Genomic DNA, 54,538 nt, shown 5'->3' on the forward strand with positions numbered 1-54,538 from the left:
CGCGTCCGGGCGCTCCTTCGCCGTGGCCACGGTGGTCGGGGTCTCCGGCAGCGCGCCGCGCGACCCGGGGGCCGCGCTCGCCGTCGACGCCGGGGGCGAGGCGATCGGCAGCGTCTCCGGCGGCTGCGTCGAGGGGGCCGTGTACGAGCTGTGCCAGGCCGCGATCGCCTCCGGCGAGCCGGTGCTGGAGCGGTTCGGCTACAGCGACGAGGACGCCTTCGCGGTCGGCCTGACCTGCGGCGGCATCCTGGACGTCTTCGTCCAGCCGATCACCCCCGGCGCCGACGCCGCGCTCGACGCGGGCATCACCTACATCGCCTCCGGCACCCCCGTGGCGCTCGCCCGGGCCATCGCCGGGCCGCCGGCCCTGGTCGGCGCCACCGTCTGCGTCACCGCCGACACCCACCACGGTGCCCTCTCCCCCGCGCCCTCGACCGTGGCCGCCCTGGAGCGCGCCGTCGTCGCCGAGGCCCGGGCCATGCTGGACGCCGGGCGCACCGGGAGGATCGTCCTCGGCCTGGACGGGCGGCCCTGCGACGACGCCGACCAGGGCACCGTCACCTTCTTCGTCGAGTCCTACGTGCCCGCGCCCCGGATGATCGTCTTCGGTGCGATCGACTTCGCCGCCGCCGTGGTGCGGATCGGCCGGTTCCTCGGCTACCACGTCACGGTCTGCGACGCCCGCCCGGTCTTCGCCACCGAGCGGCGCTTCCCCGAGGCCGACCAGGTCGTCGTCGACTGGCCGCACCGCTACCTCGACTCCCAGCTCGACCGGATCGACGGCCGGACGGTGCTCTGCGTCCTCACCCACGACGCCAAGTTCGACATCCCGCTGCTGGAGCGCGCCCTGCGCCTGCCCCTCGGGTACGTCGGCGCGATGGGCTCGCGCCGCACCCACCGGGACCGCAACGCCAAGCTGCGCGAGGCCGGCCTGACCGAGGCCGAGATCGCCCGGCTGCGCTCGCCGATCGGCCTGGACCTCGGCGCCCGCACCCCCGAGGAGACCGCCGTCTCGGTCGCCGCCGAGATCATCGCCCACCGCCGGGGCGGCAGCTGCCTGCCGCTGAGCGCCGGCGACGGGCCGATCCACCACGACCTGGCGCGCGCGCAGGAGCCGGCCGGCGCCGCCGGGAAGCCGCGGCCGCACGCGGCCTGAGCCCCTGCCCGTCGGCGCCGGGTTTCAGCGCACCACGTTGTACGCCTCGCACAGCAGCGCCGGCGTGGTCGGGATGCCGACCTCCTCGAGGATCGGCATCAGCACCGCCGCGAAGTGCTCGAAGGCCTCGCGGGACTCCCACACGTCGGTGACGTGCCAGCCGCCGTCCGGCGACGGGCCCGCCGCGTGCAGGACCAGCCCGCGCACCGGCCAGTCGGACGGCGAGTTCAGCCCGGTACCGCCGGTCAGCCGGTCCACGGCCTCCTCGTACTGCGCCTGGCCGACGCCGGGGAACTCGAACGCCGCGATGATCGCCATGGGCTGCTCCTGCCTGGTGGGCTGTCGCCTCCCATGCAGCCCCGCCCCCGCCCCGACGGCCATCCCGGCGCCCCCACCCGGGTGACGTTGCGGGCCCCGGACGGCGGCGGCACGCTGGAGACCAGGGATCCGCCCTGACACCCCGGTCCGGGGAAGGGAGCACCGCCATGCGCGCCCTGCTGGAAATCACCCTCGACACCGCGACCAGCAACCGGCTGATCGCCGACGGCGCGGTCGCCGGGATCTTCGAGCGCCTGATGAACGACCTCAAGCCCGAGGCCGCCTACTTCTTCGCCCGCAACGGCCGGCGCAGCCAGATCATCGTCGTCGACGTTCCGGACGAGGCCGCGCTGCCCGCCATCTGCGAACCGTTCTGGCTGGAGTTCAACGCCGACGTCGACGTGCACCTCTGCATGGACCCCGCCCAACTGCGCGAGGGCCTCGGACGCCTCGGGCGCTGAGCCGCCGGGGCGCGCTACTGCGAGGCCGCGAGCCGCAGGCCGAAGCCGAGCACCACCACGCCGGTCACCCGGTCCAGCGCGCGCCGCGCGGCCGGCCGCCGCAGCCACCCGCGCAGCACGTGGGCGAAGCCGACCAGGACGGCCGACCAGAGCAGCCCCTCCACGACGTGGACGCAGGTCAGCGCGACGCCGGCGGCGAAGTGCGGGGCCGCCGCCGGGATGAACTGCGGCAGCACCGCCACGTAGAAGACGCCGACCTTGGGGTTCAGCAGGTTGGTCAGCGTGCCGCGCCGCCAGCCGTACCGCAGGCCCCCGTCGACCGGCCCCTCCTCGGGCGCCGCCGCACCGCCCCGGGCGCGCAGCATGCCGACGCCCATCCAGACCAGGTAGGCGGCCCCGGCCCAGCGCAGCACCTCGTACGCGAGCTGGGAGGCCGTCAGCAGGGCGGTCACCCCGGCCGAGGTGAGGGTGCCCCAGATCAGCGTGCCGGTCTGGATGCCGAGCACCACGCCCCAGGCCTGGCGACGGTGGCCGAGGGCCGCCGTGCGCAGGACCAGGGCGGTGTCGAGGCCGGGGGTGAGCGTGAGCAGCCCCACGACGAGGGCGAAGGACCACAGGGCCGTCGAGATCTCCATGGCCCCTGATCGTAGGCTCTACACCGGCCGCACCCGCTCGGCCACCGGGCGGCCCTCCTGCTCGGTCGGGTCGTACTCCACCTGCTGCCCCTCGGTCAGCGCCCGTTCGCTCTCCGAGCCCTGGATCGAGTCGAAGTACACGTACAGCGCGGGCCCGCCGTCGTCGGGGGTGATCATGCCGTAGCCGTGATCCACGTGGTAGGACTGCACGGTGCCGGTGGCCATGGGGAGCTCCTTCGCTTCCGCGGGGTGGTGGACCTCCTGGGTACCAAACCCCCGGGCCCGCGCCGGCCACGACGCGCCCGGCGGACCCGGGGATCGGGACGACCGGAAGGGGTGGACACCGTGCGGGCGGCTCGGGCGATCTCGCTGCTGCTGCTCCTCCAGGCGCGGCGGAGCATGACCGGGGCGAAGCTGGCCGCCGAACTGGAGGTGTCCGAGCGGACGATCCAACGGGACGTCCTGGCGCTGGCCGAGGCGGGCGTGCCCGTCTACGCCGACCGCGGCCGGGCCGGCGGCTACCGGCTGCTGGACGGCTACCGCACCCGGCTGACCGGCCTGGACCGGGCCGAGGCCGAGGTGCTGCTGCTCGCCGGACTGCCGGGCCCGCTGGGCGACATGGGGCTCGACGGCCCCGCGCTGGCCGCCCGGCTGAAGGTGGTGAGCGAGCTGGGCGAGGCCCCCGCCACCGGAGTACGGAGGTTCCACCTGGACGCACCCGGCTGGTTCCGTACCGCGCCCGCCCCGCCGCTGCTCGCCGAGGTCTCCCGGGCCGTCTGGGGCGGTCGGCTGCTGCGGGCCCGTTACCGGCGCGGCGCGGACGCCGTCGAGCGGACGCTGCAGCCGTACGGGCTGGTCCTGAAGGCGGGCGCCTGGTACCTGGTGGCCAGGCCGCCGGACGCGGACGGCGCCCGGGTGTACCGGGTGGACCGGCTGACGGAGGCCGTGCCGCTGGCCGAACGGTTCGAGCGGGACGAGGCCTTCGACCTCGCCGCGTTCTGGGAGGCCAAGGCGGCCGGGTTCGCCCGCTCCCTGCTGCGGGAGAGCGTCCTGGTCCGGCTCAGCCCGCTCGGCGCCGAGCGGCTCCCGCACCTGCTGGAGCCGCTGGCGGCCAGCCAGGCGCTGGACTCCGCCGGGGAGCCGGACGGCGACGGCTGGATCACCGTCCGGCTCCCGGTCGAGTCGTCGGAGGTCGCCTACGAGGAGCTGCTGCGGCTCGGACCCGAGGCGGAGCTGCTCGAACCCCCGGATCTACGGCGCCGGTTGGCGCGGGCGGCGGCCCGCACCGCGGCGCTGTACACCGCTCAGCGGTAGTCGGCCGGGTCCGGCGGGGCGTCCGCCGCCTCCGCGTCCACCAGGTAGCTCCAGGCGTCCGGGCGGCTGCCGTCCAGGTCGGTGAAGCCGTACTCCTTGGCCAGGGCGCCGCTGGAGAGCGAGGCGGCGTTGAAGCGCTTCACCTCCGGGTCGCAGGCCAGCGCGACCACCGCGCGGCCGACGTAGGCGGGCGACTCCGAGATGCCGAAGTCCGGCTGCTCCGCCAGCGCCTCGCGCCAGGTCTCCTCGGTGACCCCGAAGTGCTCCAGCATCATCTCCGAGCGCAGCCAGCCGGGGGTCAGCGCGACCGCCGTCGCACCGCGCGGGCCGAGCTCGTGGCCCAGGGCGAAGGCCATCCGCAGCACCGAGGACTTGGCGAGGTCGTAGAAGAGGGAGTTGCGGTAGCGGGTGGCGTTGTACTCGGCGGTGCCGTCGGTCATCTCCACCACCAGCCCGCCGGGGCGGCGCAGCAGCAGCGGCAGCAGGTGGTGGTTGGTGATCGCGTGCGTCTCGACGGCGAGGCGCAGCAGCCGCAGCCCGTTGTCGAGGTCGTGCTCCCAGACCGGCTTCTCCCACTCGAAGAGGTTCTCGCCGCCCCAGATGTCGTTCACCAGCAGGTCGAGCCCGCCCTGCTCGGCCTCGACCCGCTCCGCCACGGCCGCGACCTCGGCGGGGACGAGGTGGTCCGCCCGGACGGCGATCCCGTGGCCGCCGGCCGCCGTCACCAGCGCCGCCGTCTCCTCCAGGGTCTCCGGCCGCCCGTACTCCGAGCGCCGGCCCCCGGCGCTGCGACCCGTCGCGTAGACCGTCGCCCCGGCGGCCCCCAGCTGCACCGCGATCCCCCGCCCGGCTCCCCGGGTCGCCCCGGCGACCAGTGCGACCCTGCCCTTGAGCGGCTGTGCCATGTCGTGCCCTTCTCTGGTGGTTCCTCCGACACCACCGATGCTGTCGTGGAATCCCGACATCTGCTGTCGGGGTTTCCCGGCGTCATGCCCGCGGACGTATGGCGCGGGTACCATACGCATATGGCTCTGAAGCGCACCACGGTCTACGTCGAAGCCGAGGACCTCGCGGTGATCAAGGAGGCGGCCGCCCGGGAGGGAATAGCCGAGGCGGAGATCATCCGGGAGGCCATCCATCTGGCCGCCATGTCCAGGCGCACCTGGGACGAGCCGTTCTTCAGCGCCGTGTACCAGCCCGTCGGCGAGGCCACCGCGGACGATGTCCGGGCGGACCAGGCCGAGGCGTACGAGCGGACGAAGGGCGCCTGCGCCCCGGCCGATCGGCGGCGGGGCGCCGCGTGATCGTCGTCGTGGCCGACACCTCGGGGCTGCTCGCCGCACTCGATGCAACGCATCCGGTCGGGTCCGCCGCCCGTGAGGTGCTGGACAACACGGGCCTGCTGGTGATCCCCCCCGTTCTGTTGAGCGAACTCGACCACCTGGCGAGGAGGGTTCTCGGGCACGCCGCGGCCAGCGGCGCCGTCGACGATGTCACCCGTCGGGTTCGGTCCGGTCGCGCCGTCCTGCCCGAGATCACCGCCGACACCCTTGAGGCGGCGCAGGCCGTCCGGGCACGCCACCGCAGTCTCGGCCTGGATCTCGCGGATGCCGTCAACGTCGTTCTGGCCGCGGAATACCGCACCGACACGATCCTGACCCTCGACCAGCGCGGCTTCCGGGCGGTCAGGCCGCTGACCATGCACAAGGCGTTCCGGATCCTGCCGTTCGACCTGTGAGCCGCGGCTCTGCGGGCCCTGCGGGGGGCAGGGCCCGCGGGGGCGGTCAGGTCACGTTGAGGCGGGCCGCGAGGCGGAGCAGGCCCGGGGAGAGGCGGCTCAGGAAGCGGGCCGCCTTGGCCTCCGGGGTGACCGGGACGACCGGTTTGCCGGTGCGGACGGCGTGCAGGATCGCGGTGGCGACCTTCTCCGGCGGGAATCCGCGGCGGGCGTAGAGCCTCGCGGCGCGGGCCTGCTTGGCGGCCTGCTGGTCGGGGGTGGTGGCGGAGAAGGTGGAGGTGCGGGTGATGTTGGTGTTGACGATGCCGGGGCAGATGGTGGAGACGCCGATGCCGTGCCCGGCGAGTTCGGCGCGCAGGCAGTCGGAGAGCATGAAGACGGCGGCCTTGCTGGTCGCGTAGGCGGTCAGCGCCTTGGACGGCAGGTAGGCGGCGGCCGAGGCGAGGTTGACGATGTGGCCGCCCTGGCCCCGGTCGGCCATCAGCGTGCCGAAGACCCGGCAGCCGTGGATGACGCCCCAGAGGTTGACGTCCAGGACGCGCTGCCACTCCTTCTCGGTGGTCTCCAGGAACGTCCCGGAGTGGCCGATGCCCGCGTTGTTGACCAGCACGTCGGGGACGCCGTGCTCGGCGGCGACCTCGCGGGCGAAGGCTTCGAAGGCGGCGCCGTCGGAGACGTCGACCCGGTAGGCGCGGGCGGGCGGGCCGATCAGTGCGGCGAGTTCGGCGGTGCGCTCGGCGGCGGGCAGGTCGAGGTCGCAGACCACGACCCGGGCGCCCTGCTCGGCGAAGGCCAGCGCGGTGGCCCGGCCGATGCCGCTGCCGGCGCCGGTGACCACGACGAGGGGGCCGGTGCCGGCCGGGTCGGTGCGGTGGCCGGCGCCGACGGTGGCGGTGAAGTCGCGGACCATGGCGGCCACGGCGCTTCCCTTCTCCAGCAGGGCGGACCAGTGGGTGGCGTGCAGGGAGCGGCGGGTCAGGTTCGGCACCCAGCGCTCCAGGCCCTCGGACAGGTAGGTGCCGACGTAGTGGTCCCGGGTGAGCGTGACCAGCTGGACGGGCACCTCGGTGGGCCGCTCGCGCGGGTTGCGCAGGGTGGGCCGCATGTTGGCCCGGTAGAGCTCGATGCCGCGGACGGCGTCCCGCCGCAGGGTGGGCTGCGGGTGGCCGGCGCGGGGGGTGACCTCCTCCAGGTCGCGCAGCACCCGGGGCCAGGCCCGGGCCAGTCCGAGCCGCCAGAGGCCGGGGGCGAGGAAGGGCAGGTGGAAGGCGGTGATGTACCAGGAGGCCACGCCCTGGGTGAGCAGCTGGCGCAGGTGGCGCGGGGTCGGCCGGCGGTAGCGCTCGCGCAGCCAGTGGCCCATGTGGTCCAGGCAGGGGCCGGACATGGTGGTGTAGGAGGCGATCCGCTGCTCGGCGCCGGGGGTGGTGACGGCCTCCCAGGACTGCAGCGAGCCCCAGTCGTGGGCGACCACGTGCACCGGGCGGTCCGGGCTGACCGCGTCGGCGACCGCGAAGAGGTCGGCGGCCAGCTGCTCCAGCCGGTAGCCGTCCCGGGAGGCCGGGGCCCCGGAGGCGCCGGCGCCGCGCACGTCGTAGCGGACCACGTGGTGGTCGCGGGCGAGGTCGGCGGCGATGTCGTCCCAGACCGCGTGGGTGTCCGGGTAGCCGTGCACCAGCAGCACGGTGGGCGCGTCCGGGTCGCCCTCCTCGAAGACGGCGAGCGGCAGCCCGCCCGAGTGGACGGTGCGGCGGCGGGTGGTCATCGGACCGGTGGTCTTCGGGTGGGTGGTCATCGGGCCTCCTCCAGCGTGGTCCAGCGCCGCACGTGCGGCAGGTCGTCGTCGAGCCAGTAGGCGTCGTCCTCGGTGACGACGAGCAGCTCCTCGAACTTGATGCCCACCTCGCGGAAGCCGATGTGCGGCTCCACCGCCCACAGGCCCGGGGTCGGCGCGTGCCGGGAGGACCGGCCGTCCGCCCAGAGCGGGGAACGGCCGTGCAGGCGTTCGCTGATCAGCTCGCGGCCGAGCGTCTGGAGTGTACGCACCCCGAAACCGAGGACGTTCACCCCGGCCGGGCCGCGGGAGGTGGTCCTGGTCACCTGGTGGCCGATCACCCGGCCCGGGTAGACCCGGTGGCGGTTGTCGTAGCCGTGCGCGGCGATCTGCTCGTCCACCGCCGCGTACACCTCGTCGAGCGGCCGGCGGGCCCGGACCTCGGCGAGGATCAGCTCGCGGTAGACCCGCAGGTCCGCGGCGAGCCGGTCCCAGACCGGGTTGTCGCCGACCTTGCCGCCGTAGCCGATGTCGGCGGTGTAGCCGTCCACCACGGGCGCGCAGTCCAGCACGTAGGGCATGCCCTCGGCGAGCCGGCGCCCGCCGGCGAAGAACTGCAGCGGGGTGTGGAAGTGCCGGAACGCCGTCCGGTCGCCGAACCAGGCGAACGGGACGTGGAAGAAGTCCTGCACCCCGGCGGCGACCAGGCGGCGGCGCAGCTCGGCGGTGGCCTGCCGCTCGGTGACGCCCGGTTCGATCCAGGCGGCGACCTGTTCGGCGCAGTGGTAGGCGAGTTGCTGGACCTCCCGGAAGCGGGTGAGGTCGTACTCGGTGTACGGGAAGGACGGGGGCTTCGCCATCGCGGGGGCTCCTTGCTACAGGTCGAGGACGAGGGTCTCGCCCTCGGCGGCCCGGGAGACGCAGGGCAGCAGGGCGCCGGCGGCGCGCTGCTCGGGGGTGAGGCGGCGGTCGCGGTGCTCGGGGGCGCCGGCCAGCAGGCGGACCTCGCAGGTGCCGCAGAAGCCCTGCCGACAGGAGTACGGGAGGTCCGGGCGGGCCTCGCGCAGCACGTCCAGGGCGGAGCGGTCGGCGGGGACGCCGAGGGCCGGGCCGGCGGCGCCGAGGCGGACGGTGAACGGCTCGCCGCCGGTGACCGGCGCGGCGCCGAACCGCTCGAAGTGCAGGGCGGCGGACGGCGCCGCGGCCATTTCGTCCTGGACGGCGGCGAGCATCGGGGCCGGACCGCAGCAGTACACGGCGGCGCCGCGCGGGGCGTGCGCCAGCAGCTCGGCGCCGGTGGGGACGCCGTGCTCGTCGTCGGTGCGCAGGTGGACCCGGTCGGGGGCGAGGGCGCGCAGCTCCTCGGCGTAGGGGAGGGTGTCGGCGCTGCGGCCGACGTGGACCAGCCGCCAGTCGAGGCCGTGCCGCTGCGCCTCGCGGGCCATCGGCAGCAGCGGGGTGATGCCGATCCCGCCGGCCAGCAGCAGGACGGCGGGCTCGGCGCAGAACGCGAAGCCGTTGCGGGGGCGGCGGGCCGTCAGGCGGCTGCCGGTGGGCAGCTCGTCGTGGATCTCCACCGAGCCGCCGCCGCCCGCGGGCAGTCGGCGCACGGCGATCCGGTAGCCGCGTCGGTCGGCCGGGTCGCCGCAGAGCGAGTAGTGCCGCTCGCGGCCGGAGGGCAGGGCGAGGCGCAGGTGGGCGCCGGGCTGCCAGCCGGGCAGGTCGCCGCCGGACGGGTCGGCGAGGTGCAGTTCGACGACGTCGGTGGCGATCGTGCGGCGGTCGGCGACGACCAGGCGCAGCGGCCCGGCGGGGACGCTGTACGGGCGCCGGGGGCTGCGGCGCAGCAGGGGGAGGCCGAGGGCCGGGGTGTAGCGGTCGCCGAAGGCGGTGAGGCGCCGCATGAACCGGTCGGCGTGCGGGCGGCCGTACAGGTCGGGGGGCGGGGTGCGCAGGTCCATCCGGGCGGCTCTCCTGGCGTGGTCGGTCAGTGGGCGGCGGCGGCGCGGGCGGCCGGGGAGGTGGCGAGGTAGCCGAGCGCCTGGCTGGAGGATCCCTCCTGGGTGGGGTGGTAGCCGCGTCGCAGGTAGCGCAGTCCGGAGCGGACCGACCGGACCGGGTCGGGCAGCAGGCCGCGCCGGGCGATCTGCCGCGCCTCGCGCCAGCTGGGCCGCAGCCGGCCGTCGAGGGTGGGGTCGGCGGCGAGCAGGAAGCGGACGCCGCGGACCCAGAGGTGGACCAGCAGCGGTCCGGAGACGACCATGCCGCGGACCCGGCGCAGGTAGCCGGGGTCGAGGTGGACGAGCAGGTCGAAGGCGACGCTGCGGTGTTCGACCTCCTCGGCGCCGTGCCAGCGCAGCAGGTCGAGCATCGTCGGGTCGGCCTTGGCGCGGTCCAGGCCCGGGGAGTTGAGCACCCAGTCGCCGAGGAAGGCGGTGAAGTGCTCGATCGCCGCGATGAAGGCGACCCGTTCGATGACGTTCTCCCGGGCCTGGGCGGGCGTCAGGCCCGGCTTCTCGCCGAGGACGCGCTGGAACAGCCAGGCGACCTGTCGGACGTACGGGCGGGGGTCGAGGCCCTGGGCGAGCAGGTGGTCCAGCACCTCCTGGTGGGCCTCGGCGTGGATGGCCTCCTGGCCGATGAAGCCGAGCACCTCCTCGCGCAGCCGCTCGTCGCGGATGAGCGGGAGGGCCTGCTTGAACGCCTTGACGAACCAGCGTTCGCCCTCGGGCAGGAGCAGGTGCAGGACGTTGAGGATGTGGGTGGCCATCGGCTCGTCCGGGACCCAGTGCAGCGGCAGCCGGGCCCAGTCGAAGCGGACGTCCCGGGGGGCCAGGACGAGGTCGTCGTGCACCCGGGCGGCGGGGGCGGCGACGGCGGGGACGGGGGTGGCGGGGGTGGGGGTGGTGGATCGGGGCACGGGGAGGCCCTCCTGTACCTGGGGGCGGGTGGCTCGGCCCGCGCTGGTCCGCTCGGCCTGCAGGCAACCTACTCGCGGGTAGTGGCCGCTTCAAGGGTTTCGGCAGTCCTTATCGACATCGAGTCTAATAAGTGATGTGCACCGCGGCGGCCCCCGGGAAACACGGAAGGCCCCGCCGGATCGGCGGGGCCTTCGCGGGGCTGCGGTGCGGTCAGACCGCCATGGCCAGCATCAGCGGCGCGGCACGGGCCGCGAGCAGTTCGGCGGCGGCCTTCAGCCGGTGGACGTTGTCCAGCGGCATCGAGGTGGCCAGGCAGCCGACGGTGCTGCCGGCCGTCACCGGGACGGCGGCACAGACCGTGCCGAGCGCGTACTCCTGGATGTCCAGCACCGGCACGGTGGCCGGCTGGCGCTCCAGACGGTGCATCAGCTGGTCGGCGTCGGTGACCGTCCGGGAGGTCAGCCGGGCCACCGGGTGCCGGGAGAGGTGGTCGAGGCGGCCGTCGTGGTCCAGCTGGCTGAGCAGGCACTTGCCGATCGCGCTGGCGTGCGCGGTGGCCCGGAAGTCCACCCACTCCTGCACCGCCGGGGCGTGCTCGCCGGCGGCGACCGCCTCCACCGACAACTCCCCGTCGTGGTAGCGGCTGAAGTACACCGCCGCACCCAACTCGTCGCGGAGTTCGGCCAGTTTGCGGTTGAGCCGGGCCCGCACCAGCTGCTCGCGGTTGTGCTGCCCGAGCAGCGCGAAGGTGCCGCCGAGCACCCAACCGCCGTCCTGGCACTGGAGGTAGCCCTCGATCTCCAGGATCTCCGCGAGCTGCCGGACGGTCGGCAGGCCGAGCGACGTCTCCCGGGCGAGGGTCACCAGGGTGGCGCCGTCGGGGTGCCGGTCGACGGCCTCCAGCAGTCTCAGGGCGTGCTGCAGAGAGGTGAACGGACCGGGTACACCCTGGTCCAGCATGGCGTGACGACCCGGGGCTGGTGTCGACATGTCGTCCCCTTCCGATGTCCAGCACGCGGAGCTACCCGCGGGCCTCTCCAGCCTAACCACCCCGGGGGCCCGGCAGTTGCCGTCCGCGAATATTCGGTGAAGGCACTGGACAACAGCGGGCCCCTCCCCCACTGCCCTGGGGGGAGAGGCCCGGTGTGCGGCCGCCGGGGCGCGGGCCCCGGCGGCCGGTGAGGGTGGTCGGTCGGTCTGCGGGGGCCGTCAGCCCTCGTCGCCGGCCCGCAGCCGGGTGACGGCGGCCTCCAGGCGGGCGCCGTACTCCTCGTCGGCCGCGTGGAAGTGGGCGAGGTTGCGCTCGACGATGTCGTCGCGCGTCACCTGCGCCAGGAAGCCCGCGATGTTGTCGACCAGGCGGGACTTCTCGCCCTCCGACATCAGCCGGTAGAGCTCGCCGGCCTGGAAGAAGTCGTCGTCCTTGGTGTGCGCCGGGGTGGTGTAGGTGCCGGTGTGGCCGTCCAGCCGGACCGGCGCGGCGAGCGCGCTGTCGGTCTGGGCGGGGCCGTCGTACGAGTTGGGCTCGTAGTTCCGGGCGCGGCCCGACTTGTTGACGGCGGCGAGGCCGTCCCGGCCGTAGTTGTTCGCCTCGGTGGCCCTGGGGGCGTTGACGGCGAGCAGCGTGTGGTTGACGCCGAGCCGGTAGCGCTGGGCGTCGGCGTAGGCGAACAGCCGGCCCTGGAGCATCTTGTCCGGGGACGGGCCGATGCCGGGCACGAAGTTGTTCGGGGAGAACGCGGACTGCTCGACGTCGGCGAAGACGTTCTCCGGGTTCCGGTTGAGGACCAGGCGGCCGACCTTGACCAGCGGGTAGTCGGCGTGCGGCCAGACCTTGGTCAGGTCGAAGGGGTTGAAGCGGTACTCGGCGGCCTCGGCGACCGGCATCAGCTGGACGTAGAGGGTCCAGGACGGGAAGACGCCCCGCTCGATGGCCTGGTGCAGGTCGCGCTGGTGCGAGTCGGCGTCGGCGCCGAGCACCTCGGCGGACTGGTCGCCGTCCAGCGAGCGGATGCCCTGGTTGGTCTTGAAGTGGTACTTCACCCAGAAGGCGTCGCCCTGCTCGTTGACCCACTGGTAGGTGTGCGAGCCGTAGCCGTTCATGTGGCGGTAGGACGCCGGGATGCCGCGGTCGCCGAACAGCCAGGTGATCTGGTGGGTGGAGGCCGGCGAGTGGGCCCAGAAGTCCCAGACGTTGTCCGCCTCCTGGACGCCGGTGAACGGGTCGCGCTTCTGCGAGTGGATGAAGTCCGGGAACTTGATCGGGTCCTTGATGAAGAACACCGGGGTGTTGTTGCCGACGAGGTCGTAGTTGCCCTCCTCGGTGTAGAACTTCAGCGCGAAACCGCGCGGGTCGCGCACCGCGTCGCTGGAGCCCAGGTTGCCCGCCACGGTGGAGAAGCGCAGGAACAGCTCGGTGCGCTTGCCGACCTCGGAGAGGAAGGCCGCCCTGGTGTACTGCGAGACCTCGTCGGTGACCTCGAAGTAGCCGTACGCGCCGGAGCCGCGGGCGTGCACGACGCGCTCCGGGATGCGCTCGCGGTTGAAGCGGGCCAGCTTCTCCAGGAGCTGCTGGTCCTGGATGAGCAGCGGGCCGTACTCGCCGGCCGAGGCCGAGTTCTGGTTGTCGGCGATCGGCGCGCCGGACTCCGTGGTCAGGATCTTGGACATGGAGGGTCCTTCAGGTGTCGATAAAGGCGGTGCGTGGAGGGGGTGGCGGCGGGTCAGGCGCCGAGCAGGCGCCAGGCGGCCGAGCGGCGGCGGGAGGACTGCTCGCCGTCGGGGCCGTCGGCCGGCTGGAGCGCGGCGACGGCGGCGGTGGCCGCGGCCTGGTCCGCCAGCGGGCGGGCGGCGGCCAGCGCGGCGGCCTCCTCGGCGGTGAGGCCGGCCTCGGCCAGGGCGGCGGCGGCCTCGGCGGCGGGCACGGCGTTGAACCAGCGCAGCGCGAGGGCGGCGCGGCCGGCCTCGGTCAGCCGGCCGGTCAGCCGGAGCCGGGCGAGGCCTCCGTCCGGGTGGACGTTGATGCGGACGTGGGTCACCGGGCGGCCGACGTCGAGCCGGAAGCGGTGGCGGGTGTCGGGCTGGAGGCGGGTGCGGGGCAGGATCTCGAACCAGCCGTCACGGTCCTCGGCGGGGTTGCCGCCCTGCGAGGCGTCGTAGCCGGCCAGGTCGGCCCAGCCGGGGGCGTTGGCGACGAAGTGGGTGGTGTCCACCTCGGCGGCAAGGACCTCGCCGCCCCCGGCCAGGGCGATCTGCACCCAGTCGTTGGCCTTGTCGCGCCGACGCCGGGTCTCCCAGCCCTCGCCCATGACGGAGGCGCGACCGGGAGCGTTCAGGTTGTGCGGGGAGGAGAAGTAGCGGTCGGAGGCCGCCTCGGCGACGCCGCCGTACTCCTGGGCGGCCAGGTCGAAGGTCAGGCCGTCCAGCTCGCGCGGGTCCGCCAGGACCTCGCCGTGCACCCGCAGCCGGGCGACGCCGCCGTCCGGGAAGATGGCGAGGCGGACGTGGGTGTAGCGGGTGTCGTCGTGCACCTCGAACGCGTGGGCGGTGTCGCCCTGCAGCGGGGTGCGCGGCAGCAGCTCGACCCAGTCGGCGGCCTGGAGCTCCTCGGGCGAGGGGTGTCCGGGCACCGCGGCGGCCTGCACGGAGGCGCTCTCCGGGTAGTTGCCGGTGAAGTGCGCGGTGTCCACGATCAGACCGCGGACCACGCCGCCCACACCGAGCCGCACGATCACCCAGTCGTGGTCCTCGTCGGTGGGATGCGGCTGCTCGGCGCTGATGCCGCGGCGGCGCTTGGACTCCCAGCCGTCCATGATCTGGCCCTTGTGGCCGAAGGTGTGCGGGCGGAACTCGGCGGGCTTGGCGACCAGCAGGTTCTCCGCGTCCGCGAAGGTGTCCTCGTTGGTGGCGACGACGCCCGCGCCGAGCAGCCGGGAGGCCAGGTTGACCAGCTCGGTGAACGGAGCGCTCGGGGTGGTACCGGTGCTCATAGGGGTCTCCTGCTTACGGGTTGTGGGTGAGCTGGCGGCCGAAGGGCTCGGCGGCGGTGTCGACCGGCCGGCCGCGCAGCCAGGTTGCGCGCACGGCACCGGTCAGCGTCCGGCCCGCGTACGGGGTGACGGGGTTGCGGTGGTGCAGCTCGGCGGCCTGCACCGCGAAGGCGCCGTCCGGGTCGAAGGCCACCAGGTCGGCGTCGTGGCCGACCGCGATGGCGCCCTTGGTCCCGGTGAGGCCGACCAGCGAGGCCGGCCCGGTGGCCATCCAGCGGACCACGTCGCCCAGCGAGTGGCCGCGCCGGCGGGCCTCGGTCCAGATGGCCGGCAGGCCGAGCTGCAGGGAGGCGATGCCGCCCCAGGCCTGGGCGAAGTCCCCGCTGCCGCCGTACTCGGGCAGCAGCTTGAGGTCCGGGGTGGACGGCGAGTGGTCCGAGACGATCGCGATGAACTCGCCGTTCGCCAGGGCCGCCCAGAGCGCGTCGCGGTTGGACTCGTCGCGGATCGGCGGGCAGCACTTGAAGGCGGTGTCGCCGTCCGGCACCTCCTCGGCCGCGAGGGTGAGGTAGTGCGGACAGGTCTCGGCGGTCACCTGGACGCCGTCCTCGCGGGCCTGGCGCAGCAGCGGCAGCACGGCGGCGGAGGAGACGTGCAGGATGTGCACCCGGGCGCCGGTGCGGCGGGCGGTGTCGAGCAGCCGGGCGACGGCCGCGGTCTCCGCGTCGGCGGGGCGCGAGGCGAGGAAGTCCCGGTAGTGCACCCCGGGTTGCTGGGGTGCGGCGGCCAGGACGGCCGGGTCCTCGGCGTGGATGATCGCCAGGGCGCCGATCCGGGCCTGCTCGGTGAGCGCGGCCTCCAGGTCGGCCTGTTCCACGTGCGGGAACTCGTCCACGCCGGACGGTGCCAGGAAGCTCTTGAAGCCGAACACGCCCGCCCGGTGCAGGGGTTCGAGGTCGGGGACGTTGCCGGGGACGGCGCCGCCCCAGAAGCCGAGGTCGACCCAGGCCTGGCCCTCGGCGGTCTTCCGCTTGGCGTCCAGGCCGTCCACCGTGGTGGTGGGCGGGATGGAGTTGAGCGGCATGTCGATGATGGTGGTGACGCCGCCGGCCGCGGCGGCCCGGGTGGCGGTGGCGAAGCCCTCCCACTCGGTGCGGCCGGGCTCGTTGACGTGCACGTGGGTGTCGACCAGACCCGGGAGCAGCGCGGTGTCGCCGAGGTCGGTGAGGTGGCGGTCGCCGACCGCCAGGGAGCCGTGCGCGGCGATCTGCTCGATCCTCCCGTCGCGGATCAGCACGTCGGCGGGGCGCTCACCATCGGGCAGGACGACCCGGCGGGAGCGGATCACCGCCGTCTCGCTGAAGGACATGAGGGACCTCCGAAACCTTGGTACGAGTGGGGTGTGCCGAAGGAATGCCCGGAGCCTAGGGCCGCCTTCAACAAAACGTCAATGTAGGAAGATACGAGAGGCCGGCCGCTAACGGGAGAGGAACTCCGCCGCCAGCCGCTCCCCCGCGACCTCGGCCAGCTCAGCCGCCCTGGTCATGCTGTCCCCCGGCTGCTCGGCCAGGTCGGTGAGCGCGTACGCGGCGGCGAAACCGGCCGCCCGCCACTCCCGTTCCGACAGCTCCAGCCGTCCTGCCACAGCGGCCACCCGAACCCCCGCCCGGGTGGCCGCCGCGGCAACGCCGGCGGGGGCCTTGCCATGGAGCGTCTGCGCGTCCAGGCACCCCTCACCGGTCACGACGAGGCGTGCCCCACGCACGGCCGCGTCGAAACCCAGCAGTTCGAGCATCAGCTCGATGCCGGGTCGCATGGTGGCGCCCAGCAGGGCGAGGGCGGCGAAGCCGACCCCGCCCGCGGCCCCGGCGCCGGGGGCGTCACGGAGGTCCCGTCCGACGGCCTCGCCGACCACGTCGGCGAAGCGGGCCAGGCCCTCCTCCAGGATCACCAGGTCCTCGCCGTCCGCACCCTTCTGCGGGCCGTAGACGGCGGTCGCGCCGCGCGGGCCCAGCAGCGGGTTGTCCACGTCGCAGGCCACCACGACCTCGACGCCGGTCAGCCCGTCGGCCAGCGAGCCGAGGTCGAGCCGGGCCAGTCGGCGCAGCGCGGCGCCGCCGGGCGGCAGCTCGGTGCCGTCGGCGTCCAGCAGGCCGACGCCGAGCGCCTGGACCATGCCCGCGCCGCCGTCGGTGCAGGCGCTGCCGCCGAGGCCGAGCACGATCCGCTTGGCGCCCAGGCCGACCGCCCGGCCGATCAGCTGGCCCACCCCGTAGGAGCCGGCCGCGAGCGGGGCGGTCCGGCCGCCGGGCAGCCGGGCCAGTCCGGAGGACTGCGCCAGCTCGACCACGGCGGTGTCGCCCCGGACGGCCAGCGCGGCGTCCACCGGCAGGCCGGTCGGACCGGCCACCTTGGCCGGGATCCGGGTGAAGCCGGCCGCCAGCGCGGCGGCCAGGGTGCCCTCGCCGCCGTCGGCGACGGGCAGCTCGCGGACCTCCACGCCGGGTGCGCCGCGGCGGATGCCGGCCGCGATCCGGGCGGCGACCTCGGCGCCCTCCAGGGTGCCCTTGAACTTGTCGGGAGCTACGACCACATGGCCCTGAGCGGGGGTGGCGGGCATGGTGCGGGCCTCACTTCCGGACGTCTGGCGATGGTTCGTCAAGCATGTGCCCCCGCGGCGGGCCGGGCCCGGGAGGGGCCCGGCGGGATCCGCCGCCGGGGATCGGGGTTCGGCCCCCTCCCCGCCGTTCCCCTCGTCCCGCTTCCGACGTACGAGAGGCTCCCCTCGGCGAGGGAGGAGGCCGGGCGACACGCAGCCGGCACGACCGAAGTGCCCCCGACAGGGAGTGCGCGCCGCCGGTCTGGTCGATCGGCAGGGGGCGGATGAGCCCCAGCCCGCCTGCCGATCGGGTCAAGCCTCCTGGTGGCGCGGGCACGACCGGATAGGTACACGCCACCAGGAGGAGTCAGGGGGAGCGGGGCTACGCGACCTCGCGGCCCGAGAGCCGCTCGACGCCGCGCAGCAGCGCCGAGTGGTCGAGCGAGCCGTCGCCGTTGGCCCGGGCGGAGGCGACCAGCTGGGCGACCACGGCGCCGACCGGCAGCGCGGCGCCCACGGCGCGGGCGGCGTCGGTGACGATGCCCATGTCCTTGTGGTGCAGGTCGATCCGGAAGCCGGGGGCGAACTCGCGGTTCAGCATGTTCGCCTTCTTGCGGTTCAGCACGGTCGAGCCGGCCAGGCCGCCGCCGAGGACGTCCAGCGCGGCGGCGAGGTCGACGCCGGCGTTCTCCAGGAAGACCACGGCCTCGGCCAGGACCTGGATGTTCACCGCGACGATCAGCTGGTTGGCGGCCTTGACGGTCTGGCCGGCGCCGGCCGGGCCGACGTGGACGACCGTGGTGCCCAGGACGTCGAACAGCGGCTTCGCCTCGGCGAAGTCCTCGGCCGCGCCGCCGACCATGATCGACAGCACCGCCTCGACGGCACCGGCCTCGCCGCCGGAGACCGGGGCGTCCAGGGTGCGGACGCCCTTCTCCCGGGCGGCGGCCTCCACCTTGATCGAGGTCTGCGGGGTGATGCTCGACATGTCGATGACGAGCGTGCCGGGCTGCACGTTCTCCAGCACGCCGCCCTCGCCGAGGACGGCCTGCTCGACGTGCGGGTCGGCCGGGACCATGGTGATGACGACCTCGGCGTCCTTCACCGCGTCCGCGATGCTGCTCGCACCGTGGCCGCCGGCCGCGACCAGCGCGTCGATCTGCGGCTGGGTGAGGTTGAAGCCGGTGACGTGGTGGCCGGCCTTGACCAGGTTGGCGGCCATCGGGCTGCCCATGATGCCGAGGCCGATGAAGGCGATCTTGCGGCTCATCGCGTCGTTCCTTATGTCGTGAAGGGGGTGGGGGCGGGGACTACTTCGCGGCGCGGTACTCGCGCGGCAGCCACTCGAAGGCGTCGGCACTGACGCCGCCGGCAGGGCGGTACTCCAGGCCGATCCGGCCGGTGTAGCCGGCCGCGGTGAGCCGGGCGAAGAGGTCCTCGAAGTCGAGCTCGCCGGTGCCGGGCTCGTTGCGGCCCGGGGTGTCGGCGATCTGCACGTGGCCGAAGCGGTCGGCGTAGCGGTCGATCACGGCCGCCAGGTCCTCGCCGTTCCTGGCCAGGTGGTACAGGTCGCAGAGGAAGCGCGCGTTGCCCAGGCCGGTCGCGGCGTTGACCTTGTCGACGACCTCGACCGCGGCGGCCGCGGAGACCAGCGGGTAGTCCGGGGACTCGGGCTTGTTGAGCGCCTCGATCAGCAGGACCGCGCCGATCGCGTGGGCGGCCTCGGCGGCGATCACGAGGTTCTCCAGCGCGAGCGCGTCCTGCTCGGCCGGGTCCACGCCCTCGACCCGGTTGCCGTAGAGCGCGTTGAGCGCCTTGGTGCCGAGCGAGGCGGCGAGTGCGGCCGCGACCGGGACGTTGGCCCGGAAGCGGTCCTTCTCGGCCGGGACGGAGACGGTGCCGCGGGCGCCCTTGGTGAGGTCGTCGAGGAAGTTGAGGCCGGTGAGCTGCACTCCCGCGTCGGTGAAGGCCTTGCGGAGCGCGTCCAGCTCGGCCTCCGACGGGGTGTGGTCCTCGCCGAAGGGCCACCACAGCTCGGCGGCGGTGAAGCCGGCGGCGGCGGCCGCGGCCGGGCGCTCCAGGAGCGGAAGCTCGCTGAACAGGATCGACAGGTTGACCGTGTAGCCGTGCTCGGAAGCGGCAGTCACGTCAATCACCTCTCACTCTCTTCCGTCTATCCGCAACTTCCACGATCCGGAAGAGGGATTCTGCTTGGTGGAAGCATGTCCGCCGGGTCGAGCGGGTGTCAAGGCCGCCGCAACAATTTGTTGAAGTGGCCCGGTCCCGCCCGTCGAACCGGCCGCGGACTGTTCGATCGACCAGCCGCCTACCGGCCCGCGACCACCCCCTGACCGCCCCCGCCCCCGCTCGCTACAGTGAGCAGGTGCGATTGATGGTGGAGTTCACGACAGAACCGTTCGAACTGGACACGTTCCCGGAGCACGCCGCGGCGGCCCGGAAGGTGGTCGACGAGGCCGGCCTGGCCGTCGCGGTCGGCCCGTTCGGCACCGGCGCGGAGGGGGAGGCCGACCAGGTCCTCGCCGCCGTGACCAAGCTGCTCCGGGAGACCCTGGACGCCGGCGCGACCCGGATCTCCGTCCAGGTCAGCGTGCTGGGCGAGGAGGGCGGTACGCCGTGACCGAGCAGCACCACGTGGACCACCCGCTCGCCGCGGCGATAAAGCCGCTGCTGGACGCGGTCGGCGCGACGCCCGTCCCGCTGGACGAGGCGAAGGCCGAGGACGTCGTCCTGGAGTGGGAGGGCGCCCCGGCCCTGGCCGTCCGGCTGCCCCACCTCAGCAGTGCGCTGGACCGCCTGCTCACCGAGATGACCCGGCAGTTCGACGGCCGCCCGCTGGCCGAGCTGGACCGCTGGGAGAAGCAGCGCGTGGTCGCCCTGCTGGAGGAGCGGGGCGCCTTCACCGTCCGCCACGGGGTGGAGACGGTCGCCTCGGCGCTCGGCGTCAGCCGCTTCACCGTGTACAACTACCTCAACCGCCAGGACGGGACGAAGTCCGGCTGATTCCGGCCGGGCGCGTACGCCCGGGGGGCGGACCCGCAGGCCGGGCCGAACGGGTGAAACCCCTCGGCTCGGCCAGTCTGGACCAGCCCCCGGCGGGGCACACTTGGCTAATCGCACACGAAACGGCCAGGCAACACGCGCCGGTTCAAAACGTAACCACCAACCGTTCAACAAAGTGTTGACGGCCCGGGTGGGTCGATCTAGCTTGTGCGGGTGGCACCACTCTTCAGGAGGTCCACCCGTGACCAACCACCCCCACGCCCTTGAGGCCCTGGCGGCGGCCGACGCCGCCGAGCTGAAGGCGATTCTGCTGGAGGTCTGCTCCAGCCCCGGCTGGGCCACCGCCGTCGCGGCGGCCCGACCGTGGTCCGACCGTGACGCCCTGCTCGCCGCCAACGCGGCGGCCATGGACGCGCTCACCGTCTCCGACCTGCACGACGCCATGGCCGGCCACGCCCGGATCGGCAAGCCCAAGACGGGCGACGCCACCTCCGAGCGCGAGCAGGCCGGCATCCAGGGAGTGGACACCGCTCTCCTCGATGACCTGCACGAGGCCAACGCCGCCTACGAGGCCAAGTTCGGCCACGTGTTCCTGATCTGCGCGACCGGCCGCACCGCGGCCACCATGCTCGCCGCCCTGCGCGAGCGCTACCCCAACGACGCCGCCACCGAGGCGGAGATCGTCCGAGGCGAGCTGCGCAAGATCAACGACATTCGCATCAACCGCCTGCTCGACGAGTCCTGAACTCCCGCCCCGGGAGCCGACTCAGCGTCATATCTGCCATCAGTAAGGTCACTTCACCCATGACTGGCATCTCCACCCACGTGCTCGACACCAGCCTCGGCCGCCCGGCCGAGGGCGTCCCGGTCGAGCTCGCACTGCACACCGAGGGTGGCTGGACGGTGCTCGGCGCCTCCGCCACGGACTCCGACGGCCGGGCCAAGGACCTGCCGGCCGTGGAGGCGGGCTCGGTCGTCCGGCTCCGGTTCGACACCGCCGCGTACTACGCGCGGACGTCGGACGAGGCGCCGTTCTTCCCCGAGGTCTCGATCGTCTTCACGGTCGCGCCCGCGCAGCACCACTACCACGTGCCGCTGCTGCTCAACCCGTTCGGATACTCGGTCTACCGCGGAAGCTAGACCGCCTCATTGATTGGGAGCCATGTCATGGCCCACGTGCTCGGTCAGAACCAGTACGGCAAGGCGGAGAACCGCATCGTCCGCGTCTACCGTGACAGCACCCGTCACGAGATCAAGGACCTGAACGTCTCGGTCGCCCTCTCCGGCGACCTCGACGACGTCCACCTCACCGGCTCGAACGCCAACTGCCTGCCCACCGACACCACCAAGAACACCGTCTTCGCCTTCGCGAAGGAGTACGGGATCGAGTCGGCGGAGCAGTTCGGCATCACGCTGGCGAAGCACTTCGTGGACAACAACGAACCGATCCACCGCGCCCGGATCCGGATCGAGGAGTACACCTGGGACCGGATCAAGACCCCGGACAACTCGGCGCGCTTCATCGGATCCGAAGAGGTCGGCCACTCGTTCGTCCGCAACGGCGGCGAGACCCGCACCAGCGAGATCGTCTACGACGGCGAGAGCTTCCAGGTCATCTCGGGCCTCAAGGACCTCGTCGTGATGAACTCCACCAACTCGGAGTTCTGGGGCTACATCAAGGACAGGTACACCACCCTCCAGGAGGCGTACGACCGCATCCTGGCCACCCAGGTGACGGCCCGTTGGAAGTACGGCTTCAACGGCCGCGACGCCGAGGCCCAGCCCAACTGGAACCGCTCCTACACCCACGTGCGGCGGCACCTGCTGGAGGCCTTCGCCGAGACCTACTCCTACTCGCTGCAGCAGACCCTGCACTCGATGGGCACCCGCGTGCTGAACAACCGCGCCGAGGTGGACGAGGTACGCCTGGAGCTGCCCAACAAGCACCACTTCCTGGTGGACCTGGAGCCGTTCGGCCTCAAGAACGACAACGAGGTCTACTACGCCGCCGACCGCATGTACGGCCTGATCGAGGGAACCGTGCACCGCGAGGGCGTCGTCCCGGTCATCCCGGTCGCCTGACCGCCCCACCCCCATGAACCCCGACCGGCACCACCGCACCCTCCGGCCGTCCGCGGCCGGCTGGTGCCGGGCGGACCGCTGCACCCGCAGTACCTGTTTCTCCACCCCCACCAACCGGAGATCGTGCCCGCCTCGCGGCGGCCGGCCCGGGGTGCCGGAGAGGCCGGCCGAGGGATCCTTGCACCGCCGTCCCGTCCTCGGTCACCGCACAGCAGGCCGTTCTCCAGCGCCGCGGGCGCGCCGGGAGCCTCGGGCACAAGAGGGGCTCGACATGGCACCCAGCAACACCAGCACCAAAGACGGCGGTTCCACCCCTGACAGACCCCTTGGTCCGGACGGTGTGTCAACCAACCTCCCCGACACCCCGTCCGGGCCGGGGGTCCACCCCGTGGACGAGCTGCTGCCACCCGTGAGGCTCTTCTCCACCGGCCTCCAGCACGTCGCCGCGATGTACGCGGGAGTCGTCGCTCCCCCGCTCATCGTCGGCGCCGGCGTGGGACTCTCCCCCGCCGAGCTCGCCCTGCTCATCTCGGCCAGCCTGTTCACCGCCGGACTGGCCACCCTCTTGCAGACCCTCGGCATCTGGAAGATCGGCGCGCGGCTGCCGTTCGTGAACGGCGTCTCGTTCGCGGGCGTCGCCCCGATGATCGCGATAGCCAAGGAGCACGGACCGAAGGACGCCCTCCCGGTGATCTTCGGAGCGGTGATCGTCGCGGGGCTCCTGTGCTTCCTCGCGGCGCCGTACTTCTGCAAGCTGATCAGGTTCTTCCCGCCGGTCGTCCAGGGCACCGTGATCACCCTCATCGGGGTGTCCCTGCTGCCGGTGGCGGTGAACTGGGCCCGCGGCGGCTCGCCGGCCGCGCCCGGTTACGGCTCCACGCGGGCCATCGGCCTCGCCGCGATCACCCTCGTCGCGGTGGTGCTCTGCAACCGGCTGCTGCGCGGCTTCTGGCAGCAGCTCTCCCTGCTCATCGGTCTGGCGATCGGCACCCTGCTCGCCTTCCCGCTGGGTCTGGCCGACTTCGGCGCGGTCCAGGACGCGAAGGTCTTCGCGCTCCCCTCCCCGTTCCACTTCGGCGCGCCGATGTTCGACGCCGCCGCGATCGTCTCGCTGTGCATCGTCATGGTGGTCTCGATGACCGAGTCCACCGCCGACATGCTCGCGCTCGGCCGGATCGTCGACCGCGAGGCCGACGAGCGCACGCTCGCCGCGGGCCTGCGGGCCGACGGGCTGGCCACCGCGCTCAGCCCGGTCTTCAACGGCTTCGCCGCCAGCGCCTTCGCCCAGAACATCGGGCTGGTGGCGCTGACCAGGATCCGCAGCCGCTTCGTGGTCGCGGCCGGCGGAGGCATCCTGATCCTGCTCGGGCTCTTCCCGGTGCTCGGGTCGGTCGTCTCCCTGGTACCGCAGCCCGTCCTGGGCGGCGCCGGGATCGTGCTCTTCGGCACGGTCGCGGCGAGCGGCATCCGCACCCTCGCGGAGGCCGGTATGGAATCCAGCTCCAACACCATCCTGGTCTCCGTCTCGCTCGGTGTCGGGATCATCCCGATCGCCGCGCCGACCTTCTACGACGCGTTCCCGGAGGCCGTCCGCACCCTGATGCACTCCGGCATCTCGGCCGGCTGCGTGATGGCCGTCCTGCTCAACCTGCTCTTCCACCACGTCGGAGTCGCCCGCCGGTCCCCCACCGACGGGGGCGCCGGCGCGACGGTGCCGACGGCGACACCGTCCTGACCGGTCGGGGGTGCGCACCGCTCACGGCGCGCCCCCGGCCCTCCCCCCATAGGAGACACACCATGGCAGTCCAGCCCCCGCCCGCCGACCAGCGGATCGTCATCGAGAACGTCGCGATCGCGACGGTCGACGCCAACGACACCGAGTACGCCCGCGGCCACGTGGTCCTCCTCGGCAACCGGATCGAGTCGGTCGGCGACGGCCCCGCCCCGCAGTGGCTGGACAACGTGGTACGCCGGATCAACGGCGAGGGCCACCTCGTCACCCCCGGCCTGGTCAACACCCACCACCACTTCTACCAGTGGATCACCCGCGGCCTGGCCCAGGACAACATCCTCTTCGACTGGCTGGTCGCCCTGTACCCGACCTGGGCCCGGATCGACGACCGGCTCGTCCACGCCGCCGCCCAGGGCTCGGCCGCCGCGCTGCTCAAGTCCGGTTGTACGACCGCCTCGGACCACCACTACGTCTTCCCCAAGGACGGCGGCGACATCCTCGGCGCCGAGATCGAGGCCGTCCAGGAGCTCGGCATGCGCTTCACCGCGCTGCGCGGCTCGATGGACCGCAGCAAGAAGGACGGCGGCCTGCCGCCGGACCACGCGGTCGAGAACACCGAGGACATCCTGATCGCCTCCGAGGCCGCCGTGGACAAGTACCACGACGCCTCCTTCGACTCGATGCTGCACATCGCCATCGCGCCCTGCTCGCCGTTCTCGGTCTCCACCGAGCTGATGCGCGAGGCCGCCCTGCTGGCCCGCCGCAAGGGCGTCCGGCTGCACACCCACGGCTCCGAGACCGCCGAGGAGGAGGCGTTCTGCAAGGAGCTGTTCGGCATGGGCCCGACCGACTACTTCGAGTCGGTGGGCTGGCTGGGCGAGGACGTCTGGATGGCGCACTGCGTCCACATGAACGACTCCGACATCGCCAAGTTCGCCGAGACCGGCACCGGCGTGGCGCACTGCCCCTCCTCCAACGCCCGCCTCGCGGCCGGCATCGCCCGCGTCCCGGACATGCTCAGGGCCGGCGTCCCGGTCGGCCTCGGCGTGGACGGCACCGCCTCCAACGAGTCCGGCGAGCTCGGCACCGAGCTGCGCAACGCGCTGCTGATCAACCGCCTGCACGGCTCGCCGACCGCGCTGACCGGCCGCCAGGCCCTGCGCCTGGGCACCATGGGCGGCGCCCGGGTGCTCGGCCGGCAGAACGAGATCGGCTCGATCGAGGCCGGCAAGCTCGCCGACCTCGCCCTGTGGAAGATCGACGGCATCATGCACTCCTCGATCGCCGACCCGATCGCCGCCCTCACCCTCGGCGCCCTGCCCCCGCTGGCCACGCTCTTCGTCAACGGCAACGCCGTGGTCGAGAAGGGCCAGCTGACCACCGTCAACGAGGACCGGATCGCCCAGGCCTGCGCCCGCGCCGCCCGGGAGCTCGCCGCCCGGCCGGTCTGACGGCCGGACACCCCGGAGCGCTCCACGACACCTCGGAACACCCCAGGTACCTGACTACACCCCAGACCCCTGACAACACCCCAGACTCCGGGCCGCCCAGGGACGGTGCGTGACCCGGACTCCGTGAGCCGCCTCCAACCGGGCGGCGAGCGGACCGCAGCCCCGGACCCACGGCGAGGGTCCGGGGCTGCGGCGTACCCGCACCCGACCGGGCCGCCCGCTCCCACCCCCGTGGGGCGCGGGCCGGCCCGGTCGGCCGTCACCCGGCGCGCGCCGCCCCGCGGACGGCCACCGGCAGGGCCTGCCCGGCCAGCGCGAACAGCCCCGCCAGGACCACCCAGCCCACCGCGCCGTGGTCGACCGCCGTCAGCGTGATCACCAGCGGCCCGATCACATGCGCCGCCGCCTGCCCGCTCATGAACACCCCCTGGTACTCGCCGTGCGCCTGCGGATCGGCCAGGTCCAGGCTGAGCGTCCAGCCACCGGCGGAGGTCAGCAGCTCCCCGAGGGTGTGCACCAGCGCCCCGGCCAGCAGCACCCCGGCGGCCGCCGCCGCCGGGCCGAACTGCGCCGCCGCGTAGACCAGACAGGCGGCCGCCAGCAGCAGCGCGCCCCGGGCACACGCCCGCGCGGCCGTGGCGACATCGGTGACCCCCCGGCTCGCCCGGACCTGGAACAGCACCACCAGCAGGCAGTTGACCACGTTCACCGCGGCGAGCACCGCCGGCGGCGCGTCCGTGCCGAGTACGATCCACAGCGGCAGGCCCACCCCGAGCACCGCGAGCTGCAGCTCCAGCACCGCGTGCAGGGCGGTGACCAGCAGGTACCGGCGGTCCCGCAGCGCCGACCGCCGCTTCACCGGCACGCCGGCGTCGGCCGCCGGGCCGGCCTCCCCGTCCGGGACGGGCAGCCCGACCAGCAGCGCCGACGCCCACAGGAAGCTCAGCGCGTCCAGCACCAGCACGGCCACGTACCCGGTGTACGAGTCGCTCTGCAGGACGAGCGCCGCTCCGCCGGAGCCGACCACCAGGCCCGCGTTCATCACCGAGCGCAGCAGCGCCCGGGCACGGATCTGGTTCTCGGCGGGCACCGCCCGGGCGATCAGGGCGCTGCGCACCGCCGACGAGCCGCGCGACAGCACCGTCGCCGCGCAGGTCAGCAGCACGAACGCGGCGAAGGAGTGCACGAAGGCGTAGCCGAGCACGGCCGCGGCCTCCAGCGGCCCGACCACCAGCAGCAGCCGCCTGCTGCCGACGCGGTCCGCCAGCCGCCCCATCGGCACCCCGGCGAACACGCCGCAGACGCCGGCGACCGTGAGGCCGAGCGCGACCCGACCGGGTGTCAGGCCGATCCAGCGGGTGAAGAAGAGCACGTTCACCGTGATGAAGAGGCCGTTCCCGACCGTGTTCACCAGGCTCATCAGCACGAGTCGGCGTAGCAGTGGATCGTCCGGCAGAAAGCGGCCGACGACGGTCGGGCGCGCCATGGTGGAGGTCATGGCAGAAGCACAGCGGGGTTCCCGAACGGGCGGAATTCTTTTACCGTTACGGTCAATGTTCGAGTTCCGCTTCGGCGTCGACGACCTCGCCGCGACCTGGTTCGCCTACTCCCCGCTGCAGGAGGCGGTGCTGAGTCTGCGCACCCGTTCGGCGGCCTCCCGCTACCCGGAGCAGCAGCCGTGGCTGGCCCGCTGGCAGTCCCGGTACGAGACGCTGGACACCGCGCTGCTGGAGTCGCTGATCGCGCCGGTCGGCTTCGTGCCGGACTTCCTCACCCCCCGTCCGGGCACCCCGCGCCCGGACTTCGCCGCCGAACTCGCGCGCCTGGCGGACACCCCGCCGGAGGTGGTGCGGGCGGACGTGCTCGCCGCGTACCGGGGGGACGGCAGCCCGCTGCCGCCGGTGCTCGCCGCTCTCGTGGACGACCCGGCCGCGCTGACCGCGCGGGTGGCCGAGGCGCTGGAGGCGTACTGGACGCGCTGCCTCGCGCCGGACTGGTGGCCGCGGGCGCGGTCGGTGCTGGAGGCGGACATCGCGTACCGGGGCCGGATGCTCTCGGAGCGCGGCGCGGAGGGGCTCTTCGCGGACCTCGACGACCGGCTCCGCTGGCAGGCCGGGGTGCTGCGGCTCACCGACCCGCATCCGGCGGTACGGGCCGTGGGCGCCTCGGTGGACGTCGCCGGGCGGGGGCTGGTGCTGATCCCGACGCTGTTCGGGCTGGGCGCGCAGACCGACATCACCCAGGTCGGGCCGCCGCTGATCGCCTACCCCGCGCGCGGCAAGGCCACCATGAGCGAGGGTCTGACGGCCGCTCACCGGGCGGAGCCGCACGGGCCGCTGGCCGGGCTGATCGGCGCGCCCCGGGCCAGGCTGCTCGTCCTGCTGGCGACTCCCGCCAGCACCACCGAGCTCGCCCACCGGCTGGGGGTCACCCCGGGCGCGGTCAGCCGCCATCTGGGGGCGCTCGCCGCCGCCGGCCTGCTCGACCGGGCCCGGCACGGCCGCAGCGTGCTCTACCGCCGCAGCCGGCTCGGCGACGAGCTGGCGGCGGGCCGGTCCTGAGCCGGGCGCCCGTGGCGGTCCGGCCCGGGGCGGCGGCGGCTCAGGCCGTCCGGCCGAGGGTGGCGAGGTAGGCGCGCCAGCCGCCGTGGTGGGTGATCTCCCGGTGGACGCCGCGCTCGGCCTCGCCGCGGGCGAGCAGCATCGAGAGGCAGGCGGAGCCGTCGTCGAGCTTGATCACGCCGAGTTCCAGCTCGGGCGGCTCGCCGGGGAGGATGACGTCCCGCAGGTGCTCCAGGGTGATGTCGTACAGCTCGCCCTCGATCGCGGTGCCGGCGGCGGGGTCGGGGTGCAGCCCGGGGCAGACGTCGTCGATGGAGAAGAACCGGTAGCCGGGCGCGGTGCGGACCGGACCGATCAGGGCGTCGGCGACGGAGGCGTGGAACGGACCGCCGACCATGGCCTGGCCGTTGAAGAAGATGCGGGGCACTGCGGGCTCCTCGGATGACAGGCCGTTCCGTACGGCGACGAGAGGACAGGTGGGTTCGTCGCCGTACGGAACGGAGTAAAGGGGCGGCCGGACTGCTACAGCCTGGCAGGCGGCAGCGGCCGCGCCGGTGGATAGGTTGGGATCAGCCCAGCAGGGGAAGCGCGGGGAGGGTCAGGAAGTCCGCGAACTCCTCGGCGAGGGCGACCTGTTCGAAGAGCCCGGCGGCCTCGCGCCAGCGCCCACCGGCGTAGGCCTCGTCGCCCAGCTCGGCCCGGAGCCCGGCCAGCTCCTCGGCCACCAGCCTGCGCACCAGCTCGGCGGTGGCCTTCTCGCCGGTGTCGGCCAGCACCACGCCGTTGTTGACCCACTGCCAGATCTGCGAGCGGGAGATCTCGGCGGTGGCGGCGTCCTCCATCATGTTGAAGATGCCGACGGCGCCGAGGCCGCGCAGCCAGGCCTCGATGTAGCGGATCCCGACCTGGACGGCGTTGTGCAGGCCGACCCGGGTGCAGCTGCCGCCGGAGCCGGCGATGTCGAGCAGCTGGGCGGCGGTGACGGGCTCGGCCGGGCCCGGGTTGTCCTTCTGGTTCGGGCGCTCGCCGAGCACGGCGTCGAAGCAGGCGCGGGCGACCGGGACGAGGTCGGGGTGGGCGACCCAGGAGCCGTCGAAGCCGTTGCCGGCCTCGCGGTCCTTGTCGGCCTTGACCTTCTCCAGGGCGGCGGCGTTGACCTCGGGGTCGCGGCGGCTGGGGATGAACGCGGCCATGCCGCCGATGGCGTGGGCGCCGCGCCGGTGGCAGGTCTGCACCAGCAGGCGGGTGTAGGCGGCCATGAACGGGGAGGCCATGGTGACGGAGTTGCGGTCCGGCAGGATGTAGTGCTCGCCGGCGTCGCGGAAGTTCTTGACGATCGAGAACAGGTAGTCCCAGCGGCCGGCGTTGAGCCCGGCGGCGTGCTCGCGCAGCTCGTAGAGGATCTCGTCCATCTCGAACGCGGCGGTAATGGTCTCGATCAGCACGGTGGCGCGGATGGTGCCGTGCGGGATGCCGAGGGCGGCCTGGGCGTGGGTGAAGACGTCGTTCCAGAGCCGGGCCTCGAGGTGGCTCTCGGTCTTCGGCAGGTAGAAGTAGGGGCCGGAGTTCGGGTCCTCGGCGCCGCGGGCCAGCAGCCGGGCGGCGTTGTGGAAGAAGTAGAGGCCGAAGTCGAGGAAGGCGCCGGCCACCGGGGTGCCGTCGACCAGCAGGTGGTTCTCGTCCAGGTGCCAGCCGCGCGGGCGGACCACGACGGTGGCGAGTTCGGCGGCCGGCCGCAGGGTGTAGGCCTTGCCGGCCGGGGAGGTGAAGTCGATCCGGCCCTCGAAGGCGTCGATCAGGTTGACCTGGCCGCTGACGACGTTCTCCCAGGTGGGGGAGGTGGCGTCCTCGAAGTCCGCGAGCCAGACCCGCGCCCCGGAGTTGAGGGCGTTGATCACCATCTTGCGGTCGGTGGGGCCGGTGATCTCGACCCGGCGGTCCCGGAGCGCCCGGGGGGCCTCGGCGACCTTCCAGTCGCCGGCCCGCACGGCGGCCGTCTCGGGGAGGAAGTCCAGCGTCCCGGCCCTGGCGGTCTCGGCCCGGCGGGTCTTTCGTCGGACCAGGAGTTCCTGCCGTCGGCCTTCGAAGGCGCGGTGGAGGCCGACCACGAAGGCGACCGCCTCCGGAGTGAGCACCTCCTCCGCCCGCGGGACGCGCGGACCGGCGACAGTGACGACCGGAGCGGCGGGAGAGGCGCCGGCGGGTCCCTGATCTGTAGCCATGGGCAGGACACTCCTAAGACGGTTGAGCCTGGCGAAGGGAGCTCCGGTGGGAACTTCCTTGATCTGAACCGATCGGAACCCACCTGTCGGCTGGTCCGATTCTGTAAGGTGGAGACTAGTTTCCGCGATACAGAATTTCAACGGTTTGTTGAGGTGATCGCTGGGACTCTACTCCTCCCCCGACAGCGAAGGGAACGCCGGTGGTCGCCACCCCCGACACAGCATCGACGACCAGCACGGACCGCGCGAGCGGCGGCGTGCAGTCCGTCGAGCGCGCCTTCCAGCTGCTGGAGGCACTGGCCGACGCCGGCGGCGTGGCGACGCTCAGCGAACTGTCCACCTCGTCCGGTCTGCCGATGCCGACCATCCACCGCCTGGTTCGTACCCTCGTGCAGCAGGGCTATGTCCGCCAGGACACCGCGCGCCGCTACACCCTCGGGCCGCGGCTGATCCGCCTGGGCGAGACGGCCGGCCGGCTGCTCGGCAGCTGGGCCCGCCCGTACCTGGCCGAACTCATGGAGGCCACCGGCGAGACGGCCAACCTGGCCGTGCTGGAGGGCGGCGAGGTGGTGTACGTCGGGCAGGTGCAGTCGCGGCGCTCGATGCGGATGTTCACCGAGGTCGGCCGCCGGGTGCAGCCGCACTGCACCGGCGTCGGCAAGGCGCTGCTGGCGCAGCTGCCCGAGGAGGAGGCGCGCGCCGTGCTCGGCCCCAACCCGCTGCCCGCGCACACCTCGTACACGGTGACCGACCCGCAGCAGCTGCTGGACCAGCTGGCGCAGGCGCGCGAGCGCGGCTACGTGGTGGACGACCAGGAGCAGGAGATCGGGGTGCGCTGCATCGCGCTCGCGGTGCCGGGTGCGCCGACCCCGACGGCGCTCTCGGTCTCCGGTCCGGAGGCGCGGATCCGAGCCCTGGAGGAGCAGGCGGGCGCGGCCTCGCTCGTCCCCGTCATGCAGGAGATCGCGACCCGGCTGGGGCGCGTCCTGGCACCCTGACGGGCGGTCACTCCTGCCGTCCCGCACGCAGAGCGTCGGACCGGCCGACTTCCGGTGGAACTGTTCGCCCGTTCGAGCGGCCCGAGGGCGGGTCGACCCGGCCGCGGCGGGCCGCTCGGTCACGCTGGGGCGGACGCGGCCCGCAACGGTGCGGGGCGCCGGAACGCAGAGGGCAGGGTGAGCGGCGATGTCGCGCAGTGGGTCCGTACGGGGTTACTTCGGCAGGTCACTGACGGTGGGGGCGGCGCTGGTGGTGCTGGCCACCGGGCCCGCGTGGGCGTGTTCGGACACCGATCCGGCGCCGGGGGGCGACCCGGCGGCGGAGGTCGCGGCGCCCGCGGCGCCCGCGCCCGCAGTGCCCGCAGCGCCCGCGCCCTCCAAGTCCGACCTGGAGGTGGTCCGGATCGACCCGGACGCCGCCGCGCCCGGCGGCACCACCACGGTGCACGCCTTCGTGGGCAACGGCGGCCCGGAGACGACGGCCTCCTCGTTCACCGTGGTGGTCACCCTGCCGGAGGGGGTGACGGCCGAGGGGCCGTTCTTCCCGGAGAACTGCTACGACTTCCAGAACGGCCACCGGGTGCGCTGCACCTTCCCCGCGGGGCTGGGCGTGTTCCGCAGCGCGACGGCGCTGATCCCGGTCCGGCTCGCCTCCACCGTCCCCGTCGGCGACCTGAGCGGCGGCTATGTCGCGGTGCGCAGCGACGACGACCAGAACGAGGCGAACAACCGGCAGCCGTTCACGATCCCGGTCGTGGAGACCGCCCGCTCCTGACGGGGCGGGCGGTCTGCGACGGCCGGTTCTAGCGGTACACGCGGACGTAGTCCGCACCGAAGGTGATCGGAGCCGTTCCCTGCGGCGCGGGGTGGTAGTTCCCCGCGCTCAGGGAGAGGTTGAGGATCAGGTAGGCCGACCAGTTGGCGCCGACGCCCTTGCCGTCCGAGAAGACCTTGGTGCCGTTGATGTACCAGTCGACCGAGTTGGCGCCGTAGGAGGTGCCGATGGTGACCCAGCCGTCCTTGGCGATCGCCTTGGCGTCGGTGTAGTACAGGTGGCCCGGGTTGACGTGGTTGGTCAGCTCCAGCAGGTTCGGGTTGTCGGGGTGGTACTCGAAGGAGTCGATCTCCCCGTTGCCGTTCTTCCAGGTCCACAGGGCCGGCCAGGCGCCGGTGCCGGCCGGGAGCTTGACCCGGGTCTCGGCGTAGTCGCCGGTCTTCACCTGGAAGCCCTCGCTGGAGTACTCGGTGGTGAGCAGCCCGGTGTCCCAGGACTGCTTGCCGTTCTCCAGCTTGTTGGCGCCCGGCTTGGCGGTGAAGGTGGCGACCCCGCCGGAGACGCTGACGTTGTTCTTGTTCAGCCAGTCGAGCTTGTTGTCGTCCGGGTTGTGGTTGCCGTAGTGGTAGGCGCTGGACTTGTCACCGGTCCAGCGGGAGCCGTAGGCGATCGGGCCGTTGAACTCGTCGGACCAGGTCAGCGACTTCCCCGCGACGGGGGCGCCGGTGGCCGGGGTCGACGGGGTGGCGGTCGCGGTGGGCGACGGCGTCGGGGTCGGGGTGGGCTTGGGAGTGGCGGTCGCGGTCGGCGTCGGGGTCGGGGTCGGGGTGGCCGTGGCGCCGGAGACCACGAGCTGGCGCGAGGGCAGGTTGTGCCAGGCGCCGGCGGAGTCCTGCCAGAAGCCGAACTGGGTGTACGTCCCGGCGGGCAGGGTGCGGGCACCGGTGGTGATCGACAGACCGCTGGGGCAGATCTGCGCGTTGGCGACGTTGCCGGGGAAGTCGAGGTTGCGCCCGGCCGCGTCGCGGACGCCCACGCCGACGGTCTTGGCGGTGAAGCAGGCCGAGGAGTGGACGGTCAGCGAGGCCGCGGTGGCCTTGCCCGCGACCATGGTGGCCGGGGCGAGCTTGTCCTGGGTGACGGTCGGCGCGGCGGCCGCCTGGGCGGTGGTGACCGCCGGGACGCCGAGCAGGCCGGCGCCGGTGACGGCGAGCGCGCCGGTGACGGCGAAGGCGGTGTTGCGGCCCCGGTGGGAGGGGCGGGCATGGCGCGGTGCGGTGCGCCGGGCAGGCTTCTGCATGGGGTGTCCTCTGCCACGCCTGCGAGGTGAGCTGTCGGGTTCGGGCTGAGGTTGCCCGGCCGCCTGTGGAGCGGCTTCACCCCTAGCCACGGCCCGTGCGCGGGAGCGCACGGGTCGGGCACTGACCTTGGGTCCCCCGCTCCCGTCCGCTGTGGTGCTCGGTTACGCGCCGTCGGGTGGACAGGACTCGGCGTCCCGACGGCGGGGTCCGCGAGGGCGGACGACTCGTGCAGGCTAGGCAGGCCGTCCGGAGCGCGCCAAGGAATCGGCGGCGGTTGTCGCACAGCTCACACCGGCCCGGGCGGGCCGCCGGTCCAGCGGCCGGACACTCGCACATGTGTACGTTCCATGGCGCTTATGATGTCGCCTTGAAGGTCGTGTACCCACGGGTGCCGGCCGGTATCGCGTCCTGACCGGGGGGGTGCGAGACACAGGACCCGATCGAAGAGAGCGCTCTTTCGCGATGGCCTTTCCGTCTGCCGTACTGGACCGACCGTCGGATGCTCCACCGTTCACCGGAGAGCTCCGTCCCCAGGAAGGCGGGACGCCGCGGCGCCGCCTTCCGCTGCTCGCCGCACTCCTCGCGGCGTCCTGGCTGCTGCCGCTCGCCCTGCACCCGGCCGGACTGGACGTGGTGCTGCTGCCGGTCCTGGTGCTGGCCGTGGCCTCACTCATCCGGGTCGGCGGCGGCCTGGTCGACCGGCTCTTCGCGGCCGCCCTGATCACCGCCGCCGGCGTGATGGCCTTCGGGCTGCTCTTCTCGGTCTGGCCCTGGGGCATCCACCCGGTGCCGACCGCCGGGGTGCTGCTCAGCACCGTCTGCCTGGCCGGCTGGCTGGCCGACCGGCGTCCGCGCCTGCCGCTGCGCCTGCGCGGGACGGACGCGCTGGTGGCGGGCACCGCGGCCGGCGTCTGGTACCTCCTGCACCAGGCGGTGGCCGGCAAGTCGCTCACCGAACGGGTGGCGTACATCGCCACCGCCGAGGACCGGCTGGGGCACTTCTCCTACTTCGAGGGCATCCGGCACGTCGGCGGCTACGCCTTCCTGCACCAGGAGCAGGCCCGGACGTACATGATGACCCCGGCCGAGGCGGTGTACCCGCAGGGGTCGCACTTCCTGCTGGCCTGGGTCGACGCCCTGGTCCGCTCCTCCACCGCGCCCGGTGCCGCGCTCGACGCGATGAACCGCTACTTCCTCTATGTGCTGGCCGCCTACGCGCTGCTCTGCGCCGCCCTGGTCTGGGCGGCCCGGTGGATCGGCGGCCCGCGGCTACGCGGCTGGCAGGCCACCGCCGTCTGCGCGACCACGGCCTCGCTGATGCTCGCCTGCAACTACTCCGACCTGGTCGGACACGGCTTCGACTCCACGATCATCGGGCTGCTGTTCCTCGCCGTGGCGCTCCCGCTCGCGGTGCGGCCGGCCATGGGCCGCACCGAGCACCTGCTGATCGCCGTGGCCGGCCTGGTCACCGTCACCTACGTCTACAACCTGTACGGGGTCTTCGCGGGCCTCGCCGTGGCGGGCGGGGTGCTGGTCAACCGGCGCCGCTTCGCCGGTCGGTGGCGCTCGACGGCCCTCGTCCTGCTCGCGGGGCTGGGGGTGGCGGCGCTGCCCAGCGCGGTGTCCGTGCTGTCCGACCTCGACGTCGCGAGCACCTCGAACCTGGCCGGACCGATGGTCGGCACCGACCGCGCCCTGCTGCTCGGCGGCGGGCTGCTCGCCCTGCTCGGCGCGCTCGGCCGGACCACCCGGCGCACCGCCGCCGGCCAGGCGCTGCTGGTGCTGGTCGTCGGGGCGGGCCTGGTGATCGGCGGCTTCGGGTGGTGGCAGCTGCACACCATCGGCTACTACTCGTACTACTTCGAGAAGGTCGGCGCCGCCGGTGTGGTGATCGGCCTGATGTCGATCGGCGCGGTCGGACTGCTGCTGCGCCCCTCCCCCGCCCCGGCGCGCGGCACCTCCCGCCCGGCGCTGCTGCGCCGCGGCGGCGAGGCCGGCCTGTCGGTGCTCGCGGTGGCGACCGCGCTCAGCCTGTTCGCCGGCGTCCAGTGGGGCGTCCTGACCGCCTGGACCAAGCCCGCCGCCTGGTACACCAACCCGCTGGTGGTCTGGAGCCAGGGCAAGGGGCACAGCGATCTCGCGCCGTTCGCCACGACGCTGCTGGAGCGCGACCTCGCCCGGGCGAACGGCGGTCCGCTGATCGCGCTCTACTCGGACGACTCCTACCAGAACCTGCGGTCCACCTTCGTCGCCGAGCTCCTGCTGCGCCGGGGCGGCGAGATGCGGGCGCTGTACGACGTCTACACCGTCAAGGTCTCCTGGCAGCCGACGGCGGAGCAGTACCAGAAGATGCTGCAGGACCTGAGGAACACCATCGCGAAGCTGCCCGCCGCGCCGACCGTGCTGGTGGCCAACAAGTTCATCGCGGACCGGCTGCAGGCCGACCTGACCGCGGCGAAGGTGGCGGCCACCGTCCTGCACGGGCCGGTGCTCGGGCAGTGAGCGGCGGGGTGAGCGGCGGGGTGAGCGGCGGGGCGGTGGGCGCGTGGCGGCGGGCGTGCGGCGGGCGCGCGGCGGTCCGCCGCGTCGTGGGGCGCCGTGAAGTCCACCGGTAAGTCCGCCGGGAACGTCACCCGGTCGGATAGGTTGGAGGCCGACCTGCATGCATCGCACGAGACAACGAGGACCAGCCCAGCCATGACCGCGTCCCTGCCCGCCTTCGCCGGCCGCACCTACCTCTTCCAGGTCGACAACGGCGCGGCGTTCCGCAACGCCTACTCGGCCGACGGCAAGCGGCTGCGCTGGGAGGGCCTCGGCGAGTCGGCCGGCCAGTGGGAGGACGTCGCGCTGCACGTGGCCGAGGTCGGCCCCCAGGTGTACTTCGTCAGCTGGACCGAGCAGAGCGGCATCACCGTCAGCCACGTCATGGACCTCGGCAGGCTGACGGTGCGCGCCTTCTGGACGTACGAGGGCGAGGGCGGCCGGGTCGGCGAGCTGCACACCGGGACGCTGGAGCCGGTCGCCTGACCTGCCGGGTCTCGACGGACCACCGCCGGCCCGGGCGCCTGCCCGGGCCGGCGGTGTCGTTCCTGCGAGGCGTCGGTCCCGGTGCGGACGTCCGGTGGGGTCTGCGCCGGGCCGGGTGGCTCAGACGGTGCCGGCCGGCACCTTGAGGTGCTGGGACAGCCATTCGAGCGAGGACGGCAGCAGCTTGCTCCAGGTCTCGAAGTTGTGGCCGCCGGTCTGCAGCATGCTGTACGAGACCTTCATCGGGCTGTGCGCGGCCGCGATGAACGCCTCCGTCTCACGGCGGTACTCGCCGTCGCCCTCCTTGGTGCCGGCCAGCAGCACGGACACCTTGGGGTGCGGAAGGTTCTTCAGACGCCACATCAGGTCGGCCTCGTCACGGCGCTGGTGACTGCCCTTGAAGAGGTCGCCGGTGGTCGGGTCGTCGGCGGCCTGGTAGTAGCCGGAGAGCGAGACGGCGGTCGGGAAGACCTCCGGGTGGCGCATGGCCAGCTTGAGGGCGCAGTAGCCGCCGGTCGAGTTGCCCATGAAGCCCCAGGCCTGCGGGTCGCCGGAGACCCGGAAGGACGCCTGGATGGCGGACGGGACGTCCTTGACGAAGTACGCCTCGGACTGGGCGCCGCCCGGGATGTCCTCGCACTCGGTGTCCTGCGGCAGCGCGGGCGACGGCCGTACCAGCACCATCACGGTCGGCTGCATCCGCCCCTCCTGCAGCAGCTTGAGTGCCGCGCCGGGGTAGTTGAGCCGGGTCACCAGGTTCTTGGCGATCCCCGGGAAGCCGGTGCTGACGACGACCGCCGGGAACTGCTTCTGCGCGTACTCCGGCTGGAAGTACTGCGGCGGCAGGTAGACGTACCCCTCGGTGGAGAGCCGGGTGGTGGCGCCGTCGATCCGGATCTCGCGGATCTCACCGGACTGCTTCGGGTCCCGGCCGAGCGCCCCGCCGCCCTGGACGGCCGCGTGGCCGATGGTCTCCACCTGGAGGCGGCCGGATGCGTCCACCTTGTTCTGGATGGTGACCGGGCCGTTGTCGCCGGTGCCGAGCAGGTCGTCCCAGCTGCTGTAGAAGGCGAAGTAGTTGTTCGCCACCAGGCCGAGCGCCGCGAGCACGGTGAGCTGGGTGGCGAGCAGGGCGCCGATCCGGCCGAGCACCGCCTGCCAGTTGCGCTTCGCCAGCCTCGGCCACAGCCAGACCGTGCCGGCCATCACCGCAACGGCGATCAGTACGGTCAGCGCCAGCACCTTGTGGCTCGTCAGACCCATGTCCTACTTGCTCCCACGCCTCGAACTGCCCGCCCCCGCAGCTAGGACACCCAGGACGGCCGCCCCGGTTCCCCCGTTCGAAGGACGGGGACCTGCGCCGAGGCACGATCAACAACCAACCAACCCTAGCGCTCCGAAGCGGCCGTCCGGACCCGCCGACCAGCGGGGATCGAACTACGGGGCCGGGAGTCGGGGGTCGGGGGCCGGGAGTCGGGGGTGACGTGGGGAGCGTCACAGGGAGCGGGGCGGGAGCGGGCACTCGCACCTGACGCTCCGTCCGCGGCGAGCGGGCCGCGGACGGAGCGTCAGGCACCGGCACGGCGGGCGGCGGGCCCTGCCCGGTCGGCGTGCGGGCGGTAGGCCCTGCCCGGTCGGCGTGCGGGCGGCGGGCCTCAGCCGATCAGGGTCCAGAGGCGGAGGCCGGCGGTGAGTTCGCGCATGCAGCGGGCGCCGAGCTCCTGCGGGGAGCCCGGGCCGGCGGCGGGGGCGTCCGAGAACGCCCACTCCTCCAGGGCCACCCGGATGGCGACGGTCGCGGCGGCGGCCGCCAGCCGGATCTCCAGCTGGTCGGTCCCCCGGGGGCAGCGGGCGGTGAGCACCGCGCGCAGCCGCTCCTCCGAGTCGCCGTGCACCCGCTGCCAGACCGCGTCCAGCCTGGCGTCCCGCAGCAGGTCGCGGGTCCAGTGCATGGCCTCGATCGCCTGGTCGTCGACCGGCGTGAGGGACTCCACCGCGGAGCGCTCCAGGGCCTCGCGCACCGGCAGATCGGCCGAGCTCTCGGCGAACAGCAGCACCCAGCGGCGCCCGCCGGCCGCCAGCAGCGGGGCGACGGCCTCCTCCTTGACCCGGAAGTAGCGGTAGAAGGTGCGCAGCGAGATGCCGGAGGTGACGGCGATCTCCTCGGCGGTGGTCGCCTCGGCCCCGCGCTCGGCGAAGAGCGCGGCTGCGGTGCGGGCGATCTCCAGCCGGGTGTCGTCACGGCGGCGCTGGTTCAGGGTGGGGCGTCCGGTCACGGAGATCAGCCTACGCGGCTGCGCGCCGTGATGGCGCAACGTGCCATCTGGGCACGTCATGCCAGGAAGGCGGGGTCGGCGGGGTGGCGCGGCGCGCCGGTCTGGCACGTTGCGCCCAGGTGGCACGTTGCGCCGGAATGGCACGTTGCGCCGGGCGGCATGGAACGCCAGGTGGCGCGACGCGCCGGTCTGGCACGTTGCGCCCAGGCGGCATGGAACGCCACGTGGCACGGGGCGCCAGGTGACACGGGAACGCCAGGTGACACGTTGCGCCGGAATGGCACGTCATGACTTATTGGCACGTTGTGCCACTTAGGCGTACCGTGTCAGTCGAGGTCGAGAGGCCGCGAACGAAACGGAGTACCACCATGGAGCGCTTCAGCGGACGGAACGTCCTGATCACCGGCGGCGGCTCGGGCATCGGCCAGGCCACCGTGCACCGGATCCTCGCCGAGGGCGGCCGGGTCGTCGCGGCGGACGTCAACGAGGACGGCCTCAAGAACACCCTGGACCGCGCGCACGCCGACGGCACCGCCGACCGGCTCGCCGTCACGGTGCTGGACGTCTCCGACGAGGCCGCCGTCCGCGCGGCCGTGGCCGAGGCGGTGGCCGGGCTCGGCGGCCTGGACGTCCTGGTGAACGCGGCCGGCATCCTGCGCTCCTCGCACACCCACAAGACCAGCCTGGAGTTCTGGAACAAGCTGCTCGCGGTCAACCTGACCGGCACCTTCCTGATGACCCGGGAGGCGCTGCCCGCCCTGCTCGCCGGCGGCCGGGGGGTGGTGGTCAACTTCAGCTCCACCTCCGCGACCTTCGCCCACCCCTACATGGCCGCGTACGCCGCGACCAAGGGCGGCATCCAGTCCTTCACCCACGCGATCGCGGCCGAGTACGCCAAGCAGGGCCTGCGCGCGGCCTGCGTGGCGCCGGGCAGCATCGACAGCGGCATGACCAACAACCCGGGCCTGCCCACGGACGCCGACTTCAGCCTGCTCGGCAAGCTCTCCCCCGCCCTCGGCCAGGGCTTCGCCGGCCCCGAGACGGTGGCCGGCGTGATCGCCATGCTCGCCTCGGACGACGGCGCCTTCATCACCGGCACCGAGATCCGGATCGACGGCGGCACCCACATGTGACCGGCCACGGCGATGCGAAGGGCCCGTGCCGAGTGGTGGCACGGGCCCTTTCGCCACAGTGCCCAGCACCCCGGGTCGGCCGGTCGACGGCGCGTCAGCCGAACGCGCCGTGCCGGGCGGCCGCGAGGGCGGCGGCGACGGCCCGGTCGGCCGCCGCGTCGTCGACCGGCTCGGCGGTGATCAGCACCCGGAAGTAGAGCGGCGCGGCCAGGGCCTTGACGACCTCGGCCGGATCGACCCCGGCGGGCAGTTCGCCGCGCCCGACGGCCCGTACGACCACCGGCTCGGCGCGGCGCAGCCGGTCCTCGAAGATCCGCGCCCGGGCTTCGGCGACCCCGGGAGCCTGGACGGCCTCCGACAGCATCACGGCGAGCACCGCCGCGCCGGACGGCCCACCCAGCCACGCGGCCAGGCCGCGGGCGAGGGCCCGTAGGTCGCCCTCGACCGTGCCGGTGTCGGGGATCGGGATGTCCGCCGCGAGCTGCCCGGTCAAGGCGTCGACGATCAGCGCGTCCCGGTCCCTCCAGCGCCGGTAGACCGTGGTCTTGTGGACGCCCGCCCGCCGGGCGACCCCGTCGACGGTGAGCGCGGCGTAGCGCATCTCGGCGAGCTCGGCGAGCGTCGCCTCCAGGACCGCGGCCCGCACCTTCTCCCCTCGCCCGACCACCGGCCGCCGCGCCACCGCGCGGCGATCGGACGCGGCGCCGGACGGGTGGGGCTCTGGCACCTGCGGCTCGGCGGCGTCGGGCTCGGAGGCGTCGGGCTCGGAGGTGCGGGAATCGGACGCGGGGGAATCGGACGGCATTGCAACTCCTGGTTGCGTTACGACGAGGGGCGTGGCACGCTCACCGTATCGCGTATCGCAACGGGGAGTTGCGATGCTGTCCATGGCCTTGCCATCTGGAGGGGAACCCGCATGCCCAGGCCCTACCGCCACACCACACCCGTCCCGCAGAAGTCCGCCACCGGCCAGGTGGCCGCCGTCTACACGCAGATGAAGGCGGACTTCCTGCTCGCCGACGGCCCGCTGATGGGTCTCTCCCCCGCCCCCGAGGTGTTGGCCGCCACCTGGGCGCTGCTGCGCGAGGCCGAGATCGTCGGCACCGCGGCACGCGCGGACAAGGAGGCCGTGGCGAGCACCGTCTCGCTGGCCAACCGCTGCCCGTTCTGTACCGAGGCGCACGCCCTGCTCGCGCACGGCGCCGGCGCCCACGAGCTGGCCGAAGCCGCCCGGGCCGGCCGGGCACCCGCCGATCGGCGCCGTGCCGCCCTGCTCGACTGGGCGGCCGCCACCCGCTCCCCCGGCGCCCCGGCCCCGAGCACCCCGCCGTTCCCGCCCGCGCAGACCCCCGAGTTCGTCGGAACGGCACTGGTCACCCACTTCATCAACCGGATGGTGACCTCGCTGCTCGACGAGGAGGCGTTGCTGCCGAACGCAGTGCGCCGCTCGCAGTACGTCCGACGGGCCGCGGCCCTGACCATCGGGTCCGCTGCTCGGCGCAACCCGGCACCCGGAGCCGGCCTCGCCGTTCTGGCCGGGCCCCCGCCGGTCGGCCCGCCTCCCGTCTGGGCCGGGGAGGGCCCGATCGGCACCGCCTACCTGGCCCTGCGCGCCGCCGCCACGGCCGGCGGCGAACTGCTGGACCCCGCGGCCCGGGCCGCGGTGATCGACGCCGTGGCCGACTGGGACGGCGGGCATCCGCAGCTCGGCGGCGACCCGACCGGCGCGGCGGTGGCCGGCCTCCCGGAGCCCGACCGCCCGGGGGCCCGGCTGGCACTGCTGGCCGCGCTCGCCCCGTACCGGATCACGGACGGGGATGTGGCCGCCTGGCGGGCTGCCGAGGCGCGCCGAGCAAGCCGAACAGGCGACGGACGCGGTGCCGACGGGGGCGGTACGGGCGGAGACGGTACGGACGGGGGCGGTACGGACGGGGGTGACGGCGCATTGACCCGGCTGCTCGCCTTCGGCGCGATGGCGGCGGTGCTCCGGGTCGAAACCTGGATCTCCTCGGGGGTGCACCCGGCGCCGACCGCCTGACCGACCGCGGGGGCGGGACACGGCCCGAGGCCCGGACGCCCCATGCCGGCGGGCCACTTGAAGGGGTCCGCCGGCATGGGATCGGTACTACCGGACCAGCTTGACCCCGGCCCAGTCGGCGTGGTCGCTGTTGATGCCGTCGCCCGCATCCGTCACCTTCAGCACCAGCGACTTCACACCCGCGATACCGACATCGATCGACGCCGTCGCACTCGACGGCGTCATCACCGCCGGGCTGCCGTACAACTTGACCCCGTCACCCCACACCTCGAACCTGACCGTCGCATTCGCACCGACCTCGTCATCCACGCCCACATCCGACTGGAACCGCGAGTAGCCGCCGTCCAGCGTGTAGGTGATCACACTGTCGGCATGCGTCCCGATCCCCTTCGGATACGCCGTGCCGTTCAACTTGATCGGGTTGGAGTCGACACTCCTGTCCTTGTGCACGGCGCCCCACCCGATCGTGGGGGTACCCGTCCAGTCCAGCTCGCTGAGGGCCGTCGGCGCCTGGGAGCCCCCAACGATCTTGGCTCCGGCCCAGTCGGCGTGGTCGCTGTTGATGCCGTCGCCCGCATCCGTCACCTTCAGCACCAGCGACTTCACACCCGCGATACCGACATCGATCGAGGCGGTCGCACTCGACGGCGTCATCACCGCCGGGCTGCCGTACAACTTGACCCCGTCACCCCACACCTCGAACCTGACCGTCGCATTCGCACCGACCTCGTCATCCACGCCCACATCCGACTGGAACCGCGAGTAACCGCCGTCCAGCGTGTAGGTGATCACACTGTCGGCATGCGTCCCGATCCCCTTCGGATACGCCGTGCCGTTCAACTTGATCGGGTTGGAGTCGACACTCCTGTCCTTGTGCACCGTGCCGGAGCCGCTGCTGGCGTTGCTCCAGGTGAGGTCGCTCAGGTCGACCGTCTGGCCGTTTCCACTGGTGGCGGTGGAGACGGCGACGCTGTTGCTGGACCCGGAGGCGTTCCCCGCGGCGTCGACCGCCTTCACCGTGAAGGTGTACGCCGTCGAGGCCGACAGCCCCGTCGCGGTGAAGCCGGTGCCCGTCGAGGAGCCGATGCGGGTGGTGCCGCGGTAGACGTCGTAGCCGGTCACGCCGACGTTGTCGGTCGACGCCGTCCACGACAGGCCGACGCTGCTCGACGTCACGTTGCCCGCCGTGAGGCCGGTCGGCGCGCTGGGGGCCGTGGTGTCGCCGCCCGCCGCCCCCGCGGTCGCAGTCACGGACGCGCCGCTGACCACCGGCACGGTCACGTAGGACACCGTCTGGCCGTACAGCGACTTGGTCTGCGGCGTCTGCGCGACGCCGTTCACGGTGATGGTGGCGGGAGTGCCGTAGAACTGGGCCTCCCAGTTGACGGTGCCACCGGAGTTGTTGGTCAGCGTGGAGCCGGTCGTACCGTTGTGCTTGAGCTTCAGGTCGTTGTCCCCGACCTTGAGGTGGTCGATCTCCACCCACGGGGTCTCGGCCGTCAGCCGCGAGACGGTGGCCACCTTGTCGTTCGGGGCGTCCGGCTGCACGCCCATCATGCCGTCGATGACGCTGCTGACCGCCAGGAAGGAGACCTCGGGGTAGGAGTTCCTACCCGCCATCAGCTTCTTGAGCCAGCCCCAGCCCTCCTCGGACCGGTTGTACTGGTAGTACATCTCCGGCAGGTAGGAGGTCGCCTCGACGTTCAGGTCGTCGTCGTTGGCGGCGATGAAGTCCAGGTAGCCACTGGTCCTGGCGCCCTGGTCGCCCAGGCCCGTCAGCATCATCAGGAAGCTGGCCTCGTGCCCCCAACTGCTGTAGCCCGTACCGGCGGCGTCCTTGCCGCGCATGTACCGGTTGTTCGACGCGTCCCACCAGTTCCGCTCGAACTGGTCGCGCACCCGCTGGGCGCGGTCGGCCCACTTCGTGCTGTTGGCGGTGTCACCCTTGGCCTTCAGGATCGCCGAGTAGGCCAGCATCGACTGGTACTGGTACCCGAGCGAGTCGGCTGCGGAGACGAGGTTCTCGTTCGGGAACTCGAAGAACGTCGCCGTGTACTCCCCGGGCTGCTTCCTGGAGACCGGCTGCTCACTCGACGGGTCCGCGTCGTTCCAGGTGACCTCATGGCCGGCCAGGAACGGGCCCATCGTCGAGTCGTAGTACGCGGAGAGGGTCGGATCGTTGATCCAGTCCGCGTTGCCCGTCCACTGGTACTGCTTGTACGCCTTGGTCATCAGGTTGAACGGCGAGGGCAGTTCACGGAATCCGGTGCCGTCGATGTAGTACATGGCGCCGGAGGAGCTGTGCGCCCACAGCGGCCAGCCGTTCTGGCCCGGATCGTCGGCGTCGCCGGCGAAGGTCTTCATCATGTTGAACGTCTCGGCGTCCAGACCGAGGGCGTGCGCGCCGTCCGACTGGTGGGCGATGTCCCGGTTGTAGTAGGACTCCCGGTTGGTGTAGGCGCCCCAGTAGCCGGGGGCCACCGCCGTGTGCGCGGGGTTCTGGAGGCGCCACCACTCGGGTTCGTGCCCCATCATCGGGTTCCCCGGGTAGAACGTCATGCCCAGGGCCCGGTCCTTGCCCCAGTTGAAGCCGTCCTTCAGCGCCGCGTTCGGCGAGTCGATGGACAGCGCGCTGGTCGGCGGGCCCACGTGCGCCTGGACGGTGATCCGGTCGACGCGCGGCACCTCGCCGGCCGACGTGGCCGTCAGCTCGATGACGTCACCGGCCTTGAGCCTCACATTGCCCGACGTCCGGGTGTCGATGTTCATCGGGTCGGTGTAGTCGCGGCCGTTGCGCTGGGAGGTCGCCCAGGAATCCACGGGGGTGGAGTTCACGGAGATCCGGTAGGTCACCCCGTTCGCGGTCATGCCGTTGTAGCGCGTGATGAGGTCGTAGGCGCCGTCAGGGCCGTTGAACGTCGTGGTGGCGGTGCTGGTCTGACCTGAAACGCCCCGGACATAGGTGACGTTGTCGACCGTGTTGCCGTTCCAGGTGTGGTTCACCGTCTCCGTCGCGAAGTTGGTCAGCGACATGTTCTCGACTTCGATCACGTAGGGCGCAGCCGTCTGCTGCACGGCCATCGGCTGCGCCATCGCGGTCGCGCCGGGAAGCGCGATCGCGGTGCCGGCCGAGGCGAGGACGGCGGATAGTGCACAGGCAAGAAATCGACGCATGCGCGATCGATCCTTTCGTGGGGGTGTTCCTCGTATCGAGGACGGTCGACTTCGACCGCCCTTCCGTGGGGGGGGTGGAACATGGCCGCGAACGCGTCGGATCCGACGGGCGGCTGAGGTCGCGTCAGCCGGGAGAGGCCGGCTGGGGCGCGCCCGCCTGCGCCCGGGCTCTTCTGCCGCCACTGCAGGCGCGCGGGGATCGCGCCGATGGCACAGGGCGGTTCCGAACAGCACGGGTCCGGTCAGCGCCGCGCCGACACGGTGCGGTACTGACACAGCACAGTGCCGACACAGCGCGGTGCCGGCACAAGGAGACGCGGTACGGGGAGACGCGGTACGGGGAGACGCGGGGCAGGCGTGGGTGTGAGCCGCGCCGAACGCGGCGGCGGGCCCGGATGACTCCTTTCCTCACGCATCGTGTTGAAAGATGTTCAACTGTGTCGCCTATTGAGCACTTTGCAGAGAAGTGGTGTCAATAGTTGCGTCCGGCCCGATCGCGGCGACCACCGCCGGGAGCAGGCCGGGCAGTCCGGCCGAGCAGGGCGCCTCGACGCGCGCGGACCCGAGTGCACCGGCCTGCCCAACGCCGCATATCCGCAGGTCGACGGCCCGACACGGGCGGATGGCCACCACTCGGCAGGGCGGCCGGAGCGGGGTGGCCGCGGGTGGAGCGGCGCAGGCGAGTCGGGATCGGTCACCGGACTTGCAGGGAAAGAGTGACGCAGCTTCAGAAAGTTTTCATCGCTGTATTGCATGTGGCGGCGGGGCGCGAGTAACGTCCTCCCCGCGCACCGCCATACCGCGGGCCCGCGCTCGGTCCTCCCCGGGGCCGCCCCCAGCTGGCAGGATGTCCGACATGACCTACCTCGCCGCGGATGACCGCTACGCCTCGATGACCTTCCGCCGGGCCGGCCGCAGTGGCGTGCAGCTGCCCGCCGTCTCGCTGGGCCTGTGGCACAACTTCGGTGACGCCCAGCCGCTGGAGGTGCAGCGGGCCGTGCTGCGCCGCGCCTTCGACCGGGGCATCACCCACTTCGACCTGGCGAACAACTACGGCCCGCCGTACGGCAGCGCCGAGCGCAACTTCGGCTACCTGTTCGCGCAGGACTTCCGCCCGTACCGGGACGAGCTGTTCATCGCCTCCAAGGCGGGCTGGGACATGTGGCCCGGCCCCTACGGGGACGGCGGCAGCCGCAAGTACCTGCTCGCCAGCCTGGACCAGTCGCTGGGCCGGACGGGCCTGGACTACGTGGACGTCTTCTACTCGCACCGCCACGACCCTGAGACTCCGCTGGAGGAGACGATGGGTGCGCTGGACTCGGCGGTGCGCGCCGGCAAGGCGCTGTACGCGGGCATCTCCAACTACCCGGCGGAGCAGCACCGGGAGGCCGTCGCGATCCTGCGGGACATGGGCACGCCGGTGCTGATGAACCAGTGCTCCTACTCGATCCTCAACCGGTACGTCGAGGAGGGCGTGCTGGACGCCGTCGGCGACACCCAGACCAGCCTGATCGCGTACTCCCCGCTCGCCCAGGGCCTGTTGACCGACCGCTACCTCTCCGGCGAGGTGCCGGCCGGCTCCCGGATGTCGGTCGGGCACTTCCTGCGGGAGGAGGCGCTGACCGGCTCGAAGCTGGAGCAGCTGCGGTCGCTGAACAAGGTGGCCGAGCGGCGCGGGCAGACGCTGGCGCAGCTGGCACTCTCCTGGGTGCTGCGCGACCCGCGGGTGGTGTCGGTGATCATCGGGGCGAGCAGCGTCGCCCAGCTGGACCAGAACATCGACGCGCTGAACGGCGGCCCGCTGACCGCCGAGGAGCTGGCGGAGATCGACACGCTCAGCCGCTGAGCCGGCGGTCACGTGGTGCGGCCCGGAGCTCCCGGGCCGCACCACGTGACCTGCGGGGGCCTCGGGGCGTTGTACCGTCCGCACACGTCCTTCGAGACCTCGGGAGTCCCCGTGCGGATGATCATCCTTCGGAGCATGGCGCGCTTCGCCCATCGGCTGGCACTGACCTCCCCCGTGCCGTTCCCGCTGCTGCCGGGTGCCCGACCCGCGGTCGGCACCCGGCAGCCGCACCACTGGTGACGGTCAACGCCCCTCTGATCAGCGGCGGTTGACGCCCAGCGCCGGCAGGACGGTCTCGGCGACGCGGTGGGCCTCCTCCAGCAGCGGGTTGCCGGAGAGGATGAAGGTGTCCACCCCGAGCGACTCGAACTCCTGGAGGCGCTCGACCACCTGGGCGGTCGAGCCGACCACCGCCGTGCCGGGCCCGGGCCGGAACAGGCTCATCCCGGGCCAGAGGTTCGGGTGGCTCTCCAACTCCCTTGCGCGGGCCGGAACCTTGCCGCCGTGCTGGCGGAACTGCCGCTGCCAGCCGACCCCGTCCTCGCTCCGGGTGTCGCCCAACTGGCGGGCGTAGGTGGCCTCGCTGGTGACATCGAGCAGCCGGTCGGCGGCGGCCCAGGCCTCGTCCTCGGTGTCGCGGACGATCAGGTGCAGCCGCAGCCCGATCCGCAGGCTGCGCCCGTACGCGGCGGCGCGCTCGCGGACCAGGTCCAGCTTCTCCCGGAGCAGGTGCGGCGGTTCGCCCCAGGTGAGGTAGACGTCGACGTGCTCGGCGGCCATCTCGATGCCGGCCGCCGAACTCCCGCCGAACCAGAGCGGGATGCCGCCGGGCTGGACGGGCGTGAGCTCGCGCAGGCTCGCCCCGGCGTTCCTCAGGTCGTAGAACTCGCCCTTGTGGTCGAAGACCTCGCCGGCGGTGAGGCGCTTGACGATCGACCAGTACTCGGCGCTCAGCCGGTAGCGGTGGTCGTGCTCGACGTCCAGGCCGTACTCGCGCAGTTGCGCGGTGGAGCCGTTGACCACGTTGAACCGCAGCCGGCCGCCGTGCAGATGGTCGAAGCTGAGCGCCATCTTGGCCAGCAGGGTGGGCGAGATCAGCCCGGGGTGGACGGCCAGCAGCGGCTTGAAGGCCGGACCGGTGGCGGCGGCCAGCGCGTTGCCGAGATCCCAGACGTCGTACAGGTCCGTCGCGAGCAGCGCACCGGTGTAGCCCAGGCGCTCGACGCTGCCGGCGAGTTGCTGGAGGTAGCGGAGGTCGACCGGGCGGCGGCCGGCCGGCTCCCAGGGGTAGTGGCCCTCGCGCGGGATGATGTACCAGAGGAATTCGGAGGCCATCGGGTCAGACCGCCTTGGCGAGCGCGGCGGCCACCGGGGCCTCCAGGGCGGGCAGATGGGCGTCGGCGACGGTCAGCGCGCGGTCGATGAAGCCGACCCCGTGGAAGATGTCCGCGGCCTCCTGCTGCTCGGCGACGAAGGCGGCGGTGGCGGGCTCCAGCCGCCAGGGCAGGCCGGCCAGCGCGCTCCGCCAGTCCTCGGCCGAGCCGCCGAGGTCGGCGGCGGCGATCGCGGCGGCCTCGGCGAGGTTGGCGGCCACCCAGGCGTCCGCCCGGCGCAGCGCCGCGCCGATCGCGGCGACCGCCTCGGGTCGGTCGGTGGCGAAGCCTCGGCGGGTGAAGAACACCGAGCGGTCGGTGATGACGTCGCCGGTCCGGATCAGTTCGCGGAACCCTCCGGTCCGGCGGGCGGCGGCGAGTTCGGCGCCCTGGGCGATCCAGCCGGCGATCTCGCCGTCGCGCAGCCGCTGCGCCGGGTCGGTGCCGGCCGCGGGCCGTACGGGGGTGATGTCCTCGGCGTAGGAGAGTCCCTCGGCGTGCAGGGCCTTGGCGAGCAGGTGGGTCTGCCAGGAGCCGATGCCGAGGACGACGGTGCCGCCCTTGAGGTCGGCGACGCCGTGCACCGGTCCGTCGGCGCGCACCAGCAGGGCGCCGTGGTCGGGGCGGGGCGCGGACACCGCCGCGTACACCAGGTCGTGGCCGGCGGCCTGGGCGGTGACCGGCGGGGTCGAGCCGGTGCCGCCGAAGTCGATCGTGCCGTCGGCGAGCAGCTCACCGGTGCGGGTGCCGTCGGTGTAGTGGTGGAACGCGCCGGTCTCGCCGAGCGGGGCCAACTCCTCGTCCAGGTAGGTCAGGCGGGAGAGGTAGTAGAGCGAGGGGTTGCTGGCGTGGACGCCGAGGGTGATGGCCATGGGGATCTCCAGGGGGGCGAGCGGGGGCGGGCGGGGGCGGGTGGAGGGGGTCAGTGGACGCCGAGGTCGGCGAGCAGGCGGCGGCGCAGCTCGGCGAAGGCCGGGTCGGCCGGGTCGCGGGGGCGGTCGACGGTGACGTGCTCGTCGCGGACCAGCCGGCCGTCCCGCAGGACGGCGACCCGGTCGGCGAGCCGGACGGCCTCCTCGACGTCGTGGGTGACCAGCAGGACGGCCGGCCGGTGGCGGCGGACGAGGTCACCGACCAGGTCCTGCATGCGCAGCCGGGTGAGCGCGTCCAGGGCGGCGAACGGCTCGTCGAGCAACAGCAACCGGGGCTCGCGGACGAGCGCCCTGGCGAGCGCCACCCGCTGTGCCTCGCCGCCGGACAGCGTGGCCGGCCAGGCCTCGGCGTGCTTCTCCAGGCCGACCTCGGCGAGCGCGGCGAGCCCGGTCTCCCGGGTGGCCGCACCGCGCGGCAGGCCGACGGTGACATTGGCCAGCACCCGCTTGGACGGGACCAGCCGGGGCTCCTGGAAGACCACCGTCCGCACCGGCGGGACGAGGACGGTGCCGGCGTCGGCCCTGTCCAGTGCGCCGAGGATCCGCAGCAGGGTGGTCTTGCCGGTACCGCTGGCACCGAGCAGGGCGACGAACTCGCCGCGGGCGATGGACAGGTCGACGCCGTCGAGGACGGCCCGGGTGCCGAACACCCGGCGCAGTCCGCGCAGGTGCACGGCGGGGGTCGCGAGGGTGGTCATCGGGCTGCTCCTTGGGTGGCCTTGCGCCAGGGCATCAGGAACCGCTCCAGCAGCCGGACGACGCCGTCGGCGGTGAGGCCGAGCAGGCCGTAGATCAGGATGCAGACGGCGAGGATGTCGGTGCGCGAGTAGTTCTGGGCCTGGGCCATCAGGTAGCCGATGCCCTCGGTGGAGTTGATCTCCTCGGCGGCGATCAGCGCGATCACGCTGAGGGTCATCGACAGCCGGAGCCCGGAGAGCAGCGCGGGCAGCGCGCCGGGCAGGACGACGGTGCGCACGATCGCCCAGCGGCCGAGGCCGAAGCTGCGCATCGCCTCGATCAGCTTGCGGTCGGAGTTGCGGACGCCGCCGGAGGTGGAGACGTACATCGGGAAGCTGGTGGCGACGCCGATCAGGGCGATCTTGGCCGTCTCGGTGATGCCGAACCAGACCATGAACAGCGGCACCAGCGCCAGGAACGGCACGGTCCGCAGCACCTGGACGGCGGAGTCCAGCAGTTCCTCGCCCAGTCGGAAGAAGCCGGTGACCACGCCGAGCACCAGGCCGGTGGCGGCGCCGAGGAGCAGGCCGAGGCCGGCCCTGGTGAGCGAGACGGCGAGCGCGTCGGTGAGCTGGCCGTTGCCCCAGAGCTCGCCGACGGCCTCGGCGACCTGGGCGGGCGAGGCGAGCACGTCCTGGGTGAGCGCGCCGGTGGCGGAGGCCAGGGCCCAGCCGCCGAGCAGGGCGAGCGGGCCGATGGTGCGCAGGACCAGGGCGAGGGCGCGCGGGCGGGGTGCGGGCAGCCGGGTGCGGGGGGCGACCAGGCCCGCCTCCAGGGCGGCGGCGGTGCCGGTGGGGTCGGCGGGAGGGCCGGCCGGGGTGCCTTCGGGGGTGCCTTCGGGGTCGGCGGGAGGGCCGGCCGGGTTGTCGGCCGGGGGCTGCGCCGGCACCGGCGGGGTCTCGGTGGCCGGGGCGCTCACTTGGCACCGCCCACGAGCCCGTTGACGTCGATCAGGTACGGCTTGACGTCCACCAGCTGCTTGGTGACCTTCTGGTCGGCGAAGAACGCCGCGACGGTGGCGAACCGGGCGGTGTCGGCCTCGGAGATGGCATCGGCGGTGGCGCCCTGCTTGACCACGTTGATCGCGACGTCCTTCTCGGCGGCGGTGACGGCGGTCGGCCCGGAGTCGGTGAAGACGTTGAGGTAGCCGGCCGGGTCGGCCTTCTCCTTCAGCCCGTTCTCGTGCAGGTAGGTGTAGAAGGCCCCGACCACCTCGGGGTGCTTCTCGGCGAAGCCGTTGCGGACCGCCCAGACGGCGTAGTTGTCGGAGCCGACCTCCTTGCCGTCCACCAGGAAGTGCGCGCCGGAGTTGGCGATCGACGGGGTGGAGAAGGTGTTCCAGGTGGCCCAGGCGTCCACCTGGCCGGAGTTGAAGACGCCCGAGGTCTGGTCGGCCCGCAGGTAGACGCGTTCGACCTTGTCGGCGGGCACGTTGTTCTTCGCCAGAGCCTTGAGCAGCAGGTACTCGCTGGTGCCGCCCTGGGAGACGGCGACCTTCCGTCCGACCAGGTCCTGGACGCTCTTGATCGGGGAGTCGTTCTTCACCAGGATCCCCTCGCCGACGCCGTCGGGGGCGGTCTGGGCGAACAGCTTGAAGCCGGGCTTCTGGGCGAGTGCGGCGACGGCCGAGGTGATCGAGCCCTGGGCGACGTCCAGTTGGTCGGCGGAGAGCGCCTGGGCGGCGGGGGCGAACGGCCCGGCGCTACCGGTCCAGGCGACCTTGGCGTGGACGGCGGCGAGGGCCCGGTCCAGCGAGCCGTCCTTCTTGCCGAGGGCGAGGAATCCGTTGTTGCCCGGGTCGGGCAGGCGCAGTACCACCTCGGCCTTGCCTCCGCCGTCGGCGGAGGCCTTGGCGCCGTCGGTGGACGAGCCGCAGGCGGCCAGGGCGGTGGTGGCGAGCAGTGCGGTGGCGGCGAGGGCGAGGCGGTGGGTCTTCACGGTCGACTCCAGACGGGTGCGTCAGCCAGGGGCGGGTCTGACGGATGACGGGCGGTGAGCAGCGGGCGGTGAGCAGCGGGCGGAGGCGGACAGATGACGGATATCACCATCTGCCGCCCGGCGGTCGCTATCCGTGCTCGGCGCTGCGGCGGCGGTCCAGCAGGGCGCGGGCGGCACGCAGGGGCTCGGGGTCGGCCCAGCCGCGGATGTCCACGGCGGCGTCGAGGAAGCCCTGCCGGTGGAGGAAGCGCTCCTGCTGCTCCAGCAGGCCGAGGCGCTCCTCGGAGAGGTCGAGGTGCAGGGTCCGGTGGCTGCCCGGTGCGTAGGCCCCGGCGACGCCCTCGGCGCCGGCGCCGGTCTCGGCCTGGAGGATCCGGACCACCTCGGCCGGGTGTTCGGCGGCCCAGTCGGCGGCGTCGAGCAGGACGGCGAGGAAGCGGGTGACCAGGTCGGGGTGGTTCTCCAGCAGGCTCTGGTGGACGGTCACCGGCCTGGGGGTGCCGTTGTTGACCCGGGTACGGCGGTCCGGCGCGGTGTCCAGCTCGACCGCGACCTCGGCGCCGATCCGGCGGGCCGCCTCGACGGCCAGCGCACCCTTGACGTAGACGGCGTCCACGGTGCCGTCCCGCAGCGCGGCGAGTTCGGCGGCCCACTGTCCGCCGCCGGGCGCGGCCGGGACGTCGACCAGCCGGGCGTCGTCCAGGGTGAGCCCGGCGAGCGCGAGCGCACCGTGCAGCCCGGACAGGGCCATCGCCCGCCAGAAGTCGATGCCGATCCCATGACGTGGGACGGCCAGCCGCAGGCCGCGGAGCTGTCCGGGTCCGGTGATGCCGCTGCCGGCCCGGACCAGGACGACCTGGCGCTCCTCGATCCAGGTGAGGCCGACCAGCCTGGTCCGCTCACCGCGTGAACGCGCCCACAGCGCGGGCACGTTGCCCCCCTCGCGGAACAGGCCGGGGAGCGCGTGGGTGTAGTGGTGGTCGGCGGCGACCTCGGGCGGGGCGTCCTGGAGCGAGCGGACGGTGATGCCGTCGGCCGCGAACTCCCGGGCGAGCCGGCCCTGGTCGGCGGCGATGCCGGTGGCGGTGGGGACGGGGCAGCGGGTGAACCAGAGGGTGTCCGGGGCGGCCTGGACGGTGCTGCGGGCGTGGCTGGGCACGGTGGCGGGTTCCTCTGCGGCTGGGGGTGCGCGGGCGCGGCGCGGCACAGGGCGATGGGAGAGCGCGGGGTGTGCGGAGGTCGTCGGACGCGGTGTGCGTCAGCGACAACAGGGGCAGGAGGCGGGGCACCGGTGGGTCGTCACGGCGCTGCTCCTTCCTGTCGGGGTGTCATCCGGGCACCGGGCCTTGGCCGTCCGGTGCGATGTGCCGAGCGTTCCACGGCCCGGGAGCGCGAAGCAAGCTTTTGCCACATGGTGGGATCAGTTGTTCATGAACGCCATCCCATTGCAACGCCATCGACACAATTCCGCAGCACCGGCTGCCATAGTCTGGAAGGGCTTCGGTGAACCCGCCGGAGCCCCGGACAGAACGCGAGGTGCCATGGCCGAGGCCGCGACCGCCGCCCAGAGCCCGCCGGCCGGCGCCCAGGCCGTCCAGCGCGCGCTCGGACTGCTGCACTGTTTCCACGACAACGGCCCCGACCTGAGCGCCTCGGATCTGGCCCGCCGGATGGGGCTGTCGGTCTCCACCGCACACCGGCTGGCCCGCACGCTGGTCAGCGCCGCGTTCCTGGAGCAGGACGGGCAGACCGCCCGCTACCGGCTCGGTCCGGCGGTCGCCGAACTCGGCCAACTCAGCTTCCACCAGCGCGGGCTGCACCTGGCCGCCCCCGAACTCGACCTGCTCTCCCGGCGCACCGGCGCGACCGCCGACCTGGCGATCCGCAGCGGCCCGCACGCGGTGATCCTGGTCGGCGCCTCCGTCCGCCCGGACACCGGGCTGGGGCTGCGCCGACCGCTGCACTCCACCGCGCTGGGCAAGGTGCTGCTGGCCTGGCCGCGCCCCGGGGACCCGGGTGCGGCGGCGCTCGGCCCGCTGGAACCCTTCACCCCGCGGACGATCACCGAACCGGAGCTGCTGGCCGCGGAGTTGGCGAAGGTCCGGGCCGCCGGGCACGCGCTCAACGACGGCGAGTCGGCCACCGGGGTCCGCACGGCGGCCGTCCCGGTGCTGGACCACGCCGGACAGGCCCGGTTCGCCCTGGCCGTCCGCTCGACGCCGGCCCATCTGACGGACGACCGGCTGGACTGGTTCCTCGGGCATGCGCGGACCTGTGCGGCAGCACTGGCCGTCCTGCTGCTGCCGCCGGAGCACCGGGCCTGACCTTCGCCGATTCCCCTTTTCACCACCATGCCTGACGTGACGTCAGAACACGAGCACCGGCCCGGCGCTCACCAGGGAACGCCGGGCCGGTGCACAGGGTTCGCAGCGGGTCAGGCCACCGGGGTGTACTTGTAGCCGACCCGACGGACCGTCACGATGCTGTCCCGGTAGGCGACACCGAGCTTGCGGCGCAGCCGGGCGACGTGGACGTCCACCGTGCGGCCGTCGCCGACGTGGCCGTAGCCCCAGACCGCCGAGACCAGGTGGTCGCGGGTGTGCACCCGCTGCGGGTGCTCGGTGAGGTGGGCCAGCAGCTCGAACTCCAGGTAGGTGAGGTCGAGCAACCGCCCGTCGACGTAGGCGTTGCGGCGCTCCACGTCCACGCTGATGCCACGGCCGGCGGGCCGGACCGGCCGGACGGCCGCAGCGGCGGGAGCGGTCGGGGCGGGAGCGGCCGGGGTCGCGGGCGCCTGGGCCGGGGAGTCCTCGGCGGGCACCAGGACCAGGTAGCCGACCATCGGGTTTCCGGCCGCAGCGCCGAACTGGGCGCCGTACTGGGCGAGTAGGGCCTGCGACAGTGCGCCCTGCGGCAGTGCGGCGACGACGGCCGCACCCTCCGGCAGTGCGGCGAGCAGGGCTTGCGGCGCCTGGGGTGCGGGGGCCTGCGGGGCGGCCGAGTGCTGCGGGGCGG

The 54,538-nt window shown here is 73.2% G+C and carries 51 protein-coding genes and 1 riboswitch (2 of these 52 only partly in view); of the genes, 21 read left to right on the forward strand and 30 right to left on the reverse strand.

Annotated features, from left to right (window positions below):
• Nucleotides 1–1,156 carry the 3' portion of an XdhC family protein gene (locus ACIGZJ_RS04495; RefSeq protein WP_396455888.1) on the forward strand. It extends 35 nt beyond the left edge of the window, so only the last 1,156 of its 1,191 coding nucleotides appear in the window; the start codon falls outside the window, past its left edge; it ends in the stop codon at nucleotides 1,154–1,156.
• A gap of 24 nt (nucleotides 1,157–1,180) precedes the next feature.
• Here the strand turns inward: ACIGZJ_RS04495 and ACIGZJ_RS04500 are convergent, their stop codons facing one another.
• Nucleotides 1,181–1,474 (reverse strand): hypothetical protein, encoded by a 294-nt coding sequence (locus ACIGZJ_RS04500; RefSeq protein ID WP_396455889.1) that lies wholly within the window; start codon nucleotides 1,472–1,474, stop codon nucleotides 1,181–1,183.
• A 167-nt stretch (nucleotides 1,475–1,641) separates the two neighbouring features.
• Here ACIGZJ_RS04500 and ACIGZJ_RS04505 point away from each other — a divergent pair, with 167 nt between their 5' ends.
• Nucleotides 1,642–1,935 (forward strand): hypothetical protein, encoded by a 294-nt coding sequence (locus ACIGZJ_RS04505; RefSeq protein WP_396455890.1) that lies wholly within the window; start codon nucleotides 1,642–1,644, stop codon nucleotides 1,933–1,935.
• A 14-nt stretch (nucleotides 1,936–1,949) separates the two neighbouring features.
• Here the strand turns inward: ACIGZJ_RS04505 and ACIGZJ_RS04510 are convergent, their stop codons facing one another.
• Nucleotides 1,950–2,570, reverse strand: coding sequence for a LysE family translocator (locus tag ACIGZJ_RS04510; protein WP_396455891.1), 621 nt, complete (start codon nucleotides 2,568–2,570; stop codon nucleotides 1,950–1,952).
• Nucleotides 2,571–2,588: 18 nt separating this feature from the next.
• Nucleotides 2,589–2,795 carry a cold-shock protein gene (locus ACIGZJ_RS04515; protein ID WP_396455892.1) on the reverse strand — a complete coding sequence of 69 codons (207 nt, stop codon included), beginning with the start codon at nucleotides 2,793–2,795 and terminating at the stop codon, nucleotides 2,589–2,591.
• Between the two features lie 120 nt (nucleotides 2,796–2,915).
• Between ACIGZJ_RS04515 and ACIGZJ_RS04520 the strand changes: the two genes are divergently transcribed.
• A complete protein-coding gene (locus ACIGZJ_RS04520; protein WP_396455893.1) occupies nucleotides 2,916–3,884 on the forward strand; it encodes a helix-turn-helix transcriptional regulator in 969 nt (322 codons plus the stop codon).
• Here the strand turns inward: ACIGZJ_RS04520 and ACIGZJ_RS04525 are convergent.
• Complete coding sequence (locus ACIGZJ_RS04525; protein ID WP_396455894.1) at nucleotides 3,875–4,789, reverse strand: SDR family oxidoreductase; 915 nt, start codon at nucleotides 4,787–4,789, stop codon at nucleotides 3,875–3,877. The two genes, ACIGZJ_RS04520 and ACIGZJ_RS04525, sit on opposite strands and share 10 nt — an antisense overlap.
• 120 nt (nucleotides 4,790–4,909) lie before the next feature.
• Here ACIGZJ_RS04525 and ACIGZJ_RS04530 point away from each other — a divergent pair, with 120 nt between their 5' ends.
• Nucleotides 4,910–5,188, forward strand: a complete 279-nt coding sequence (locus tag ACIGZJ_RS04530; RefSeq protein ID WP_396455895.1) for a CopG family transcriptional regulator — start codon at nucleotides 4,910–4,912, stop codon at nucleotides 5,186–5,188.
• Nucleotides 5,185–5,622, forward strand: a complete 438-nt coding sequence (locus tag ACIGZJ_RS04535) for a PIN domain-containing protein (RefSeq protein ID WP_396455896.1) — start codon at nucleotides 5,185–5,187, stop codon at nucleotides 5,620–5,622. The genes ACIGZJ_RS04530 and ACIGZJ_RS04535 overlap by 4 nt, the downstream gene beginning before the upstream one ends.
• 46 nt (nucleotides 5,623–5,668) lie before the next feature.
• On the opposite strand, the gene ACIGZJ_RS04540 is transcribed toward ACIGZJ_RS04535, so the two are convergent.
• From ACIGZJ_RS04540 to ACIGZJ_RS04590, 11 genes are all read right to left on the reverse strand, one after another.
• Entirely contained in the window at nucleotides 5,669–7,417 is a 1,749-nt protein-coding gene (locus tag ACIGZJ_RS04540; RefSeq protein ID WP_396455897.1) for an SDR family oxidoreductase, read from the reverse strand.
• Nucleotides 7,414–8,256, reverse strand: coding sequence for a M24 family metallopeptidase (locus tag ACIGZJ_RS04545; protein WP_396455898.1), 843 nt, complete (start codon nucleotides 8,254–8,256; stop codon nucleotides 7,414–7,416). The genes ACIGZJ_RS04540 and ACIGZJ_RS04545 overlap by 4 nt, the downstream gene beginning before the upstream one ends.
• A gap of 15 nt (nucleotides 8,257–8,271) precedes the next feature.
• Nucleotides 8,272–9,357 carry a PDR/VanB family oxidoreductase gene (locus tag ACIGZJ_RS04550; RefSeq protein WP_396455899.1) on the reverse strand — a complete coding sequence of 362 codons (1,086 nt, stop codon included), beginning with the start codon at nucleotides 9,355–9,357 and terminating at the stop codon, nucleotides 8,272–8,274.
• 26 nt (nucleotides 9,358–9,383) lie between these two features.
• Nucleotides 9,384–10,316: a metal-dependent hydrolase gene (locus tag ACIGZJ_RS04555; RefSeq protein WP_396455900.1), complete on the reverse strand. Its 933-nt coding sequence runs from the start codon at nucleotides 10,314–10,316 to the stop codon at nucleotides 9,384–9,386.
• Nucleotides 10,317–10,527: 211 nt separating this feature from the next.
• Nucleotides 10,528–11,307 (reverse strand): IclR family transcriptional regulator, encoded by a 780-nt coding sequence (locus ACIGZJ_RS04560; protein WP_392931348.1) that lies wholly within the window; start codon nucleotides 11,305–11,307, stop codon nucleotides 10,528–10,530.
• 219 nt (nucleotides 11,308–11,526) lie between these two features.
• The gene (locus tag ACIGZJ_RS04565) at nucleotides 11,527–12,987 is read right to left on the reverse strand and encodes a catalase (RefSeq protein ID WP_396455901.1); all 1,461 of its coding nucleotides are present in this window, start codon (nucleotides 12,985–12,987) and stop codon (nucleotides 11,527–11,529) included.
• Between the two features lie 53 nt (nucleotides 12,988–13,040).
• Nucleotides 13,041–14,306 carry an allantoicase gene (gene alc, locus ACIGZJ_RS04570; protein WP_396455902.1) on the reverse strand — a complete coding sequence of 422 codons (1,266 nt, stop codon included), beginning with the start codon at nucleotides 14,304–14,306 and terminating at the stop codon, nucleotides 13,041–13,043.
• A gap of 13 nt (nucleotides 14,307–14,319) precedes the next feature.
• Nucleotides 14,320–15,675 (reverse strand): allantoinase AllB, encoded by a 1,356-nt coding sequence (allB, locus tag ACIGZJ_RS04575; RefSeq protein WP_396455903.1) that lies wholly within the window; start codon nucleotides 15,673–15,675, stop codon nucleotides 14,320–14,322.
• 108 nt (nucleotides 15,676–15,783) lie between these two features.
• Nucleotides 15,784–16,926 (reverse strand): glycerate kinase, encoded by a 1,143-nt coding sequence (locus ACIGZJ_RS04580; RefSeq protein WP_396455904.1) that lies wholly within the window; start codon nucleotides 16,924–16,926, stop codon nucleotides 15,784–15,786.
• A 361-nt stretch (nucleotides 16,927–17,287) separates the two neighbouring features.
• Nucleotides 17,288–18,175: a 2-hydroxy-3-oxopropionate reductase gene (locus ACIGZJ_RS04585; protein ID WP_392931356.1), complete on the reverse strand. Its 888-nt coding sequence runs from the start codon at nucleotides 18,173–18,175 to the stop codon at nucleotides 17,288–17,290.
• 40 nt (nucleotides 18,176–18,215) lie between these two features.
• Nucleotides 18,216–19,061, reverse strand: a complete 846-nt coding sequence (locus ACIGZJ_RS04590; protein ID WP_396455905.1) for a TIM barrel protein — start codon at nucleotides 19,059–19,061, stop codon at nucleotides 18,216–18,218.
• A 236-nt stretch (nucleotides 19,062–19,297) separates the two neighbouring features.
• On the opposite strand from ACIGZJ_RS04590, the gene ACIGZJ_RS04595 reads away from it, so the two are divergent.
• From ACIGZJ_RS04595 to ACIGZJ_RS04625, 7 genes are all read left to right on the forward strand, one after another.
• On the forward strand, nucleotides 19,298–19,543 hold the full coding sequence (locus tag ACIGZJ_RS04595) for a thiamine-binding protein (RefSeq protein WP_387946203.1): 246 nt from the start codon (nucleotides 19,298–19,300) through the stop codon (nucleotides 19,541–19,543).
• A complete protein-coding gene (locus ACIGZJ_RS04600; RefSeq protein WP_396455906.1) occupies nucleotides 19,540–19,926 on the forward strand; it encodes a helix-turn-helix domain-containing protein in 387 nt (128 codons plus the stop codon). Before ACIGZJ_RS04595 ends, ACIGZJ_RS04600 begins: the two co-directional genes overlap by 4 nt.
• A gap of 241 nt (nucleotides 19,927–20,167) precedes the next feature.
• On the forward strand, nucleotides 20,168–20,671 hold the full coding sequence (gene uraD, locus ACIGZJ_RS04605) for a 2-oxo-4-hydroxy-4-carboxy-5-ureidoimidazoline decarboxylase (protein WP_392931361.1): 504 nt from the start codon (nucleotides 20,168–20,170) through the stop codon (nucleotides 20,669–20,671).
• 59 nt (nucleotides 20,672–20,730) lie between these two features.
• The gene (uraH, locus tag ACIGZJ_RS04610) at nucleotides 20,731–21,066 is read left to right on the forward strand and encodes a hydroxyisourate hydrolase (protein ID WP_396455907.1); all 336 of its coding nucleotides are present in this window, start codon (nucleotides 20,731–20,733) and stop codon (nucleotides 21,064–21,066) included.
• 27 nt (nucleotides 21,067–21,093) lie between these two features.
• Entirely contained in the window at nucleotides 21,094–22,008 is a 915-nt protein-coding gene (pucL, locus tag ACIGZJ_RS04615) for a factor-independent urate hydroxylase (RefSeq protein ID WP_396455908.1), read from the forward strand.
• A 271-nt stretch (nucleotides 22,009–22,279) separates the two neighbouring features.
• Nucleotides 22,280–23,743, forward strand: coding sequence for a nucleobase:cation symporter-2 family protein (locus tag ACIGZJ_RS04620; RefSeq protein ID WP_396455909.1), 1,464 nt, complete (start codon nucleotides 22,280–22,282; stop codon nucleotides 23,741–23,743).
• 62 nt (nucleotides 23,744–23,805) lie between these two features.
• A complete protein-coding gene (locus ACIGZJ_RS04625) occupies nucleotides 23,806–25,191 on the forward strand; it encodes an 8-oxoguanine deaminase (RefSeq protein ID WP_396455910.1) in 1,386 nt (461 codons plus the stop codon).
• A gap of 259 nt (nucleotides 25,192–25,450) precedes the next feature.
• On the opposite strand, the gene ACIGZJ_RS04630 is transcribed toward ACIGZJ_RS04625, so the two are convergent.
• Entirely contained in the window at nucleotides 25,451–26,689 is a 1,239-nt protein-coding gene (locus ACIGZJ_RS04630; protein WP_396455911.1) for an MFS transporter, read from the reverse strand.
• Nucleotides 26,690–26,744: 55 nt separating this feature from the next.
• Between ACIGZJ_RS04630 and ACIGZJ_RS04635 the strand changes: the two genes are divergently transcribed.
• Complete coding sequence (locus tag ACIGZJ_RS04635) at nucleotides 26,745–27,752, forward strand: helix-turn-helix domain-containing protein (RefSeq protein WP_396455912.1); 1,008 nt, start codon at nucleotides 26,745–26,747, stop codon at nucleotides 27,750–27,752.
• Nucleotides 27,753–27,792: 40 nt separating this feature from the next.
• On the opposite strand, the gene ACIGZJ_RS04640 is transcribed toward ACIGZJ_RS04635, so the two are convergent.
• Both ACIGZJ_RS04640 and aceB read right to left on the reverse strand, forming a co-directional pair.
• Nucleotides 27,793–28,179, reverse strand: a complete 387-nt coding sequence (locus tag ACIGZJ_RS04640) for a gamma-glutamylcyclotransferase (RefSeq protein ID WP_396455913.1) — start codon at nucleotides 28,177–28,179, stop codon at nucleotides 27,793–27,795.
• A gap of 142 nt (nucleotides 28,180–28,321) precedes the next feature.
• Nucleotides 28,322–29,974, reverse strand: coding sequence for a malate synthase A (aceB, locus tag ACIGZJ_RS04645; protein WP_396455914.1), 1,653 nt, complete (start codon nucleotides 29,972–29,974; stop codon nucleotides 28,322–28,324).
• Between the two features lie 200 nt (nucleotides 29,975–30,174).
• Here aceB and ACIGZJ_RS04650 point away from each other — a divergent pair, with 200 nt between their 5' ends.
• A complete protein-coding gene (locus ACIGZJ_RS04650) occupies nucleotides 30,175–30,972 on the forward strand; it encodes an IclR family transcriptional regulator (protein WP_392931377.1) in 798 nt (265 codons plus the stop codon).
• 187 nt (nucleotides 30,973–31,159) lie between these two features.
• Nucleotides 31,160–31,747, forward strand: a complete 588-nt coding sequence (locus ACIGZJ_RS04655; RefSeq protein ID WP_396455915.1) for a hypothetical protein — start codon at nucleotides 31,160–31,162, stop codon at nucleotides 31,745–31,747.
• A gap of 28 nt (nucleotides 31,748–31,775) precedes the next feature.
• On the opposite strand, the gene ACIGZJ_RS04660 is transcribed toward ACIGZJ_RS04655, so the two are convergent.
• On the reverse strand, nucleotides 31,776–33,047 hold the full coding sequence (locus tag ACIGZJ_RS04660) for a hypothetical protein (RefSeq protein WP_396455916.1): 1,272 nt from the start codon (nucleotides 33,045–33,047) through the stop codon (nucleotides 31,776–31,778).
• A 1-nt stretch (nucleotide 33,048) separates the two neighbouring features.
• Nucleotides 33,049–33,214: riboswitch (cyclic di-AMP (ydaO/yuaA leader) on the reverse strand.
• 296 nt (nucleotides 33,215–33,510) lie between these two features.
• Here ACIGZJ_RS04660 and ACIGZJ_RS04665 point away from each other — a divergent pair.
• Both ACIGZJ_RS04665 and ACIGZJ_RS04670 read left to right on the forward strand, forming a co-directional pair.
• A complete protein-coding gene (locus tag ACIGZJ_RS04665; RefSeq protein ID WP_396455917.1) occupies nucleotides 33,511–35,550 on the forward strand; it encodes a hypothetical protein in 2,040 nt (679 codons plus the stop codon).
• A 195-nt stretch (nucleotides 35,551–35,745) separates the two neighbouring features.
• Nucleotides 35,746–36,075 carry a MoaF-related domain-containing protein gene (locus ACIGZJ_RS04670; protein ID WP_396455918.1) on the forward strand — a complete coding sequence of 110 codons (330 nt, stop codon included), beginning with the start codon at nucleotides 35,746–35,748 and terminating at the stop codon, nucleotides 36,073–36,075.
• Between the two features lie 120 nt (nucleotides 36,076–36,195).
• On the opposite strand, the gene ACIGZJ_RS04675 is transcribed toward ACIGZJ_RS04670, so the two are convergent.
• Both ACIGZJ_RS04675 and ACIGZJ_RS04680 read right to left on the reverse strand, forming a co-directional pair.
• Nucleotides 36,196–37,338 (reverse strand): alpha/beta hydrolase, encoded by a 1,143-nt coding sequence (locus ACIGZJ_RS04675; protein WP_396455919.1) that lies wholly within the window; start codon nucleotides 37,336–37,338, stop codon nucleotides 36,196–36,198.
• Nucleotides 37,339–37,730: 392 nt separating this feature from the next.
• On the reverse strand, nucleotides 37,731–38,357 hold the full coding sequence (locus ACIGZJ_RS04680) for a TetR/AcrR family transcriptional regulator (RefSeq protein WP_396456227.1): 627 nt from the start codon (nucleotides 38,355–38,357) through the stop codon (nucleotides 37,731–37,733).
• A gap of 362 nt (nucleotides 38,358–38,719) precedes the next feature.
• Between ACIGZJ_RS04680 and ACIGZJ_RS04685 the strand changes: the two genes are divergently transcribed.
• Complete coding sequence (locus ACIGZJ_RS04685; RefSeq protein ID WP_396455920.1) at nucleotides 38,720–39,484, forward strand: SDR family NAD(P)-dependent oxidoreductase; 765 nt, start codon at nucleotides 38,720–38,722, stop codon at nucleotides 39,482–39,484.
• Nucleotides 39,485–39,578: 94 nt separating this feature from the next.
• Here ACIGZJ_RS04685 and ACIGZJ_RS04690 read toward each other — a convergent pair whose 3' ends face one another.
• Entirely contained in the window at nucleotides 39,579–40,289 is a 711-nt protein-coding gene (locus tag ACIGZJ_RS04690; protein WP_396455921.1) for a TetR/AcrR family transcriptional regulator, read from the reverse strand.
• Nucleotides 40,290–40,400: 111 nt separating this feature from the next.
• Between ACIGZJ_RS04690 and ACIGZJ_RS04695 the strand changes: the two genes are divergently transcribed.
• Nucleotides 40,401–41,522, forward strand: a complete 1,122-nt coding sequence (locus ACIGZJ_RS04695) for a DNA-binding protein (protein WP_396455922.1) — start codon at nucleotides 40,401–40,403, stop codon at nucleotides 41,520–41,522.
• Between the two features lie 87 nt (nucleotides 41,523–41,609).
• On the opposite strand, the gene ACIGZJ_RS04700 is transcribed toward ACIGZJ_RS04695, so the two are convergent.
• Nucleotides 41,610–44,696 carry an NPCBM/NEW2 domain-containing protein gene (locus tag ACIGZJ_RS04700; protein ID WP_396455923.1) on the reverse strand — a complete coding sequence of 1,029 codons (3,087 nt, stop codon included), beginning with the start codon at nucleotides 44,694–44,696 and terminating at the stop codon, nucleotides 41,610–41,612.
• An 856-nt stretch (nucleotides 44,697–45,552) separates the two neighbouring features.
• Here ACIGZJ_RS04700 and ACIGZJ_RS04705 point away from each other — a divergent pair.
• On the forward strand, nucleotides 45,553–46,542 hold the full coding sequence (locus tag ACIGZJ_RS04705; protein WP_396455924.1) for an aldo/keto reductase: 990 nt from the start codon (nucleotides 45,553–45,555) through the stop codon (nucleotides 46,540–46,542).
• A gap of 258 nt (nucleotides 46,543–46,800) precedes the next feature.
• Here the strand turns inward: ACIGZJ_RS04705 and ACIGZJ_RS04710 are convergent, their stop codons facing one another.
• The 6 genes from ACIGZJ_RS04710 to ACIGZJ_RS04735 form a co-directional block, all read right to left on the reverse strand.
• Nucleotides 46,801–47,877 (reverse strand): LLM class flavin-dependent oxidoreductase, encoded by a 1,077-nt coding sequence (locus tag ACIGZJ_RS04710; protein WP_396455925.1) that lies wholly within the window; start codon nucleotides 47,875–47,877, stop codon nucleotides 46,801–46,803.
• A 4-nt stretch (nucleotides 47,878–47,881) separates the two neighbouring features.
• Nucleotides 47,882–48,787: an ABC transporter substrate-binding protein gene (locus ACIGZJ_RS04715; protein ID WP_396455926.1), complete on the reverse strand. Its 906-nt coding sequence runs from the start codon at nucleotides 48,785–48,787 to the stop codon at nucleotides 47,882–47,884.
• Between the two features lie 50 nt (nucleotides 48,788–48,837).
• On the reverse strand, nucleotides 48,838–49,545 hold the full coding sequence (locus ACIGZJ_RS04720) for an ABC transporter ATP-binding protein (protein WP_396455927.1): 708 nt from the start codon (nucleotides 49,543–49,545) through the stop codon (nucleotides 48,838–48,840).
• Complete coding sequence (locus ACIGZJ_RS04725) at nucleotides 49,542–50,360, reverse strand: ABC transporter permease (RefSeq protein WP_396456228.1); 819 nt, start codon at nucleotides 50,358–50,360, stop codon at nucleotides 49,542–49,544. The genes ACIGZJ_RS04720 and ACIGZJ_RS04725 overlap by 4 nt, the downstream gene beginning before the upstream one ends.
• Nucleotides 50,361–50,500: 140 nt before the next feature.
• The gene (locus ACIGZJ_RS04730; protein WP_396455928.1) at nucleotides 50,501–51,523 is read right to left on the reverse strand and encodes an NrtA/SsuA/CpmA family ABC transporter substrate-binding protein; all 1,023 of its coding nucleotides are present in this window, start codon (nucleotides 51,521–51,523) and stop codon (nucleotides 50,501–50,503) included.
• 127 nt (nucleotides 51,524–51,650) lie between these two features.
• The gene (locus tag ACIGZJ_RS04735; protein ID WP_396455929.1) at nucleotides 51,651–52,682 is read right to left on the reverse strand and encodes an ABC transporter substrate-binding protein; all 1,032 of its coding nucleotides are present in this window, start codon (nucleotides 52,680–52,682) and stop codon (nucleotides 51,651–51,653) included.
• A 382-nt stretch (nucleotides 52,683–53,064) separates the two neighbouring features.
• Between ACIGZJ_RS04735 and ACIGZJ_RS04740 the strand changes: the two genes are divergently transcribed.
• Nucleotides 53,065–53,847, forward strand: coding sequence for an IclR family transcriptional regulator (locus ACIGZJ_RS04740; protein ID WP_396455930.1), 783 nt, complete (start codon nucleotides 53,065–53,067; stop codon nucleotides 53,845–53,847).
• A 110-nt stretch (nucleotides 53,848–53,957) separates the two neighbouring features.
• Here the strand turns inward: ACIGZJ_RS04740 and ACIGZJ_RS04745 are convergent, their stop codons facing one another.
• Nucleotides 53,958–54,538 carry the 3' portion of a winged helix-turn-helix domain-containing protein gene (locus ACIGZJ_RS04745; RefSeq protein ID WP_396455931.1) on the reverse strand. It continues 103 nt past the right edge of the window, so the window shows 581 of its 684 coding nt (coding positions 104–684); the start codon falls outside the window, past its right edge — the gene reads right to left on this strand; its stop codon occupies nucleotides 53,958–53,960.

Source organism: Kitasatospora sp. NPDC052868 (genome assembly GCF_044547105.1).
Taxonomy (GTDB): Bacteria; Actinomycetota; Actinomycetes; order Streptomycetales; family Streptomycetaceae; genus Kitasatospora.

What these genes read in the sequence shown, in the direction of transcription:
- ACIGZJ_RS04625 (WP_396455910.1), top strand. Translation starts at nt 23,806, where the DNA reads ATGGCAGTCCAGCCCCCGCCCGCCGACCAGCGGATCGTCATCGAGAAC.
- ACIGZJ_RS04690 (WP_396455921.1), bottom strand. Translation starts at nt 40,289, where the DNA reads ATGCCGTCCGATTCCCCCGCGTCCGATTCCCGCACCTCCGAGCCCGAC.
- ACIGZJ_RS04500 (WP_396455889.1), bottom strand. Translation starts at nt 1,474, where the DNA reads ATGGCGATCATCGCGGCGTTCGAGTTCCCCGGCGTCGGCCAGGCGCAG.
- ACIGZJ_RS04720 (WP_396455927.1), bottom strand. Translation starts at nt 49,545, where the DNA reads ATGACCACCCTCGCGACCCCCGCCGTGCACCTGCGCGGACTGCGCCGG.
- ACIGZJ_RS04620 (WP_396455909.1), top strand. Translation starts at nt 22,280, where the DNA reads ATGGCACCCAGCAACACCAGCACCAAAGACGGCGGTTCCACCCCTGAC.
- ACIGZJ_RS04585 (WP_392931356.1), bottom strand. Translation starts at nt 18,175, where the DNA reads ATGAGCCGCAAGATCGCCTTCATCGGCCTCGGCATCATGGGCAGCCCG.
- ACIGZJ_RS04740 (WP_396455930.1), top strand. Translation starts at nt 53,065, where the DNA reads ATGGCCGAGGCCGCGACCGCCGCCCAGAGCCCGCCGGCCGGCGCCCAG.
- ACIGZJ_RS04560 (WP_392931348.1), bottom strand. Translation starts at nt 11,307, where the DNA reads ATGTCGACACCAGCCCCGGGTCGTCACGCCATGCTGGACCAGGGTGTA.
- ACIGZJ_RS04705 (WP_396455924.1), top strand. Translation starts at nt 45,553, where the DNA reads ATGACCTACCTCGCCGCGGATGACCGCTACGCCTCGATGACCTTCCGC.
- ACIGZJ_RS04530 (WP_396455895.1), top strand. Translation starts at nt 4,910, where the DNA reads ATGGCTCTGAAGCGCACCACGGTCTACGTCGAAGCCGAGGACCTCGCG.
- ACIGZJ_RS04710 (WP_396455925.1), bottom strand. Translation starts at nt 47,877, where the DNA reads ATGGCCTCCGAATTCCTCTGGTACATCATCCCGCGCGAGGGCCACTAC.
- ACIGZJ_RS04550 (WP_396455899.1), bottom strand. Translation starts at nt 9,357, where the DNA reads ATGGACCTGCGCACCCCGCCCCCCGACCTGTACGGCCGCCCGCACGCC.
- allB (WP_396455903.1), bottom strand. Translation starts at nt 15,675, where the DNA reads ATGTCCTTCAGCGAGACGGCGGTGATCCGCTCCCGCCGGGTCGTCCTG.
- ACIGZJ_RS04715 (WP_396455926.1), bottom strand. Translation starts at nt 48,787, where the DNA reads ATGGCCATCACCCTCGGCGTCCACGCCAGCAACCCCTCGCTCTACTAC.
- ACIGZJ_RS04565 (WP_396455901.1), bottom strand. Translation starts at nt 12,987, where the DNA reads ATGTCCAAGATCCTGACCACGGAGTCCGGCGCGCCGATCGCCGACAAC.
- ACIGZJ_RS04540 (WP_396455897.1), bottom strand. Translation starts at nt 7,417, where the DNA reads ATGACCACCCACCCGAAGACCACCGGTCCGATGACCACCCGCCGCCGC.
- ACIGZJ_RS04670 (WP_396455918.1), top strand. Translation starts at nt 35,746, where the DNA reads ATGACCGCGTCCCTGCCCGCCTTCGCCGGCCGCACCTACCTCTTCCAG.
- aceB (WP_396455914.1), bottom strand. Translation starts at nt 29,974, where the DNA reads ATGGCTACAGATCAGGGACCCGCCGGCGCCTCTCCCGCCGCTCCGGTC.
- ACIGZJ_RS04665 (WP_396455917.1), top strand. Translation starts at nt 33,511, where the DNA reads ATGGCCTTTCCGTCTGCCGTACTGGACCGACCGTCGGATGCTCCACCG.
- uraH (WP_396455907.1), top strand. Translation starts at nt 20,731, where the DNA reads ATGACTGGCATCTCCACCCACGTGCTCGACACCAGCCTCGGCCGCCCG.
- ACIGZJ_RS04655 (WP_396455915.1), top strand. Translation starts at nt 31,160, where the DNA reads ATGTCGCGCAGTGGGTCCGTACGGGGTTACTTCGGCAGGTCACTGACG.
- ACIGZJ_RS04580 (WP_396455904.1), bottom strand. Translation starts at nt 16,926, where the DNA reads ATGCCCGCCACCCCCGCTCAGGGCCATGTGGTCGTAGCTCCCGACAAG.
- alc (WP_396455902.1), bottom strand. Translation starts at nt 14,306, where the DNA reads ATGAGCACCGGTACCACCCCGAGCGCTCCGTTCACCGAGCTGGTCAAC.
- ACIGZJ_RS04695 (WP_396455922.1), top strand. Translation starts at nt 40,401, where the DNA reads ATGCCCAGGCCCTACCGCCACACCACACCCGTCCCGCAGAAGTCCGCC.
- ACIGZJ_RS04525 (WP_396455894.1), bottom strand. Translation starts at nt 4,789, where the DNA reads ATGGCACAGCCGCTCAAGGGCAGGGTCGCACTGGTCGCCGGGGCGACC.
- ACIGZJ_RS04675 (WP_396455919.1), bottom strand. Translation starts at nt 37,338, where the DNA reads ATGGGTCTGACGAGCCACAAGGTGCTGGCGCTGACCGTACTGATCGCC.
- ACIGZJ_RS04660 (WP_396455916.1), bottom strand. Translation starts at nt 33,047, where the DNA reads ATGCAGAAGCCTGCCCGGCGCACCGCACCGCGCCATGCCCGCCCCTCC.
- pucL (WP_396455908.1), top strand. Translation starts at nt 21,094, where the DNA reads ATGGCCCACGTGCTCGGTCAGAACCAGTACGGCAAGGCGGAGAACCGC.
- ACIGZJ_RS04635 (WP_396455912.1), top strand. Translation starts at nt 26,745, where the DNA reads ATGTTCGAGTTCCGCTTCGGCGTCGACGACCTCGCCGCGACCTGGTTC.
- ACIGZJ_RS04545 (WP_396455898.1), bottom strand. Translation starts at nt 8,256, where the DNA reads ATGGCGAAGCCCCCGTCCTTCCCGTACACCGAGTACGACCTCACCCGC.
- ACIGZJ_RS04595 (WP_387946203.1), top strand. Translation starts at nt 19,298, where the DNA reads ATGGTGGAGTTCACGACAGAACCGTTCGAACTGGACACGTTCCCGGAG.
- ACIGZJ_RS04505 (WP_396455890.1), top strand. Translation starts at nt 1,642, where the DNA reads ATGCGCGCCCTGCTGGAAATCACCCTCGACACCGCGACCAGCAACCGG.
- ACIGZJ_RS04700 (WP_396455923.1), bottom strand. Translation starts at nt 44,696, where the DNA reads ATGCGTCGATTTCTTGCCTGTGCACTATCCGCCGTCCTCGCCTCGGCC.
- ACIGZJ_RS04630 (WP_396455911.1), bottom strand. Translation starts at nt 26,689, where the DNA reads ATGACCTCCACCATGGCGCGCCCGACCGTCGTCGGCCGCTTTCTGCCG.
- ACIGZJ_RS04685 (WP_396455920.1), top strand. Translation starts at nt 38,720, where the DNA reads ATGGAGCGCTTCAGCGGACGGAACGTCCTGATCACCGGCGGCGGCTCG.
- ACIGZJ_RS04510 (WP_396455891.1), bottom strand. Translation starts at nt 2,570, where the DNA reads ATGGAGATCTCGACGGCCCTGTGGTCCTTCGCCCTCGTCGTGGGGCTG.
- ACIGZJ_RS04515 (WP_396455892.1), bottom strand. Translation starts at nt 2,795, where the DNA reads ATGGCCACCGGCACCGTGCAGTCCTACCACGTGGATCACGGCTACGGC.